Source organism: Nosocomiicoccus ampullae, from assembly GCF_001696685.1.
Taxonomy (GTDB): domain Bacteria; phylum Bacillota; class Bacilli; order Staphylococcales; family Salinicoccaceae; genus Nosocomiicoccus; species Nosocomiicoccus ampullae_A.
On the sequence record NZ_MBFG01000003.1, the window covers coordinates 57,672 to 109,831 of the forward strand.

The following is a 52,160-nucleotide window of genomic DNA, read 5'->3' on the forward strand; positions in this document are numbered from 1 at the left end:
AGGTGACCAGTACACTGGTTTTTTACCACGGTAAATTAAGCCACGCTCCACCATATCTTTTAAGACACGTACTTGTGATGCTTCAAATTCTGGTTTATATGTTAAATACGGGTTATCCCACTCTCCGTCGATACCCATACGCATAAATCCTGTCATTTGACCTTGTACTTGTTCGTTTGCGAATGCTTCACATTTTTTACGGAATTCACTCACTGACATTTTGTTGCGGTCGACACCTTTATTTGTCAGTGCTTGCTCGATTGGTAAACCGTGCGTATCCCATCCAGGTACATATGGTGTGTAATATCCTTGCATTTGTTTGTTACGGTTAATGATATCTTTTACGATTTTATTTAACGCGTGTCCCATATGAATCGCACCGTTAGCATATGGTGGTCCGTCGTGTAATACGAACGGTTCATTCCCTTTATTTAATTCCAATTTTTTATTATATAAATCCATTTCGTGCCAGCGTTTTTGCATTTCTGGCTCTTTTTGTGTTAATCCGCCGCGCATTTTAAAATCCGTATGCGGCATAAGTAGCGTGTCTTTGTAATCCATTCTTATATTTCCTCCTAATAAATTAAAAACTCTTTACAAGTCAAAAAGGGACGATTTCACCGTGTTACCACCCTAATTGACTCATAAAGAGCCCACTCATTTATATATTTATATAATTATCATATTAGTGATATCAATATATTTATTTTCTAGAGCTTTCACCGTCCTCTAGTCGCTTTAAAAAAGTCAATATATTGCGTGTCTAATACATTAATAACATTATGCAAAAATTTCAGACTATTGTCAAACCATATTGAAACTAGTCTTCATACACTAAAACTTCGATTCTCGACTTCCCTTTTCTCGTTTCATGAATAAACTCACTCACGATAAATCTTCCAAAACCTCTCACACTGATTACGTCTTCAAGTTCGACTTGGAAACTCGGATCTGTCACGAGTGCATGGTTGACTTTAACTTTCTCTCGCGTGATACGATTTTTACTTTTTGCACGTCCTTCTTTTAACACTTCTGATACGATCACATCTAAACGAAACGATGAGACGATTATCGAATGTTTCGTCGTATTCGAGACTGCGCTTAAAAATTCATCGTTAGGAATTTTAACGAGTTCGATCGGTGCGTTTTTTATCGTCGTAAGTTCTGATTTAAATAAATCAAAGAAGTTTTTATCGATCGCAAATTGTATATGATCTGAAAGAATAATGTCACCGAGTTTACTACGGTCGACGCCGACATTCATCATCGCACCTAAAATATTACGATGTGTGAGCGTCACAAATTTTTCTGGATAATGTAACTCTACCGTCTCAATTTCAAAATCATCTCGAGAGACTTCTAACATTTCTGGAACGAGTAAGACACGTTTGCGTTCGTGGTTATCTTCACTACCCCCACCGTAATATTCAATTTTTATATCAGGGAAACGTCCGCTAATACTTTCGATAATTTTACGTTCTCTTGGATCAGTAAAATCGAGTAATACAGGATAATAATCTCTCGACGCGATTTCAAATTTACTATAGTAAAAAGTAATCTTTTCTTTTTCTTCTTGTCTAAAATGTTGAAATAGGGATTCCATAATATAACTCCTAATGGCGAAATAAAAAAGAGATATTGTAACAATATCTCTTACATTAACATATTATATAACGATACAAATATTTGACGCATACCAAAGTTAAATAACTGGAATATAATAATTAAAAAGATCGGTGAAATATCGATCATACCACCGATTGGTGGAATTATATTTCTCAGCGGTGAAAGTAACGGTTCATATATTTTACCGAGTAACTCACCAAATGATGACTCTCTTAAACCTGGAATCCAACTAGATAGTATGTAAATGATGAATCCCCAAGTAAAAATTGGCCATAATATCGAATATATTTTAACTACTGTTGTCAGTATATTTATCGCTGTTGATTGGTCCACAGTAAAAACTCCTTACATTAAGTCAGAGTCATTTTTCTCCGAAATAACACCTTCGACACCAACAGAGTTTGGTGTACATAAGAAAATGTCAGCTCCAACTTTTTGAATATCGCCTTCTAAAGCATACACTGTTCCACTTAAAAAGTCGATAATTCTCTTTTTGGATACTTTATCGAGTTTTGATAAGTTCACAAGTGCTGTTTGATTACTTTTTAATTGATCCGCGATATCTTGAGTTTCACCAAATACATATGGTTCAAACAGACATACTTTTGTATTAATTTTACTCATGTCAACGTTTCCCCCTTGTTTTACTACTGGCTCACTCACTTCACGGTGCTCTCTTGCCTCAATTTTCGGTTTACGGCTTCTCTTTGTTTTTTCAGAAAAATCGACTGCTGTGACTTTACTTTTCTTTTCTACTTTTGGCTGTTCTTTAACTTCAGCTTCTTGCTTTGGTTCTGTTTCAATTTCATCCATATCTTCAGATTCGATTACGAATAAATCTTTTAAAAATTGAAGAGCCATTTGAATCACCTATTTTCCCATAATTTTACTACCGAGTCTAATAAATGTCGCACCCTCTTCAAGTGCAATTTTATAGTCGTTACTCATTCCCATACTTAACTCAGTAATATCTTTAAATTCCTTTTGTAAATCATCTCTAAGTTCTCTTAACTGTTTAAACACATTTCTAATTTCTTCAACGTTGTCTGTTTCAGGTGCCATCGTCATGAGCCCGATCACTTTAACGTGATCATATTTTGATACTTTCGTAACAAAATCTTTGACGTCTTCAGGTTTTAAACCATGTTTCGTCTCTTCTCCTGACACATTTACCTGTATAAAACATTTTACATCATGCGAGCTATATTGTTCAATACGTTTCGCGATAGATTCTCGCTCTAATGAGTGTAAGTAATATAGATTATCTATGACATCTTTAACTTTTCTCGATTGAAGTGTTCCGATAAAGTGCATATTCGCATCCTGAGGAAGTGCGGCTCTTTTTTCGTTAAATCCTTCAATTCTATTCTCTCCAAAATCTCTCACGCCTGCGTCGTATGCTTCTAGCGCATCTTCAACAGTATGATATTTAGTCACAGCGATAATCGTCGCTTGATTATTGACTTCTTCTTTTACTTTTAAATAATTATCTTTATTCAATTATAATCTCCTTCCAATAAACCCTAAAGCACGTCCCGTCGGTTGATCATCTAATCGATATGAAAAGAATTCCTCACTTTCCGTACCGATTGGTGTGACGTGAATGTTCGATTCTTTTATACCGTAATCGAGTGCTTGGTGTTTATTTGCAGTTTTTAAATCGAGTAAAAATTTATCGTTACCTAATGGAGTCACTGCTTCTTTAGCCACTAAAAATGAATCGTTGACGACCGCATCATCGACTTCATAATAATCACCGTTAATCGCAACTCCAATGACGACGCGTAGATCATCGATATCTCCGTCGTATTGATCTAAAAGGTTTTTTAATACGTTCCCACGCGTTCCCTTCCATCCTGCATGCGCTAAGCCTAAAAAGCTATTCGCTACGCTGTACACATAAATCGGTGTACAGTCTGCGTAATTCATACCGAGTACGATATTTCTTTCATATGTATATAGAGCGTCTATACCATATATGTTATTTGTTAACGCATCTACATTTGTCCCGGCATCCGCTTTTTTTACTTCATACACTTTGTTTTCATGCGTTTGAATTGGGATCACGAAATCTGAACGTTCAAATCCGATTTCTTCACTTAAAAGTTGTTGATGGTGGTGTACATTGTCCGGATTATCTCCGATATATAGCGCCATATTAAATGCATTTCTTGGATAGTCGCTTTGACCGTTTGTACGTTTCGTATACCCAAACACTAAATCGTCTGAACTGTATCCTACATAATGATTATAATTTTTAAACACGCGTATCTATCTCCTAATAGACAAAAACGGAGATATTGATGTCAATATCTCCGTGAGTGAATGTCTTATCTTCTACGACTACGACGACCTCTAATAAATGATGGTACGTCTGGCTCGTTATCTAATGAAGATTTTCTATCAGAGCTATCAAATGATTGTTCAGAATTTGAACGATCATCTAAGTTGATGAATGAATCTTCTCTTTCTTTTTCTTCGAATGAAGGTGCTTGTCTACGTTCTTGTTGAACTGGACGTTCAGGACCTCTTGATACTGACTTTTCGTTAAAGCCTGTTGCGATAACTGTAATTACTAGCTCATCTTCAAGCTCAGGGTTGATTACTGTACCGAAGATCATGTTTACATCTTCGTCTGCAGCGTCTTGAACGATGTCCGCAGCTTCTTGAGCTTCGAATAGTGATAAGTTTTCGCCACCAGTGATGTTCATTAACACACCTTGTGCACCGACGATTGAAGTTTCAAGTAATGGACTTGAGATTGCTTTTTTAGCCGCTTCAACCGCACGGTTTTCACCACTTGCGACACCGATACCCATTAATGCAGAACCTTTGTCTGTCATAATCGTCTTAACGTCCGCAAAGTCTAAGTTTACTTCACCGCTTACGCTGATGAGGTCTGAAATACCTTGAACCCCTTGACGTAATACGTTATCCGCTTCTTTAAATGCTTCCATCATCGGTGTTGATTTGTCAACGATATCGAGTAATCTGTCATTTGGGATAACGATTAATGTATCTACAGCAGCTTTCATTTGTTCTACACCTGCAGCTGCTTGTGTTTGACGTTTTCTACCTTCAAAAGAGAATGGGCGTGTTACAACACCAACTGTTAAAGCTCCCATTTCTTTTGCGATTTTCGCAACGACTGGTGCTGCTCCAGTACCAGTTCCGCCACCCATACCAGCAGTGACGAATACCATGTCCGCACCTTGGATTGCGTCTTCAATTTGTTCACGTGATTCTTCTGAAGCTTTTTTACCAATTTCAGGGTTCGCTCCAGCACCTAAACCACGTGTTAATTTTTCTCCGATTTGGATTTTAGATTCTGCTTTTGATAAGTTTAAAGCTTGTCCGTCTGTGTTAACTGCAATAAATTCAACGTTTTGCATACCTTCATCGATCATTCGGTTTACTGCGTTGTTTCCTCCGCCACCGACACCGATTACTTTAATAGATGCTTGATGGTTAAAACCAGTTTCAAATTCTAACATCTCACCATATCCTCCCAAATTTTAATTACTCAAATAAATTCTTAAATACTTTTTTCATAAATCCACCAAAGTCAGATTTCTCTTTTTCTTTTGGCGGGGCATTTTTAACATCTGACGTCTCAACGATTTCACGTTCGTAATCGTCATGTTCGTCTTCTTCGTATCGGTCGTCGTCTGACTCATATTCAACGTCTTCTTCGACTTCAACACTTTGATTTTTCTCTTTTCTTTCTCTAAATAGAGAAGGGAAAATCGACTGTTTTTCTTCTTCTACAATTGGTTCGTTGTCATCTCTGTCATAATCATCTTCATGATTATCAATTGTAACATAATCGAGGAGTTCATCAAAACGAATACCGCTTTCAACTGTAGCGATTGCACTCGTGAATTCAGGTTTTCTCGCACCCATTTGTGTTGGGATATGAACGCGTACTTTTTCAGAAACAATATCGAGTAGTAAATCTCTAATTCCTCTCATGTTTGCAGTACCACCTGTAATGACGAATCCACCGCTAATATCGTCGATATTCGCTTCACCGAGTTCTCTAAAGATTTCCATAAACATATCTTCAAGAGTCACTTCGATGACGTCAGATAAGTCTTTCGCACTCACTTCTACGTCTTTATCACCGTTGTTTTGTGGGAAGACGACGCGTTCACCTTCTGGTGCTCTTTCGTAAAATGCGTGACCATATTGCTCTTTTGCACGGTTTGCATAATGGAAGTCTGTATTAAACTCTCTCGCAATGACTTCAGTAATCGTGTTACCACCTGCAGGGATAACACCTGCATATTTTAACGATCCATCTTTATAGTATGCGTACTGTGTTAAGTCAGCTCCGATATCCATAACGACTGCGCCGAGTTCAATTTCAGCCTCTGTTAAAATATGTGAGTAGTTATATGCGTCTGAAGTGACGTCTACGATATCTAGACCTGCTTCTGCCGCACAGTTACCCATGTTTAAGAATAACGTACGATCTACAGCGATGATACCAGCTTTCACAGTGAGACTTTCTCTAGCGATAATCCCTTTTGGATCTTCGACTTCATGTAAATCGTCAACGACAAATGACACAGGGAATACTGTGACAATTTCTTGATCTGTTGAAATTTCTTTAAAGCGAATATTTTCAAGTAATTCTTCGATGAGTTCTCCATCGATTTCTGTATCTTTACCAGAGAATCTTAACGTTTCTGTTGTAAATATGACATCAGAATTCGTTATTGGAACTTTTAAAAATACTTCGTCAATATCTATATTTGCTATTAGTTCTGCTTTTTTCACTGTATCTATAATTCCACTTTTAGCGAGATCAAAATCTCGAATCATACCCTTTGATACGCCATCAGTGAAGGTTTGGCCAGTACCAATAATATTTACACCATCGTGAAATTTCTCTCCAATCACGATTTTAACACTCGAGGACCCTACATCTAGGGCAACATAATATTGTTCCTTCACCTGAATGCCTCCCAATCTTTTCAGAATAATCTATCCTATAGTTTACCTTAAATAAAGCGAATTGTGAACTAAATCAGTTAAATAAATGAAACTTTTCACTAATCTGTTGATGTTTCGATTTTTTCAAGTGATTTCTTAATCACATCTAGGCTTTCGTTTATATCTTCGATATAAGGTACATGTCTTGGAATACTTGACATGTCGCGCTTCACACGCCTTGCTTCTTCAGTATTATACGGAATAAACGCATTACTCACTTCTAAATCGATAATCCCCTCATTATCTCCAATAGATTCGCGCATTCCATTAAAGTAATTGATCTTTTCACCAAATGTCGTATAGTCTGCGATAATTTCCTGACCGTTATTCATAAGTACTTGAATTCTCGTATATGATTCATCATACGGTCGATAATATATCTCAGATATCATTCGTAACATCTCTGGATTGACATCGTTTAAACTATCGACAAGTGCGTCGAACTCTTTACCTTCAAAGAAATGGATAATCGGTGCATCTACAGGTTCCATATGAAATCCTCTTAATACGCGTTTATTTTCGAGTACTGGATAATAGTTTCGGTTGCTTTCAATAAAACCAACGACGTTATGTTCTTTAACATTTATAATGACTTTATTTGGCCATTCACGTTCGATGTCAATTGACTGTATAATCGGTAACACTTTTACTTTATCTTCAGATTTATTTGACTGAAGCAAGTACATTTTTTGTCCTGTGTCTATACCGCTTCTATCTAGTATTTCTTTGTCGGTGATGTTTTCATTACCGACAATTTCAATTTCTTTAATATCAGATAGACTGGATATTAAATATGTAGCTATCGTAATTAAAACGAGCGCAATTCCAATAAAAAATATAAGTTTTTTATAATTTAAATTTGGCAGTGATAACTGTGGCTTTTTAACCGATTTAAATCGCTCTTTTAGCGTCTCTTTTTCATCTTCTTCAGACTCATATTCTATTGAAGGTGCATCTTTTTCTTCATCGCGATAGTCTTCAATTAAAGATGGATCTAACGTGTCATCGTCACTCTTTGCCACTTCGTCTTGCTGTAGTTTTATAACACCTTCCTGAACGAGCGCTTCTATGACTTCAAGTTCCGTTTTAAATGAGGGGACATCGTCAGTGTGTGTATGCTTCTTATCTTTTTTAGTCGTACAATTCTTTTTTAACTTCTTTTTTAAATCATCTACGTTAAAATCTTCACTCATCGTGTCCCCTCCTTTTTATAATTGATGAACTGCTTCTTTAAAATGTCTGCCACGCGTTTCAAAATCAGGATACTGATCCCAACTCGCACACGCTGGTGAAAATAGCACTTTGTCTCCAGCATTACCATGTGTTTTGACAATGTCGACAGCTGTGAATGGATTATCTGTTTCAATCACTTCGATATTGTTTTCATTTAAAAATTGTTTTAGCTTTTCTTTCGTTTCACCAAATACGATACCAAGTTTTACATGCTTTAAATGTGGAAGAAGTTCTTTGAAATCTTGTCCACGGTCTAATCCACCAGCGATCCAAATCGTCGGCGTATTAAAGCTATCTAATGCAAATGTCGTCGCGAGCGCGTTCGTCGCTTTTGAATCGTTATAAAATCTCATGCCGAGTTTTTCATCGACGAATTCCATACGGTGCTCGATACCTTTAAACGTCGTTAAAACATATTTCATATGCTCGATCGGTACATTTTTTAAATGTGCAACGAGTAAACTTGCAAGGATATTCTCTAAGTTATGTGGACCTTTTAACAGAATCTCTTCGATATTTATTATTTTTTTACCAAAAACATATATCCAATTATCTTTTACATATGCATCTGCTTCCTCATCGATACTGAAGAAGTAAACGTTACTCTTCACATCTTTATGTTCGACAAAATGTCTTTGAGATTGATTAAATATAGCAATGTCCGTGTCTGTCATATTTTTCATAAGAGATAGTTTCGCTGATTGATACTCATTTAAATCTTTATGATAATCGAGATGCGCTTCATATATGTTTGTAAATACTGCGATATTCGGTCTAAACGTATCGATGCCCATTAACTGAAAACTAGACAATTCCATTACGAGTTCGTCTGACTGTTCTTCAAGCGCCGCTTGGCTTGCTGGATATCCGATGTTCCCGCATAAAATTGAAGTACGGTTTCCGTCAGTGAGAAGTCTACCAACGAGTTCTGTTACCGTCGTTTTTCCGTTCGTTCCGGTAATACCAATAATCTCATTATTTGTGATTAAATACGCAAGTTCTACTTCAGTAATAATTTTAATATTGCGTTTTAAAGCTTCCTGTAAAAAAGGAATCGTATACGGAATACCTGGATTTTTAACGATCAACTCTGTGTCGTTTAATAGATGCTCTGGATGATGACCATCGACGACTTTCACATTCATTTGTTTTAAATGATTTATAACACTCTCTTCAACGAGTACTTCACTCGTAGTAAGTGTGATATCTGCGCCGAGTTTAAACAGTGCTTCTATCGCACTACGACCACTTCGTCCGTATCCTAAAACGAGCACTTTCTTATGTTTAAATGATTCGATTTCTTTCATAACTTAGCCTCCGATTAAAATACCAATTAGACCAAAAACTAAACCGACGAATGAAAATACGAATACAATTTTACGTTCATTCCATCCAGACAATTCAAAGTGGTGGTGAATCGGTGTCATTTTAAATACACGTTTACCTGTTGTTTTAAATGATACGACTTGTATAATGACGGATGCTGTTTCGATGACGAATACGATACCGATTAAAAGAAGTAATAAACTGTTGTTTAACATAATCGATACGATACCGACAATCCCACCGAGTGCTAAAGATCCAGTATCTCCCATAAATACCTTCGCTGGATATTTGTTAAATAGTAAAAATCCGAGTTGTGCTCCAATTAGTATCGATAAAAATAAAATAATTTCTTTTTCTGAATGTAACCACGCAATGGCTAAAAATGCACCGTTCGCAATAATCGTCGTACTTGTTGATAACCCGTCTAAACCGTCCGTTAAGTTTACAGCGTTACTAAAACCAACGAGCCAGAATACGATCCAAACGATGAAAAACACACCGAGTGGAATTGTAATATCTGTCATTGGTATCGAAACACCAAGCTCAATAGAAGGTACGAATTTCATCATAATGAAAAAGACGATAATTGACACGACTACTTGTGCCAGCGCTTTTTGCTTAGATGTTAATCCTCTATTATCTTTTTTTACAACGATGATGTAATCGTCAATAAAACCAATTAACCCAAATCCTAGCGTTACGATGACGAGGATGAGTAATTTCGAAACGTCTTCAACGAAGAACATACATATTATCGATAACACGACCGTTACAGAAATAAATGAAATACCACCCATTGTCGGTGTGCCTGTTTTCGCTAAATGACTTTCCGGACCTTCCTCACGAATTGCTTGGCCAAATTTTAATTGTTTTAATTTTGGTATCATCATTTTCATTAATGTTGCAGACAATATAAATGAAATGATTAATAATATAATACTCATCGTTACCTCCTAATTGTTTGGGTCTTTCATTTGTAACGTAAAGTTGACTTTTTGTTTATCTCCAAGTGGTTCACCTGGTTTAATCGTTTGTGCTGTGACGTAACCTTCACCTTTAAAGTTCGATTTGAGTCCTAAATAGTCCATGATGAGTAATGCGTCACGCTTAGAAAACCCACGTAAGTCCGGCATCGTACGTTCACCATCTGTGACGATGACGAGCACTTCAGACGGCAACATTTCTTCATTTTTTGGATAATAGTCTTCAACTTTCGTTCCTTCACCGACATACACTTGTTTTAATAAATCATTTTGTAATACGTCGACGTCTTCAATGTTTTGACCTGTAATGTCTTCCATTTTAATCGTTTTAATTTCTTGACTGTTTTGAACGTCTTTAACGTCTAAATATTTCAGTGAGCGTTCCATTAACGGATTAAATCCTCTCGACACACCGAAGTCCCATGTCTCACTTTTATTTTTTGATGCGCGTTTAATACCGTAATAGACGATAATTCGTGGATCTTCAACTGGTGCATATCCGATAAATGACGTTATAAATTCATACTCTCCTGTTAAATATCCGCCCGTTTTTTCGTCATACATTTGTGCTGTACCAGTTTTACCTGTGACTTGATAATCATCGAGCGCGTACATACTGTTTATATCTAACGAACCTGCGACGAGTGTGCTCATTTCTTCCATCGTTTTCTCGGCTGTTTCTTTACTAATGACTTGTCCGAGATTACGTTCTTGACCTCGATATATTTCTTCGTTCGTTTCTGGATCGACAACTGACTGAACGACGTATGGTTTTTTCATCATCCCGTCGTTTAGTAACGCAGTAAATCCTTGAATCATTTGAATTGGAGTTACACTAATCGTTTGTCCAAACGAACTCGTCTTTTGTTGGAGTTCATTGTCCCACACGATTTGACCACTTGCTTCTGTATTAAATTCTGATTTCGTAGGTGTCCCAAATCCAAATGACTGATAATATTCGAGCATCTTTTTAGGTCCGACTGAATCGAGTAAATCCATCATTAGAGTGTTCGAAGAATATTGTAACCCTTCGTTATAAGTAATTGTACCCCAACCCGACTTTTCCCAGTCGTAAATCGTCGCATCCATCACTTGTCTATTCCCAGTCGTGTAGTACTGATTTGGATCATACTTACCTTCTTCAATTGCTGCCGCTAACGTAAATACTTTAAACGTACTTCCTGGCTCGAATTGATATTCGTAAAGCATATTTAACCAGCTTGTTCCGAAACCTTCTCGAGTATCTGGGTTAAATGAAGGACGTTGACCTGCACCTAAAATTTCGCCTGTTTTTGCATCTGCAACAAAAGCAAATAACTCTTCAGGTTCGAAGTGTTCTTGCATATCATCTAATGAGTCTTCTAAGTAAAGTTGTATGTTAGAATCAATCGTTAATTCAACGTCTAACCCATCGACCGCTTCTTCACTTTCCATCGTTCCAGGAACGATATAGTTCCAACTATCGACGTTATAATCTTTAAAGCCGTCTTTTCCAGTTAATTCTTTATTGTATTCTTTTTCAATACCTACAGCACCATTCATATCTCCGTCTTCATTTAACTCAGCCATTCCAATTAAATGTGAAGCAAACACTCCGTTAGGATACGAGCGTTTGACAACAGGAGTAAAAACAATTCCTTTTAATTCTTTCTCTTCTACTAATCTTTTTGCTTTATAATCGATATTTCTTCCTTTACTACCGAATTCAACTTGATATCTATTATTTTTAATACCATCATCGATTACCTTTAAAATTTCTTTTTCTTCCATATTCATAATTTCAGATAAGACTTTTGCTACTTCGTTTTTATCTTCGATATGATTATCAAAATCTTGTCCGACGATGACCGCGATATTATAAGCTTCCGTATCTCTTGCTAAAACATTCCCATCGCGGTCAGTAATTTTACCACGTTCAGCACGGTTAACGGTGTGACGTTCATATTTACTGCGCGCTTGATCTTTTAAATTGACGTCATCCACATTTTTAAACAACATAATCGTAATGATATTAAAAACGAGTAAAGCAAAAAACACTCCTAAACTAATATAAATCAGGAGTGTAATAATCGGTATTGAAAAAGTAAATTGATTTTTACGTCGCTGTTTTAACGACTTAAAGATATTAGACTTAAAATTACTTTTCATACTTCCTAACAACCTTTACATTATCATTGTTTGGTTTTAGCCCAAGTTCATTTGCTTTTTGATAAATGCGTTCGTATGAAGATAAATGTGTAACTTCTGTTGTTAGTTCGTCTATCTCTTTTTCTGTAGCGTTAATTTCGTAGTTGATTTGAGATATTTCTCTCTCATATTCATGCGCTTCTAATTTTGTGTTGAGTACAAATACTACTGCTGCCGATAAAACAATCATTAAAGCGACATATAACAGAAGCTCATTTAACTTCAGACTTACAAGGTAGCGTTTTTTCTTTGGCGCTACGTTATGTACATGATTTTGTTGTGTGTGTTCTTTTTGAACTGTTTGTCTTACGCGTGCTGCTTCCATGGTTTCACTTCCCTATCACTTTAACTTTTCTGCGATTCTAAGTCTAGCGCTACGTGCACGACTATTATTTTCAAGTTCTTCGTCACTCGCTAGTATCGGCTTTTTATTGACTCTTTTTAAAATTGGCTCGTATCCTTCAGGGATAATCGGCATGTTTTTAGGTAGTTCGGGTCCGCGTTCATACTCTAAATAAATTTGTTTACAAATTCTATCTTCGAGTGAGTGGAACGTAATGACCGAGACTCTACCACCTTTTTCTAACAATTCGATCGCATCTTGTAAGCTATTTTCAAATACTTCAAGTTCGTTATTTACCGCGATTCGTAATGCTTGAAAGACTCGGCGTGCTGGATGACCTTTCATGCGTTTAAACTTCTCAGGAATTTTCGATTTAATTAAGTCGCTTAACTCTGTCGTCGTTTCAATTGGTTTTTCCGCACGTCGTTTTTCGATTTCACGTGCGATTTGTTTTGAGAATTTTTCTTCACCGTATCTAAAGAAAATGCGTACGAGGTCGTCATAGCTATATGTATTTACAATTTCATAAGCATCTAGACTTTGTGTTTGATCCATTCTCATGTCGAGTCGTGCTGTTTTCGAATGTGAAAAACCACGTTCGACTAAATCTAATTGTGGACTCGATACGCCTAAGTCATATAAAATGCCATCGATTTTTTCGATGCCAAGTTTATTTAATTCTTCTTTTAAATATTTAAAATTCCGATGAACGAGCGTTAATCGGTCGTCATTAAATTTTTCTTTAGCGTGATTAATTGCAAGAATATCTTGGTCAAATGAAATCACTCGACCTGTCGTTAATTGATCAAGTAAATAAGATGTATGTCCGCCACCACCGAGTGTAGCGTCTACATAGATGCCGTCTGGTTTAATGTTTAAACCGTCAATTGTCTCTTTTAATAATACTGTGTCATGTTTAAACATTTTTTCACCCTCTTATAAATCAAAATCAATTAAGTCTTCTGCAATCATTTCAAAGTTATCTGCTGAATCACTGTAGAAATCGTTCCAGCTGTCTGTATCCCAAATCTCCACACGATCCGAAACACCGATGACTGTACACGATTTACTTAAATCTGCGTAGTCTCTTAAATGTTGTGGGATATTTACACGTCCTTGCTTATCGACGTCAACAATCGCTGCGCCAGAAAAGAATAGTCGTGTAAAACGTCTTGCATCACGTTTTGTGAGTGGTAGTTGTTTTGTCTTTTGTTCAATCGCTTTAAAATCGTCGACTGTATAACAAAATAAGCATTTATCTAATCCACGAGTAATGACAAATTGCGCTTGTAATTCATCTCGAAATTTACTCGGGACGATCATGCGTCCTTTAGCGTCTAAATTATGTTGATACTCGCCAATAAACACTCGAACTACCTCCTCCCACCTACTATATTAATAATTTACCATATTCTACCACTTTCCACCACTTTCTTCTTAAAAAATTGTAAAAAAAGAACGGCTCAACTTTTTGAGCCGTTTTTAAGGGTTAATCCATAATAATGATTAACTGATCCGTATAAGTTAATGGTGTAAAATCAATGAACGCATTTGAAAATACTGCTGGGTGGAACGTTCGTTCTTGCAGTACATTTTTCGGAAGTAATAACATTAGAAGTTCATCTAATTGATTGAGTTTATTTCTCACTTGTCGTTTGACATCGTATTGATATTTTCGTTCTAAATAATCGACTTCTTTTAACATACGAGATTCGTTAATATCGATGAGTGTCTTTTCATGTTTAGTTTCAGTTACGTCTCCAAGAGACTCATAGTGTTGTTCGATCACGTCTTTTAGATTTTGAATACGCTGTAACAACTGTTCATTAGTCGATTTATCTATTAGTTTATCTTTTTCTTTTTCAATATGTTCAAGTAAATTCGGTGTTAACGATAAATCGTATTCGTTTAATCGTTTTTCTAATTGTGGTGGAACGTGGAGGAAAGACATACGTTTTAAGACGATCGGCATTTCTCTATCCATTACTTTAAATACTTCGTGAAGTTCTCCCCAATATTTTACTTCTGCGCCTCCACCTAAAAAGACAATTGTATTAAATAGTAACTCCTGCATTAGCGGTCGTGTGACGACGTTGTTACTAAATGTTTCTGGTGATTCATTTAAATAGTTTAACAACTCTTCTTTCGTATATGTTTTGTCTTCAGTTTTAAAGACGTCACCGTCACGGTGAAGTAGCTCTCTGTTCGATTCAGAATGAATAAATAAATGAACATTCGTGTCCGTTTGAATCGTCGGGCTGATATCGAAGTGTTGATTAAATGACTGTTGACCAGATCTAAACGCTGCGTCAATTTCCTCTGATTTTTCGATTATTCGTTGAAAAATCTCTTTTTCTAACTGTCTAACGTCTTTGCTGTGCGCATTAAATATGAGTAAGCCATGCTCACTGAACACTTTATTTGTTAGTGCTGTAAAGAGCTCTGACCAGAATGTGTGCGCATTAATTTCTCGTTCGATTGTATTTTTAATTTCGATATTTTGCTTTCTGTCCTCTGTATAATTAAATACTTCATCGAGAACGTCTAACATTTCTTTTTTATCGTATTCATAAAAGCCGATACTCATTTGTATATCGAGATTTGGTTTATATGACACTTTTTTAATACGTTTATGCAAACTATCGTAAACGTGAGTATGGTTAATTTCATCGTAATCGTGATCTTCAGACGCGACCCAAAATACAGGTACCGCGTCGTAATTCACTTTTTCCTTAATATCTTTTACGACGACTAAAATCGAAATCACTTTATGCAAAATATATGCTGGACTGCCAAACAGACCTGCTTGTTGTCCGCCGATGACGACTTTATGGCCATTTTTTAATTTTTTAATATTATTTCTTTGACTTTCTGTAAGATCACCAACAATTTCGAGCATATCTTTTTCGATTATAGACGCGAGTCTTTCTGTATGTTCATGTGGTGCTCTTTTAATTAATCGATGAAGCGATTCATCATCAAACTTATTATGATGAAAGAACTTATAATCCTCTTCGCTTATACAGTGAATGTCATCATTAAATTCATCATTAAACAGATACCTCATAATGTGTCTCCTTACAATCGTCATAGTTAAATAAAATTATATGGAATTTATCCGTATGACACAAATAAATAGTTTATAAATAAAAAACATGGACATTTCTATGTCCATGTTAGTTGTTTACAACTTCTGCACCGTTATATGACCCACAGTTCGGGCAAACGCGGTGTCTTAATTTCATTTCTCCACACTCAGGGCACTCAACCATTCCTGGTGCACTTAACTTAATGTGTGTACGACGTTTATTTTTACGAGTTTTCGAAGTTCTTCTTTTAGGTACTGCCATTGCTAATCCTCCGTTTCGTCTGTTTTAAACAGCGTTTCTAATTTTTTTAATCTTGGGTCTACAGGCTTATCTTTTTCGTACGCTTCGATACTGCCGTAGACATTCCAATTATCAGTGTTTGATGAGTCCGGTAATTCATTACTTTCAGAATACACTTCAGGAATGCTAACATTTATTAACTCACGAATGACTGGTTCTAAGTCGAGCTCATGTAGCACCGGATGTAATGACGGATCCTCTAGCTTTTCATCCGCTTCAAGCGTCTCATCATACGTTTCAAACGAATTTACGCTTAAATCGTAAAAAACATCCTCTCCAGAACGACTATCAACCATTTTAACACGTGCCTGAATTGTTATGTCGACATAAAATTCATGACCACTATTTTTGATTGAGCCTTCTGTGAAAATATCACTTACATCTAGAACGTCTTGACGATTCGAAACATCTTCAAGTGATAAGTGTTCTTCAAAAGTAAATGCGGTATTTTGAAACTTTCTGAGTTCCGATAATGACCACTTCATATTTACCCACCTCTTATAAGCACAACAAACATTCTACCGATTTTCAGTGAAAGTGTCAAGTTATTTTCTTAACATATCACCGAATAAAATTAAGATTTATTATCTATTTTGATATAATGATATCGAATAATAAACGGAGTGTTGCGATATGAAAGTTTTGTCTTTAATTACAGAGTATAACCCGTTTCATAACGGTCATATTTACCACATCGAGTCTTCCAAACAATTAATTCAACCGGACGTGACGATTGCGATCATGTCTGGTAACTTTACTCAGCGCGGAGAACTCGCTGTGACGAATAAATTTAACCGTGCACAAGAAGCAATTAAACACGTTGATTTAGTCATTGAACTACCGACACTATATGCGATCAGTTATGCGGATGACTTTGCATATGGGGGGCTTCTTGCTGCAAAGATGCTACAAACTACCGATATCGTCTTCGGAAGTGAACTCGATGATATAGAGAAACTCCATAGTGCATACTTAAAAGCAAAGCGTATTACGAAAGAAGACCTCGTACCGATGTTACAAAAAGGATATTCGTATCCACGTGCAATGTACGACTTAACAAATGAAGATGCATTTCAATCTCCAAACAACACGCTCGGCATGAGTTATTTAAAAGCACGCGACGATTTAAACTTTGACGTCTCTATGCACACGGTTAAACGCACGGGTAACAACTATAACGATAAAACACTCTCTCATACTCAGTTTTCAAGTGCGACGAGTATACGCGAGTCACTATTAAATGGAGATATAGAAGACGCGATTCAATTTATGCCAGAAACTCTCGCAAAAGTGATTATGGAAGATAAGGTTGTTACAAATGAGCACATGTTTAATACGTTAAAAGTAATTATCGAGCGCAGTTCTTTAAAAGATTTAAAAAACATATACATGATGACTGAAGGGCTCGAACATCGACTTAAAAAGAATATTCGTCTATCAAATAATTACGAATCGTTTATCGACTCTATTAAAACGAAACGATATACGAGAACAAGACTTCAACGTTTACTCTTATACGTTCTTTTAAACGTTACAGAAGAAGATTTTCGTAACTATGAGGTGGATAAATTAAGAGTCCTTGCAATGAATCATACTGGTCAACAATACTTATCGACAATTCAAGATGGTAGATTTATAACAAATTTAACAAAAAAAGATGCGCCAGACTTTTACGAAACGATAAAAGCGACGCATATATATAACACGTTAACAAATGGATGTGTGAATGATTTTAATCAACCTGTTATGATTCTAAAGTCTTAAACTTTACAACAAGAGCTTCTTCGACAGCTGGTGGCACGACATCACTAATTTTACCGTGGTGTTTTGCCACATCTTTTGCGATTGAACTCGAAATAAACGAATATTTGTTATTCGTCATAATAAATAACGTCTCGATCTCTTCAGCGAGCTTTCTATTCATCGACGCCATCTGCATTTCATATTCAAAATCTGAAACTGCGCGTAATCCACGGACGATTGCATCTGCATCGACTTTTTTACAAAAATCGATTAACAACCCTTCATGCTTATCAACTTTCGTATTGTCAATATGAGAAATTGTTTCTTCGATGAGGTGTACACGTTCGTCTGGCGTAAATAGTCCTTTTTTTGTTTGGTTATGTGATACACACACATAGACGACGTCAAAGATTCTTGACGCACGTTCAATAATGTCGATGTGTCCATATGTAATTGGGTCAAATGATCCAGAGCATACTGCAATTTTTTTCTTAGTCATAATTTTCCTCCGTTGTTAACACTTTATATTGAATCGTTCCAACTTCGTTATGCTTTAATTCAACAAAACCATTTAAGTCTATCGTTTCATTCGCACCCGCTTCAACGATAATGATTCCGTCTTTTTTTATTATGTCGTACGTTTTAATGAGATGAAGTGCTTCATCGATCAATTTTTTATTGTAAGGTGGATCTAAAAATATTAAATCCATTTGTCTATCGCGTTTGCTGAGTGCTTTTAACGCGCGTCTAAAATCATTTCGGTAAATTTCAACAGGTTCGTCTAACCCTTTCGTATTGTTATGAATGATACGAATGGCGTCTTTTGCACCGTCGACAAATATACAGCGTTCTCCGCCTCGAGATAATGCCTCGATTCCAAGCGCACCAGATCCTGCAAATAAATCGAGCACGTCCCCACTGACTCTTTCGCCGATTGCGCTAAACATACTTTCTCTTACTTTTTCACTCGTCGGACGCGTGTCATTATGTTCGAGCGTCTCGATACGTCTTTTTTTATATTTACCAGTAATTACTCTCACGTATACACCTCGTTTTCTATTTATACTATAATTAAAGAAACAATAATGAGAGGTTGAAATTTCATGCAAAAATTTATCGTCTTAGGACATGGCTACAGCGAGATTTTCGAGTTAAAAGCGTTACTCGAATACAATCACAAACGAGTAAATAAAGCGATCTTCTTTCACCATGAAGATGCGCCGTCATCGTTTAGTTTAATCATGAACCCTGTCGAAAAAGACTTCCAAGCACTCTATACAATCCTCCGAGGGCTAAGAAACGGTCCGGAAGGTAAAATGTACGAAATGATTCGCGAATTATGCGAAATGTACGATGTTCAAATCGTCGAGATGACAGCACGTGACCCGGAAGATTTCCATGAGGAAGAATTATTCTTCCAATATATGATTGGTGTGTTACGACTCAACCATCTCATTCCACCGTTAAAATAATTAAACTGTTCCTTTTGGATATGATAGTTTAATGTTTTTATATTCACTGACGAGTACTTCTGTCACGTATTTTAAGTTAGATAAGCGTTTTAACGTGTCTTCGAGCTCGTTCTCATCGATATATATAAGCATATATTGCTTATTTGTATTGACGTAAACGACATGACCATGACGCTTTAACTGTCTAATAAATTTATTATGTTTAAAATAAATATATATTCCAATGCGGTCCTTTAGCATATATATCACCCTTCTTCGTTAAACACATGATAACACATTTAACTTTTAGTATACTAGACACATTAGGAGGACAATTATGAAATTACGTACAAAACTTCTTCTTCTTACTGCTGGCCTATCAAGTGCATACATTTATAGTAAAATCCAAGCAGAGCGAAGAGTAAACGAAATGAAACCTGTCTTTAAAAGACCTGCACCATACATATTCGCTCATCGTGGGGGTAAAGGAAATTATCCAGAGCATACGAGACTTGCGTTTAATAATGCAGTAAATCAAAACGTCGACGGTTTTGAAATCGACGTACGACTCACAAAAGACAATGAAATCGTCGTACTCCACGATTTATATGTAGATAGAGTTACTGAATATAGTGGAAAAGTTTCAGACTATACGCTCGACGAATTACGAAAATTAGATTTTGGATACAACTTTAAAGATGTGAGAGGAAACTACGCATATCGTGGGCATCCTGATGCCGGTATCGTTACTTTACGTGAATTATTTAAAGAATATCCACACCAAATTATTAATATCGACATGAAAGATTCGATCGATACAGAAGCAGGTCAAAAAATTGCACCTCTACTATTCGAGCTTATACTAGATGAGAAAGCAACAGACCGCGTCATTGTGACAAGTTTTGAAGATGAACAAATTCGTCGCTTCACGAGTTTTAGTGGAGATTTAATTGCGTTAGGTGCTGGCACTGAGGAAGTGACAAAAGCATACACGCTTTACCATAGTGGGCTTGGTCACCTATACCAACCGTCAAGAGACACATTCCAAATCCCGATTAATTTATCGTCTGTTAAGCTCGATAACGCTGGATTCATTCGTTACTTAGATGATTTAAACGTTAAAGTCGGATTTTGGGTCATCAACGATACAAATGAGATGACACGCTTACTAAACTTAGGTGCACATACGATCGTTACAGATTATCCAGACAAAGCAAATCTACTCATTAATTATTAATAACAAAAAACGGATTCGTAAAATACGAATCCGTTTTTTAACTTGCACAACTACATCCGCCACCCGTCATACAGTTTGACTCTCCACTTGCAAAAAATGGATTCGTACTAACGACATTGGCATGATCACTGACAGACTTACCGATAATATATAAAATCTCGTCGAGTAAACTTTGTAGTACATACTCTGCCCGTCTAAATTCTATGACGTTTTCATCCATATCTACTTTCTTTTTAAATAAACGAATCTCTTTACGTTTTTCTTTATAGTCTGGATGATATCTCCCAAAACGTTCAACTTCTTCAAAGTCTTCTTTTAATCTATTGAATTGTTTGATGAGCATTTGTGTATCATTATCTTGTTCTAATTTATGTTTGTAATATATATATGATTTAAATTCCTCAGAAGATTTTACCATATCGTTAATGTGATCGAGATGATCTAAAATTTCGATTGTTTGATTTGTAGAAAACATACGCATCCTCCTACTGAGAATATGATACCATACTATTGTAGTACATAAAATTGTATTTGTGTTTCTCGCTCTTTTCGATTAAAATAAAGATATTGGAATAGGGAGGTCTACTCGGATGGTATTTGAAAATTCTGGTCTTGAAAAATTAGTAATTGAACAAAACTTATTACAAGAGGTCATGAACGAACATGGCTGTGTTTTAGGTGGAAGTTGGGATTACGAACGTATGACGTTCGACTTCCAGTACAAAGTTCCTGAAGGTGTGTTTTACCTACGTTTCCCTGCATATGCAGTAAGTGGTGACGTCGGTGCGAACGACGCTGTACTTCAACTTATGGATCCTTACATTGGTAAGTGGTATTTCCCAACAGGTATTGAATACGGAAAAGATGAACATTTCCCAGAAAGAATTGTTGAACATGCAATTCAAAAAATTAGAGCATTACACAGCGACTTAGCTGTTCACGCTTAATAAAAAAACCCGTTACTTTAAAAGTAACGGGATTTTTTTAATGGAATATCGCATCGAGTAATCCAGAAGTTTCTCCACCTGGATATAACACATATAATAAAATATACACAGTTACTCCAGTAATTGCTGTTAAGAACCAAATCACTGCTGCAAAGATTCCAACTTTTCTATGCTTCGATAAAATTCTCTTCTTACCTGTAAATACTTGGAATCCTCCAAGTACACCACCTGTCGTAGATAAGATAATATGCGAAATTAAAAATACAACATAGTATGTTACGAGATGTTCAGGTCCACCAAACTGCGTACTTCCTAAAAATACTGTCTTCGATAAGTAAATGATAAAGAAAATTAACGCAAACCATGCACTTAATGTCATAAACTTATCGTGACCAGCAAGGTCTCTTTTCTTAAACATTTTGTAAAGTCCAATTGCCATCATTATCGCACTTAATACGATAAATGACGTACTAATCGTTGGTAGTATAAAATGCAAATTCATAATTCAACCCTCTATTATCTATATAATTCTTCTAACTTTTTACGCTCATTTGCTCTTTCTAATGATTCACGCGTAATTTCATCTGGATCTCTAGACTCTTGTTTCCACCAGTTTGCAAATAAGTACGCAATGATAAATCCAAAGAACACTTCTTGAAGAATCTTCATAATGATTCCACCTGTACGTTGGTCAGACAGTGGCGTCATATGACTGAAGTATTCCGGTCCACTAATCATATTTTGATCTTTTAGCGTATCAAGAACACCTACTGGAACACAAAGCTCCATCGATTTTAACCATGCTGCACTTTCAGTATACGTCTTAAACATAGGTGTCTCCGAGAAGATGATTAAACCACATGCTGGTAATAATAATCCACCAATACCAAATACATATAATATCTTAAATAAGTAGTTCATATGCTTTTCTTGAGGATCCACTTTATTTAATACTGGCCAAAATGCGATTGTTGCAAGTAAAAATAAAATCGCTAATGACATAAAGTGTAATGACTGATTTAACTTTAACGTATCCATAACTGTAGGGATATGGTAAAGCGAAAACGCACCACAGAAAAGTATGAGCGCTAGTAACGGTTTCTGACCAATCTTATGGAAAAATCGTAATACAGGTAGTTTTACCATGTATGCCCATAAGTAATCTGGTATTGCAAAGTATAGTAACGGCGGAATGAGTAACAACCCAAGTGCCATTTGCACCATATGAAACGTAAATAAAATATGACTTAATATATCAATTGGTGATCCGAACGTTATATAAAATAATAAAATAACTGTAATTGACATCCAAAACTCTAATTTAGTTAGTTTTCGACCACCTGGTATATCTTTGTACCATTTCATCGTAATTAAGAAGTACACTACTGACGCTACAATAATAAACGCAATTAAAAATGGACTCCAATTTCCGATGAAACCAAAAATTCGTATCGACATTAAACGATCCAAATTTATCACCCTTTTAATATAAGCTACATACCATTATAGACTATTTTTAATGAAACGAACATATTTTAATATGTCTATTTTCTAACAAAAAAATGGACTAGCAATGCTAGTCCATTGAAGTTTATTGAATTCCACCTGTTCCAATCCATACAATGAACACAAATGTGATAATAAACGCAATTGCAAAGTACATACCAACTAAGATAAATAGCTTCGCAAAATCATGTCCTTTGTCCTTCATGTGCATGAAGTAGAAGAATTGTAGAATAACTTGTACAAACGCTAAAGTAACAATGATTGCTCCAACAAAGTATTTGTTAAAGTCTAATGCTACTAATCCAAATGCTATAAATGTCATGAAAATCATAAGAGCAAAAGAGGTTAGTTGAAGTCTCATTTCTTTTGCACGTGCTTTGTAAAGTGCGTCTAACTCTTTTCTTGTTAATGATTCAGTTTCTACGTTCGCCATTTATAACACCCCTAACAGATAAACGATTGTGAAGATGAACACCCACACAACGTCAATGAAGTGCCAGTATAATGAAGCTGTATTAACTTTCGCAGCTGTGTATACTGATAATCCGCGTCCAGAGTTACGGATGATGAGTAATGTAATCCAAATTAAACCGATAATAACGTGGAATCCGTGTGTACCGATTAAGATATAGAATGCACTACCGAACGCACTTGATCTAAACGTGTGACCGAGTTGTACATATGCAATGAACTCGTAGATTTCAAGTGCTAAGAACCCAGCACCTAAAAGAACTGTAATTCCTAACCATAATTGCATTTTCGCGAAGTTGTTATTTCTCATATGGTGTACTGCGAAAACACTTGTTAATGAAGATGTTAATAAGAACATCGTCATTACGAATGCTAACTCTAAGTGGAATAGGTCAGCTGCTAATAAGTGATCGCTACTTGGCACTGAGTCTTTAAGTGCGAGGTAAGTCGCGAAGAGACATGAGAATAATACTGTCTCTCCCGCTAAGAATGTCCAGAAACCAACAAACTTGTTTTTACCTTCTAACGTAGCTGTTTCAGGGTGCTTCGGCCAATTAGCATTATCAACATTATATTTAACTTCTGCCATTAGTTTGCACCTCTTTTTCTTTCTTCATATTCGCGCATTTCTCTTTCAATACGTTCTTTCTTGACGTAGTGACCGTGGTCATCAATCCAAGATCTTGCCATCATTGAAAGGAATGTGATTGTTAAACCACCGACGAGTAAAATCATTGACCAAGGTCTCATGCTTGGTAAATCTTTAACTGCTGCAATCGCCCATTCTTGACCTGACGCGTGGAATAATGCACCAAATCCTGCAATGAATAACCCTAAAGTTAAGATAAACGGAATAATTGAGTTATTTGGCATATGAATATCCTCAACTGGTCCAGCTGATGGAATTTCACCGTTGTTTTCTTCTTTTTCTAACTGTAAAACATCTAAACCACGTACTAGTGGAGTTTGGAAGAAGTTGTATTCTGGAGTTGGCGTTGCAACTGCCCACTCAAGTGTACGACCGTCCCAAACGTCAACGTTTACGACTCTATCATTTTTAACAACTGTCATAATGATGTTAATAACAAGTACGATTACCCCAACTGCCATGAGTAATGCACCGATTGTTGAGATTAAGTTTGCTAAGTTAAAGCCTTGACCGTCTAAGTATGTGAATACACGACGAGGCATTCCCCATAAACCTAACCAGTGTTGAACTAAGAATGTCATATGGAAACCGATAGCAAAGATTGCCATTTCGATTTTACCTAATGTGTCGTTTAGCTTAGTTCCAAACATTAATGGCCACCAGTAGTGAAGACCTGCTAATATCGCGAATACTACCCCACCTACGATTACGTAGTGGAAGTGCGCAACGATAAAGTATGAGTCATGGTACTGATAGTCTGCTGGAGCTACCGCTTGCATGATACCTGTTACCCCACCCATTACGAATGAAGGGATAAACGCTAATGCATAAAGCATTGGAGTTGTAAATGTAATACTACCGCCCCAAATTGTAGCAATCCAGTTAAATATTTTAATACCCGTTGGTACCGCAATTGCCATTGTCGCTAATGCGAAGATAGCGTTCGCTGTTGGACCTAAACCTACTGTAAACATGTGGTGCGCCCAAACCATGAATCCGAAGAATCCGATTAATACTGTCGCGAATACCATCGCTGAGTAACCGAATAATCTCTTTCTAGAGAATACTGCGAAAATCTCTGAGAAAATACCGAATGCCGGTAAGATTAAAATATATACTTCTGGGTGTCCGAAGATCCAGAATAAGTGTTCCCAAATAATTGTGTTACCACCAGCTTCAACTATGAAGAAGTTCGAACCGAACATACGGTCAAACGTTAATAGGAAAAGTCCTACTGTTAATGGTGGGAAACCAAATACGATAAGAATTGATGCAACAAGTGCTGTCCATGTGAATAATGGCATTCTCATATAAGTCATACCTGGTGCTCTCATCGTAATAATCGTTGTTACAAAGTTAATACCTGTAATTAACGTACCAGCCCCTGCAATCTGTAAACCGATTGCGTAGAAGTCAATACCGTGTCCAGGTGATGCAATTGATAGTGACGCATAGCTTGTCCAACCTGCGTCAGGTGCATCTCCGAATAACCAAGAAACGTTAACGAAAATACCACCTAAAATAAACATCCATACACCTAAAGCGTTCATGAATGGGAACGCTAGGTCACGTGCACCAATTTGTAATGGAACTACTGCGTTCATAAATGCGAATAAAATTGGCATCGCAGCTAAGAATATCATCGTAGTACCGTGCATCGTAATCATTTCGTTAAATAATCCAGCTGATAAGAAATCGTTATTTGGTACCGCGAGCTGAATACGAATAAGCATCGCTTCAATACCACCCATGACGAAGAAGAATCCACCGCCAATTAAGTAAAGGATTGCAATTTTCTTATGGTCTACTGTCGTTAAATATTCCCATATTAAACGCCCAAAGCCAACTTTTTGCCCATTAACTGTTGCCATGCTTATTTGTCGCCCCCTTCATCATTGTCCTCATTTTTCTCTGCTTCAATCTCTTTTTTCATTTTTTCGACATCGCCAGAGTTTTTATCTAGTTTTAGCTCCATTAAGTATGCAGCTACTTTGTCAATTTCTTCATCGTTTAATTGATATGCTCCAGTCATTTTGTTGTCTGGTTTAATCTTTTCTGGATCTTTGATCCAGCTTACTAAGTTTTCTTTGTTGTGCTCTAAAATACCAGCGATAAGTTCTCTATCACCAAAGTTAGTTAAGTTTGGTCCAGCAGCACCAGGGTTAGTTGGTGTAACTGCGTGACATCCTATACAAGAGTTGTTGAAGATTTCTTGACCTTCTTTTGCATCGTCAGCTGATGCAACTTTTGCCTCTTCTTCGTAAACTTTCATATCAGCTAACCATTGATCGAATTCTGCTCTTGGTAATGCAACTACTTTAAAGTCCATTAGTGCGTGTGAAGGTCCACATAATTCCGCACATTTACCATAGAATAAACGATCTGCATTTTCTGCTTTGTCATCATCAAACACTAAGTAGAAGCTGTTGATTCCGTCAACGTTTGTATCGAGTTTACCACCCGCTGCAGGTACCCAGAATGAGTGTTTTACGTCAGCACCTTTTAAGTTGAAGAATACTTTTTCATCCGTTGGAACGACTAAGTCTTGACTCGTAACAACATTTTCATGAACGTATTCAAACTCCCACCAATATTGGTAAGCAGTTACGTTAACGATTACTGAATCTTTGTTCGCTACACCATCTTCAGTTACCATATCCTCAACGTCTGCTAGAGTAAATGTTACCCAAACTGTTGGGATTGCTAAGATGATAAGTAAAATAATTGGGATAGTCGTCCAAATTACTTCAAGTGTATGGTTACCCGCAACTTGCTTTGGTACGAAATCTTCTCCCACTTTACTTCTACGACTTTTTACAACTGCAATTGTAAATGCGATTGCTACTGTTCCAACGACAAGTAACATGATTGAAATTGAAAGAATAATTAAGAAAAATTGTTGTCTCCCAACTTCACCAGCAGGTTGTAAAGCACTTAAGTTTTCTTTACCACAGCCTGCTAAGAAAATAGCAAGAACAGACATTAACATATAAAATTTTGTTTTAGTCCAACTGTTCTTCATCTAATAGACCCCTCTTTCAAAAATAAGTTTAGATTAATAGACCGGCGACTATAATCATAACGTAAAAAATAAGAATGTAATTTAAAGAAAATACAAACACTGTTTTTGCATAGCGCTTGTAATCGGTGATTGGCTTAAACATGTTTAAGGAAAGTATTAACCAACTTAAGTTCAGCAGTGTGATTAATACGACAAACCAAATCCCTAAATCAGTCATGAAAAACGGGGTAATGACGAGTAGTGATATCCACATCACAATCGACCTAACCGTACGTTTTTCTCCCTTCACACTCGGTAACATTGGAATGTTAGCGGTGCTGTACTCATCTTTACGATTTATTGCTAAAGCGTAAAAGTGCGGTGGTTGCCATATAAACATTACAAAGAACATCGCAAACGCGAGTGTATGTAAGTTTGGGTCTATAACCGCCCATCCAATTAAGGGAGGTGCTGCTCCTGGTAATGCTCCAACTACTGTATTGACAACATAATGTCTTTTAGAGTAGATGGAATATAGGACTACATAGCCAAAACCAGCTAAGAGGCCAAGTGTACCTGCAGTCATATTAATTGAATATAAGAGAATTTCTCCTATAACAACCATTGAAAAACCAATCCATAGGATGTCTTTCCCACTATACGTGCCGTCGATACTTGGTCGTTGTTGCTTAGACTTCATAACTGAATCAATATCCCGGTCATAATAGTTATTCAGTGCAGCAACGCCACCAATTAAAAGACCAACACCTAATAGCATGATTAACAACAATGGAAGCGAGCTGAAAAAAGAATGACCATAATACATAACAGCTAGAAAACCAGCAGCAAATGCTGGGATCAAGTTCGCTTTTATGATACCTTCTTTAATTAACACTCGAAATGCTTGTTGTTTTTCAATAAACGTCATCGTATGCCTTTCACTAGACACATGACTCTGCATTTAACCTTCGCCCCCTTTCACCAACATTTCTAGTTACTATAATGATATAGGAAAACAGACCGAGAATCTATAGTGTTGATACCTTTTTTTCACAGATTGTTCAAAAATTGTTCAAATAATTTACAATTTAAACATTTATCTATGGAAAGTACCACTATAGTCGCTATTGTTTACATATAGATTCTACCACAGTTTACAATTTTGTTAAGTCTTTCTTATAACTTTAATTATTGCATGATTCTATGTGATGGTTTATATTTATTAATTGAACAGATATTTGTACGGATTTTTTTAATGAGGTGTTTTGGTTGTATAAAAAATTGAAAATAGTGGCGGTGATTACGACCCTCATCATGGTTTTTGTTCAAATCGGTGGAGCACTCGTGACAAAAACTGGATCTGCTGAAGGGTGTGGAGATTCTTGGCCACTATGTCATGGTCAACTTATCCCTAAAGACTGGCCATTAGATACGATAATTGAGATTGCACATAGAGGTGTATCTGGAATCGCAATTATCTTTTTAATCATCTTTGGAGTTATGGCTTGGAAACAACTCTCACATATTAGAGAAACGAAGTTTCTCGTCTGTGTATCTCTTAGTTTTATTCTCATCCAAAGTTTAATTGGTGCCGCGGCAGTTGTTGGTTTATGGCACGGTGAGTTTGTTCTCGCTGCACACTTTGGAATTTCGTTAATATGTTTTGCAGCTGTGTTCGTGTTAACACTACTCGTCTTCCACGTTGACTTAAAGTATGATACGAAAGGTCTTATCATACATAAAGGATTGAGACGTCATACGATCGGGATTATTATTTATATTTATTTCGTAATATATAGCGGCGCATTAGTTAGACATGCCGATGCATCACTCGCATGTACAAAATGGCCACACTGTATGCCAAACCAAATTTTACCAACGAACTTTTATCAAGCCGTTCAAATGGGACACCGCTTTTTAGTACTCATACTATTTATTTGGATGGTTATCGCTTTAATTCACGTATTAAAACATTACAGCAACTACCGAGTCATTAAGAACGGTTGGATTATCATGATGACTTTACTCGTATTACAAATCATCACAGGTGCTTTAACGATATTTACGTACGCAAATATTTTCATCGCACTATTCCATGCATTATTTATCACTTTAATATTCGGTATACTATGCTATTACATCTTACTCATTAGTCGACCGGACTATGAACCATAAAACGTGAGGGTTTCCCCTCACGTTTTTTTATATTAAAAAAAGACGTTATAACAACGTCTTTAATCACGATTGATTGCTTTACGATATCTAATTTCTTTAATAGCCACAGATAATACTGCTAATGCAATCGATATACTTAAGAAACTTGATCCACCGTAACTGAGTAACGGTAACGGAACACCCGTTAATGGAACAGTCTTCGTTGCGCCTCCAATGTTAAAGAAACATTGGATTGTAATATATATACCAATCCCAAACGTAATGAGTCTTAAATATAAATCTCCAGTATGATATGAATAATAAAATGCTTTAATGACAATTGTTGCATATAATCCTAGTACGATAAGTACCCCGATGAGCCCAAGTTCTTCAGCGATAACTGAAAATATAAAGTCTGTCTGTGCTTCAGGTAAAAATCCGAGTTTCAATATGCCGTTTCCAATACCTTGCCCAATTAGTCCTCCATTGGCTATCGCAATCAAACTATTCGTAAGCTGATATCCATCGCCATACGGGTCGTTAAACGGATGGAAAAACGTATCGATTCTCGCGAGCTGATATGAACTTAAAAATTGTCCGTCAAACATGATAAAAGCTCCGACGACAAGGATGATAATACCTACAATTCCTGCAAATATCATAAACGTAAATTTCCGTTCAAAGTTTAAATAGAAAAACATCGAGATAATAATCGATAAAATGATTAACGACGTTCCGAAGTCATTTCTACCAATCCATAACGTCATTACGAGTACGAGTACAAATGGCATCAAGTGCTTCGTATCTGTAGGGATAAGCTCTGTTTTTATACGTAGTCGCCTGTCATAAACATATGCTAAATACATAATGACAACAATTTTAACGAACTCAGATGTCTGTAAATTTATAAATCCGAGACGAATCCAGTTTTTCTCACCGTTTACTTCAATACCAAAGATTTGAGTCGCAAGAAGTAAAAGAATACTTCCCGCAATTAACGCAATTGGAATAATCGGCTTTCTAAATAATCGTGAACTCGTAAAAAATGTAATAATTACAAATATCGTCATCCCAAATATGACAAAACGTAACTGCGAATCAAAGAAAAACTTTGGATTAAAGTTCGTCATCTCACTGCGTGATGATTTAACCATACTCCCACTATAAATCATGACAAGGCCAATAATTGCAAGTGCTATGTATGCAAATATAATGACATAATCAATGTGCTGATTTGTCTTACTAATCGGGTAGTTTAAGCGTTTTGCTTTCTTCATTGGATCACCCACTACTTATTTGCCTTTTTTAGTTGTTCTCTATGCTCATAATACGCTTCATGTACGTCTGATACTTGCTTTTCTAAATCTGCTAATATCGAACGTCCATGCTCTCTATCTATTAACCCTAGTCTCACTGCAAAATGAATTTCTTTAGATAACCCGAACATTTGAGTATCTAACACTTCTTCATATACCGGGCATTGAGGCATTGTCAAATTATCCATTTGAACACGAATCAGTTGTACGATTCTATCTGCATCTTGCTCGAGTGTTTCTAATGCAAGCCTTTTTAAAGTTTCTTCACTAGACAAGGCCCTTCCCCCTTTTCATTACAACTAAATACTACTCTACAGTATTACATTTTTCAAGTGAGTGGCTATGTTCAATTATGTATAATTTGGTATAATTTAAGCTTAGGAGGGGTTACATGCTGCTACAAATTAAAGGAAACGTAAACTTCGTCATTACATTAGACTCGAGTGCATGGATTTTCGACGATCGTAAAATACATATAGAAGATTTAGTACATGATGAAGAACACATTGAATTTGAGGATAGTGAAGAGTGGAACCGTCAAATTATAGAAGGAGACACACTTCCACCGACATTAAAATCAGAAAAGAGATATAAAAATAAAAAAGAAGAACTGCTAAACGGAACGTTTATTATGGCACTCGACCCATTTTTAGAATACGCTGAACCAAACAGTGTAAACTATGAAATTACACATAAAAACGGGACAACAACACTCGCATATAAAGACCGTTACGATCATTACGCACAGTTTTCTAATAATGGTAAGAGATTATACGACGACGGTATGATCGACCTACTCGTCATTAAAGACGGAGAAATCATCGAACGATACGAATACGTTACAGCATTTACGTTCGTATAAAATAAAGACCTGTCACATTTTAATATATGTGACAGGTCGTTTTATTATTTATGCGTTTCTTTACTATCGAACGATATCGTACCTTTTTTCTTTTCATTATATAGTCTATATCGGTACATTCCCATTACAAATACGATGACGATTAAACACTCTGCAACCGGGTAAAACGCTGCAAAAAATGTCAGTGGTAATGAGAATAATAGCATAATGATATAAATCACGATGTTTTGCCAAAGCTTTAACTTTTTCGCAAAACCAAGTACGTATGCGAGAACTGATAGTACGTATACAGTAATAAACAATAACCACATCGCAGTATCTGGATTTTGATCTGCGCCATATAGCTTACCAAACATCGACAATCGGTTATATAAACTACTCTCGTCTGTTTGTGCCGCTGTCATTAAGACGAACGAAAAAAACATTGCCTTCTACTCCTCTTGCTTTTTAGCATTCTTTAGCGCACGGTCGCGTTCACTTTTGTTTAAAATCTTTTTACGTAAACGAATCGACTCTGGCGTCACTTCTACTAACTCATCGACGTTAATATATTCTAACGCTTCTTCTAGCGTCATAATTCTTGGACGTTTCATCGTTTCTGTTTGGTCCTTTGTTGCTGAACGCATATTTGTGTGTGCTTTTGTTTTCGTAATGTTTACACCTAAATCATTTTCACGTGAGTTCTCACCGACGATCATTCCCTCATACACTTCTGTACCAGGTTCAGTGAAGTTTGTTCCACGGTCTTCTAAGTTCATAATTGCAAATGCGCTCGCTGGACCTTTGTTAATAGAAACGAGTACACCGTTACGACGTCCACCAATTTTACCTTGGATTACTGGACGATAATCTTCAAACGTATGGTTTAAAATACCATAACCGTGAGTCATCGTCATAAACTCTGTCGTATATCCTATTAAACCACGAGATGGTACTAAAAACACGAGTTTCGTTTGACCATCTTCAGTCGCCATATCTAACATTTCACCTTTACGTTGGCCGAGCGACTCAATGACACTTCCTGCATGTTCACTTGGTACGTTAATTTGTACGCGCTCAAACGGTTCATGTTTTTTACCATCAATTTCACGAATAATAACTTCTGGTTTAGATACTTGAAGCTCGTATCCTTCACGTCTCATATTTTCAATTAAGATGGATAAGTGTAACTCTCCACGTCCAGAAACGATAAACTGATCTGGCGTTGCTCCTTGGTCGACTCTTAACGATACGTCCGTTTCTAGTTGAATATCTAAGCGGTCTTTAATTTGACGTGCTGTTACAAATTTACCTTCACGCCCAGCAAATGGTGAGTTATTTACTGAAAACGTCATTTGTAACGTAGGTTCATCAATAGTTGGTGCAGGGAGTGCTTCTACTGTTTCACGGTCTGTGACTGTTTCACCGACGTTAATATCTTCTAAACCACTTAATGCGATAATGTCTCCAGCTTTCGCATGTTCAATTTCAATACGTTTCAGACCTAAAAATCCAAACATTTTAGTGACTCTAAATTGTTTTACTGTACCATCTAATTTAACGAGTGATACATTTTCTCCAACTGAAATTGACCCTCTAAATACACGACCGATACCGATACGTCCAACGTAATCGTTATAATCTAATAATGATACTTGGAATTGTAACGGTTCATCGCTATTATCTACAGGTGCAGGAACAGACTCTAAAATCGTATCGTATAGCACTTTCATATTGTCGTCTTGAGTTTCTGGATCTAAGCTTGCAGTTCCGTTCATCGCTGAAGCGTATACGACTGGGAATTCAAGTTGGTCATCATCTGCTCCTAAATCGATAAATAGTTCAAGTACTTCGTCGACAACCGCTTCAGGTCGTGCTTGTGGTTTATCGATTTTATTGACGACAACAAGCGGCGTCACACCGACGTCTAAAGCTTTTTTAAGTACAAAACGCGTCTGTGGCATCGTACCTTCAAATGCATCAACGACGAGTATTACTCCGTCGACCATTTTTAAAATACGTTCTACTTCTCCACCGAAGTCAGCGTGTCCTGGTGTATCTAAAATATTAATTCTTACATCTTCATAATCGATCGCAGTGTTTTTAGATAAAATTGTAATACCGCGTTCTTTTTCAATATCACCACTGTCCATCGCACGGTCTTCAACGTGTTCGTTGTCTCTAAATAAACCAGATTGTTTTAATAATTGGTCGACTAACGTCGTTTTACCGTGGTCTACGTGGGCGATAATCGCTATATTTCTTAAATCTTTTCTTACTGTCATTCAAAAGTTCCCTTCGTATTTAGGTTATTTAACTGTACAATTATATCATATCGTACTTATTCTATGATATAATTGAGAAAATTTATATGTGGAGTCGATATACATGGAGAAAAAATCGAAAGGGATTTTTTTCATACTTGCGGTACTCGCAATCGTTTTACTCGTTTTATTATCAGTCACACTCGCTGAAGAGATGTGGGGATTCGCAATACTGCTCGCAATTGGATTTGTTGCAATTTTTGGTATTGGTTTTACATTAAAGAAAAAATATCGCGAAAACGATTGGCTATAATAAATATTCCCCCTCATATGATGTGCTACCCAAAAGTTGGACTTTTGGAATTATGCAGATTGTAAGGTATGTTTCCTGAATTCTTCAGGAGACATGCCTTTTAATTTTAGCTTAATTCTATCTTTATTATAGTATCTAATATATTCATGTACTGCGATCTCTAATGCTTCATATGTCTTGAATACTTCTCCATTTACTTCAATATCTTCTCTTGATGGGTTTGTATCTTATCAATAGTAAATTATGAAAAAAACGGTTTAAATCAATGTTCTTACTTTAAGTACATGTGTTTAACGTAAATGATAATTAGTTAAATATAAAAAGGTTATCCCAATCAATAGGATAACCTCTTTATACTTTACTTTATGGTTTGGATTCGCCACTTCAAAGAAGAAATGAAATCAGAGCATTGAATGTTCCATTTTCAAACAATATATAAATACCTAGCCCAATGAATACAATTGGTACAATCCAACGTTCATATTTCTCAATTGTTTCCGATATAAAATCGAAGGAAGCTAGACGGTAACTGACATAGCACAAAACTCCAACCATAATAAGAAAGACAATAGTGACAATAAAGATTTCAGACATATTTAAGGTCGTGAAGTACGGTATATAAATGGAAAAGTCATCCGCACTGGAAGCCAATACGATGAAAGTCATCGTCAAAAATAACTGATTAAATTTTCCAGAGGAGAATAAGGATAAAATGCTACTTTCATCTTCATCCTCTTCTCCTTTAATCCATATTTTCACGCCTAGGTAAAGTGGTAAAAGCCCAAGTAGTCCGATAACCCATTGCTGAGGAATTAAATTTACAATCCCCTGTGCAACTAAAAGACTTGCTCCTATCACAATTGCAGTCCCTATATATTGTCCTATCCAAATATGTTTTACCTGACCTTTTTTTACTTGCGAAAACAAAAGAATTAATATGACGAGATAATCAATTCCTGTTGCTACATATACCGCAGTAGCCGTCAGTATCGTCGCGACAATTTTATCATCTCCAATATTTTAGGGATAGGACTTTTCTTCAAAATGAAAAGTCCTTCCGTAAATTGCACACATATAGTACCTATTTATCCTTCACTCTCATCAGTCGCAAACTATTTAATGCTACCAAAATAGTGGCTCCCATATCGGAAAGAATCGCAATCCAAAGGGTTAGCCAGCCTGGAATAACCAATAGTAAGGCAATTATCTTAATTCCGATGGCAAACGTGATGTTCGCTTTGATGATATTTAGCGTTTTCCTGCTAAGTCTTACTGCAAATGGAAGCTTACTTAAATCATCTCCCATTAATGCAATATCAGCTGTCTCGATGGCAGTATCTGTTCCAGAACCGCCCATTGCAATGCCAACAGTGGATGCAGCAAGTGCAGGAGCATCATTGACGCCATCGCCAATCATAGCTACATTACCATGCTCGGCTTTCATTTTTTTAATATAGTCCAACTTATCCTGTGGCATCAATTCGGACTGAATATCAGAAACGCCTACATGAGCACCGATTGCTTCTGCGGTACCTTGATTATCACCTGTCAGCATAATTGTTTGCTTGATTCCTAACTGATGAAGTTTTTGAATCACATTTTTACTTGTTTCGCGGACCTCATCTGCTACAGCAATCACGCCGAGGATTGTTTGGTCCGTTCCAATAATCATGGCCGTTTTCCCTTGGTTTTGTAAAACTTTCACTTTATTTTCAAACTCAAGGCTAAAATCGGAAACATTTAATTCTTTAAAAAGCCTTGGACTGCCAATATAATAGGTTGTTCCATCTATATTCCCTTGAATGCCCCGACCTGTAATAGAAGTGAAGTCTTCCACTCTAACATCGGAATAAGTAATATTATCTTGCTCTGCTTTCTTCATTGTTGCTGAAGCAAGTGGATGTTGTGATCGATATTCTAAAGCTGTAATAATGGAAAACAGCTCTTTTTCTTCCACTTGATCATTTAACACTTTAAAATCTGTTACCACTGGTACACCTTTTGTCAGTGTTCCTGTTTTATCAAATGCGATTGCCTTAATGGCTCCTAATTCCTCTAGATAGACACCGCCTTTAATCAACACACCTTTTTTAGCTGCATTTCCAATTGCCGAGACAATCGAGATTGGAGTAGAAATAACTAATGCACACGGACATCCAACTACAAGTATCGCTAATCCTTGATAAACCCAAGTATCCCAACTTCCACCAAAGAATAAAGGTGGAACGACTGCAACGAGCGCCGCAATAACCATAATGATCGGAGTATAATATTTCGCAAATTTATCTACGAATGCTTGCGCTGGAGCGCGCTCCCCTTGTGCTTCCTCAACCAGATGAATAATCTTGGAGATGGTTGTATCCTCTACGTATTTGGTGATTTTTACTTCAAGTAGTCCCTCTTCGTTAAGCGTACCTGCAAATACTTCATCATCTACCGTTTTGGCAACAGGGACAGATTCTCCTGTTATAGCAGCCTGGTTGACAGCCGACACCCCATTTATAATGATCCCATCCATGGCAATTTTCTCCCCTGGTTTGACGATCATAATATCACCCACGGCGATATCGTCCACATGGATCATTATTTCCTGACCATTCCGCCTAACAAGTGCTTCTTTTGGAGCAATATCCATCAATGAACGAATGGACTGTCTTGCTCTATCCATAGAAAAACGTTCAAGTGCTTCACTGATTGCAAAGAGAATGACAACAATGGATGCCTCTGCCCATTCACCAATGATGGCAGCTCCAATAACTGCAACGGTCATAAGGGTTTTCATGTCGAAATCAAAGCGTATCAAATTTTGAAAACCAACTTTAAATAGTGAATATCCGCCAATTACAATCGAACTTACAAATAACATGGAAGTTACAAGGTTATCTTCTCCATTTACAAAGTGAGAAAGGTAACCAAAAGCAATCATTAATGTGGCAAACAGCAATGTGCTGTGCTTTTTATAAAACGGTATTTTCTCTTCTTTAAGAGCCTTAGTGTCTTCTTTGACCGCTTGTATCGATGGATTCGCCAGTTTTTCAGGAATTACCTTAAGATTCTCGAAAGCACCTGCTTTTTCAAGCTCTTCAACCGATGCATTTCCATATACATCAATTTTGGAAGCTCCGAAATTGACTTTAGCATCATGCACCCCTGGTAGTTCTTTTACATTTTTTTCAAACTTCCCAGCACAGTTTGCGCAAGAAAATCCCTCCACACGGTAAACATTTTTATCTTCTGTTACCACTGGTTCGACCCGTCTTCTAGTCTTCTCTGGTGCCACTTTAAGATTCTCGAAAGCACCAGCCTTTTCCAAATCTTCAACAGTTGCACTGCCAAAGACATCAATTTTGGAAGCTCCGAAATTGACTTTAGCATCATGCACCCCTGGTAGTTCTTTTACATTTTTTTCAAACTTCCCAGCACAATTCGCACACGAGAAACCCTCCACACGGTAAACCTGTTTATCTTCTGTTAATGTTTTTGTTGAACTATCCAATACTAGCAACCTCCCTTTGATGCAAGAAAGCTTTTTCTACAAGCTGTTTAACATGCTCATCATCTAGTGAATAATAGACTAATTTTCCTTCTTTACGGTATGTTGCTATACCTAAATTTTTCAACAATCTTAAATGATAGGATGCCGTAGCCGTTGAAGATTCAATGATATTCGCTACATCACAAACACATAACTCTCCCTCTAAAGATAAAACATAAGCAATTTTAACCCTTGTATCATCTGACAGAGTCTTAAAAACTTTCGCTACATCCATAGGATTCTGTTTAGCAAGCTCTTTTTTAGCCCTGTTTACCTTATCTTCGTGAATACAGGTAACTTCACACATATCTTTTGTCATAATTATCCTCCTTATTCAAATGACTATTTGTTTGATGATTATAATATATCATACCATAAACAAATAGTCAAAAGATTGTTTGAATGATATATAATTAATATTAAAAAGGATTGATTTCTAATGTTAGAAACCAATCCCTTCGGAGATTTTAACCAAATTTTAAAGTATCTTAAACATAACTGCCCTGTTAGTTTAAGTACATTTCTTCACAATTCAATTATAGATTAACTTTTAACTATTCATTATTGTACAATTCTCCATATAATTTCTGAATTTGGTTTTTTAATTTTTTATTTTCCTCCTCTAATTCCTTAACTCTTGTTTTTAAAGTCTTAACAAGAACCCCTTCAGATCGAGAGCTTTTCTCAGATTTTGATAAAATAATGTCTAACTTGTGCATTTGAATTCCTTCTTTCAAATTTTTCTACTACACTCACCGTAGTGAAAAAGTAAGTATTTTGTTTTATGACAAGTTTTTAACATATCTGGAACGGGATGCATGGACTAGTTATCCTTATGAGTATACGAATTAGGATCAACTGCATGTTTATCCTTGCATCTATCAGTGAGAGATGCGGTAGTGTCACGATCAATAACAAATACCACTGGCGAAATAGAGTGTGAGAACACGAACGCTTTGCCTTTTTTATTGTCGGAATATGATTATACAAAATGTTGTTTTACTGACATTGGTGTCAGATGAAGGCAAATAATAAAAAGGGCTCTTCTAGGAGTACTTACATTCATATATTTATTATAGTAAGAAATATAAAAGCGAATTTCTGGAAAATATTTCTATGCTTAAGGTAAAACTACTCAATCTAAAATTTATAATTCCAATTGGTATTTAAAGTTTCTCTTATTTATCGTCAAATAGTCTTTAGACTTAAAAATAATGTAACTAGCTATACCAGTGAAATCCCTTCTAAAATTCCTACTTTCAGAACTAAATGACGTAGTCTTATCTTGAATGATTTCTAATATTTCTTCATAGGTGGTTTCTAWTTAATATATACAATATAACTTATATATATTAATTAGATTATAATTAGTTTCCTTTAGAAAAGCTAATAAAATATAAATAAATTATAAAAAAACACTCTCATAGCATTTTGAGAGTGTTAAAAAAGTTTAAACTTTGAATTTTCTTCTTTATTGTAATGTAGTTTCACTACGAATGGATACGACAAACTTGGAGAGCCAATAAATGTGTATTGTTGTTCGAGTTTAATGTTTCTTTTTCCTACAGGGTCATAAATTACGACGGAATTATTGTCCTTTTCAATCGTAATATATTGTCCTCTTGGTTTTTTCACAATGTTCGTAACTTTGTAGTTAGAGAACTTCAAAGGCGTATTTGGACGATATTCTCCTTTTTTAAACTTCGGAATATCCGCTTCATAATAGTCATCTTGTAAATTATACGCATGTACAACGTCTTGTATTTGTTGACTCATCACATTATCTGGAATTTCTTTTGGGTTATAATATAACCGATCTTGTTGATATAACCCGATAATGATTGTTGTAATGACTAAACTAACTACTGTAAATCCTGCCCACATCGCAGTACGTTCGTGGAGTGACTTTTTTACAGTTACCGTAAAAAAGTACAGCGTGATTAAAGCAAATATTATAGCTAATATTAAGTACGTGTTCATAACATCACCTAAAAAGAGTATTAGTTAAATTTTAGTTGAAGTATTTAGAAACCGCAACGTTAATTAATGATTGGTTCAATAATAATTTCAACATTACCTCGTATTGCTTTAGACACCATACAATTTCGATCTGCGATTTCAATTAAACGATCGATGCGTTTATGAAGTTTATCAGTTTCATTCACTGAAATAGTAGGGCGATGCGTAATTTTTTCCATTTTAAATTGTTCATCATCACTTAAAGAAGCGGTACCGATAGATGTTAGTTCAATCGTAACGTCAGTAAATCTCGCACGCTCTAACGCTGCAGACAGACTAATAATATAGCAACTTGAAGCGGCCGCAACTAACAACTCATCTGGATTTGAAGCATTACCAGGTCCACCAAGTGAACTTGGTATTGAGATATTTCCATTTAAATGATCCGCTTTAAACTCTCCTGTAGAATTTCTGCCATTATTCCAAAGTGTTTGAACTGTAAAATCATGTGTAATCATAGAATCACCTTTAAATTTATTTTATTATATTAGTGAAAGGAAGTTTTTATATGAAAGTAACGTTTAGAATATTATACTCAATTTTATTAATGGGTGCAGGAGTATTACACTTTATTAATTTAGAAGGATTTAGAAGGATTTAGAAGAATCGTCCCATCAGTATTACCTTGTAAGACGTTTATCGTAAAATTTACTGGTGTATTAGAAATACTATTTTCGGTTTTATTATGGGTGAAAAGTAAAAATAACATATACGGAAAGCTTATCGCATTATTTATGATTGCAGTATTTCCAGCAAATGTTTATATGGCTTTAAAGAAAATTCCATTTAAACCAGGCACTGAAGCAAATCCATACGTATTATACGGACGCCTTCCACTTCAAATCCCACTAATCATCGGAGCATTAAAATTAGGTAGAAGATAAGAATAAGACCACTAAGATAGTATTGACTATCTTGGTGGCTTTTGTACTATATCTTCTTTACAAATTCTGATTTTAACTTCATCTGACCAAAGCCCGGAATCTTACATTCAATATCATGTCCGTCTTCAGGTTCTATTAGTCTAATACTTTTAACATTTGTTCCTTTTTTAATTGAATCAGAAGAACCTTTAACTTTTAGATCCTTAATAACTGTGATCGAATCACCATCGTTTAAAATTGTACCGTGCGCATCACGAACGAGCTGTGATTCCTCAAGCTCAAGTTGAGAATCCTTCGTCCATTCATGACCACACATTGGACAAATATACAATTGACCATCCTCATATGTATACTCCTGATTACAACTTGGACAAGCAGGTAATGTTGTACTCATTAAAAAGCCTCCTAAATAATTTTTACTGTAAGTATAGTATTTATTACTGCTTATTATACTTAACATTTATAAATTTTGCATATTTATGAGGAGGAGTATGAATTGATGTGAATATTCGTTTTATATAATGGTCTTCGTATGTGTTTATTGGAATTACTTCAAGTTCAAGAATTGTAATATTAACAACTCTTATAAGTTTTGGAGGGGCATAATTATTCTTATTTTGGAATGAAGTCTTTAATTTTCTCATATAAGTTCATAAAGACACTCCTTTTAAGAGCTTACGTTCGGTAATTTATGACAAATATATATTTACATCATAACTACCAATATGATCGAAAGTTTCATCATCAATTATAATAAGTGTCATTTCTAAATTTTCTTCTAATTTAGGTAGTTCGTCACCTTCATCTAAAAACATTTCTTCTAATTTTAAATTATCTTTTATTTTTTTATTTGCTGCAATTTCAGGGCTAAATACTACGATATCATCGATCATATAGCCGTCTGCAGAAACATCACGTGATTGAACAATTATCTTATTATCAGTTTTATTTTCGATTTCGAAATTAACTTTAATACTATCACCAAATATTTCGTCAGTTGTACGTTCAACATTTAATAAGTCGATTTTAACTATATCGTCATCAACAATATTTTGGTTCAATTCTTCAGTTTCAGTTGTTGCTTCATCTTCAGTTTCTTCAGTTACTTCTTCTTTTTTCTTATCTGCTTCAACTTGTTCATTTTCTGCGTCTTTTCTTAGTTCAGATTCAACTTCTTCAGTATTAGTTTCTCCACATGCTGAAAGCAGAAGTACAAATGCTGAGCTAGTTAATGCTAACAATAATTTTTTATTCATTTTTATTTCTCCTTTTGTTTTATGTAATCAATAAAATTAAGTATCTCGTTCATTTCCTCATCAGTAACATCATCGTCTATATGTGTAGCAATGACATCGGATTTGTCAATTTTTAATGCTTTTTCAGGCAGGGTTTTTCTTCCAGCTAGTTCATCTAGTGAAACATCGAAGAAATCAGCAAGAGCAATAGCATGATAAATTGACGGATATGACTTGCCTTCGCGCCATGATTGTAATGTTGATTTACTAAATTTAGGTTCATATTTAGCATTTAAATCAATTGCTAAATCACGATAAGTATATTCATGTGAAATGATTAATTTGTCGAACACATCTTTAAAGTCCATTCTTCACACCTTCCTCATCTTTAATATACATTACATGTCCTAAAAAGCAAACATATAACACCAGCTTTTGTCCTAAATTCTGAATAATGTTTTAGATTCAATTATTTGTCGTGATCTAATGGAGAAGGGGCTAAAACCTAGACGAAAAGGAAATGAAAATAAATGGCGTTAATTCACCGAATAAAACGGTTGATATAAAAACAAGGATATAAATCAATAAGTAATTGCTTTTACATTTAATTAAATACAATCAATTTTGTGCCTATATTTTTGTACTAATTTTGCCCCAATGTTAAATATAAATACGGGTAAATACGAGTATTATGTTAATATTTAACATAAAATAAAAACCCTAAAAACATTGAATTAACCCAGAGTGCTAGTACTTACTAGCGCTCTTTTTGTTAATACGAAACACAGGAGAGCAAGGTTCCTTCTAGATATAGGAAATATACCAATTAATATGTCTAAGGTGCTTTAGTCGTATGTCGCCTGTGTTATCTTACGACAGACTCTTTACAAAAAGGCACCTACGTTTATATGTGTTTTTTTGGTATGATATATCAAAACAAATAGAGGGAGAAAATCATGAGTCTTTTAGATGGTATACAAGAAGCATTATTAAACAAAGGTGGAGAAACAACAAGCAGGTATTTAAACGAGCATATTACAGGAAAAACAGCTGAATTTGCTTTAGAGATAGGAGTAGATAGTGTTGTTAATTCAATTCCGGGTATAGGTTCAGTTATTACTACCTACAAAAATAAAAAACATATAAAAAACATGGAGATCCTAATAAGGGAACTTGATAATAAAATCGAAAAGATTTATCATCTGCCAAAAAAAACGGATTCAGATAAAAAAACAATAGACGATATCTTGGAAAAAGCTATTGATACCGCTGTAAATAGTGAACAAGAAACTAAAATAAAATTTATAGTTCAAGGTTTTGAATCAATAATTGAAAGTGAAGATATTTCATATGATGTAGCCAGTTTATATTTGGGCACTCTTGAACGCGTAAGTTTATTAGATATAGCGGTCTTAAAGCACTATTGTACACCATTCGATTTGAGAGATATTAATGGTATATTGGACAGTTTTAATATTGATGCTGAGATTTTTAACTCAAGTAGAGCATATTTAAGAACACTCGGACTAATTGAGACGAAATCGGACATAAATGTAACTGCTGATATTGATATGATATATAAAAGTTTAGATGATACTATAAAGAACGTTGTAAACATTAAAAATTATCTTTTAGGTAAAAATAAAAAATTATATCCTCCAAAAATAACCAATTTAAGAAAACTTGAATCTAAAGAAAGGTACCAAAGTAGCAAGTTTGGCAGAAACTTTTATTCCTACTTCATTGAGGAGTGATAATTTCAAAACAAGATACATTTATTAACGGTTATCTTTTTTTAAAAATGAAGTTATATGATTAACGTGAATTTTGGTGGTATATGAGATAAAACTAACAGTTAAACAACAAAAGTTTGCTGCTGAATATGTAATCATTGGAAAGGTCTATTAATTAGCAATTAAAGCTGGATATAGTCATAACTATGCTAGAGCACAGTATAGTAAGTTGTTGGAAAATGTAGGTGTGAATTCATACATTGATAAATAACTTGCTAAATTACAAAGTGAAAAATTTGCTGAACAAAAAGAAGTAATGAAATTCTTTACATCCATTTTACGTGGTGAAATTACTGTACCAATGGCAGAGTTTTATGGAACTGCTATCACAAATTAATTAAATTATAACAAGAGCACAAGCTAGAAGGAGCGTTACTGAGATAATTGGCAAAAGTTAGGGAATGTGGACAGATAAATAAGATGTAAATGTAACAGGTTTGGTGAGTTTTCATGTCGTGGTAGTTAGGAATCTTATCATTGTACAGTTAATTATTCGCTAAACAGTAAATGTATATATCCATAAGATTGATAATACACTTGCTACATCCGTATTTGAGCAAATCAAATGGGCAATAAATGAACAACAAGTTTCACATTTATTCAGTTATGAGACAAATACAATGATAGAATAATCTTAGTGAGAGAGATGTTTTCGTGATAGAACATTATACACAAAATGGATATCGCTTTATTAACAGACTTCTTAGAAAGGGGTACAAACTCAATTAGACTGAGGGATACCTCAATACACTATTGATAAGAGCTTGAAAATAATTGAAGACATCAAAGAAGCTATTTCTGACTATAAGACTGAAGACGACTTAAAAGTTTTCCGTGGTGTTAGAGGTTCACACCTTTTCTCTAACACATTAAAATCTGGAGACATTACATTTATTGATGAAGGATTCATGAGTCCATCACTAGATAAATTTGTCATAGAGCGCTTTATAGATGATGAAGGTGTTCTATTTGAAATAGACATCCCTAAAGGTATAAATGTTGGAAGTTACATGGAGGACATTGTTTTCTTCGATAGTGAATATGAATTCTTAATACAGCCGAGCACCAAATTTAAAGTGAAAGATGTTATAACCAAAGGAAGAAAACAGCGAATAAAATTAGAGGTGGTTATTAGTGACTAACGTAGAAAAATATATTATTAAACCTTTTGATGAAGCTACTGATGATGAAAAGAGATTAATCGGCCCGCATATATTTGGAGATAATGCTTATGTGTTTTTTCAAGACGAAGGTATCATGAATGCATATCTAGATGAATTAGGTATACCACACGATGAAGAGTTGAGAGCAGTTCAACAATATATCTTCTCATATATTCAGGATAAAGAAGATAGACCAACATTAGAAAAAGCTTTAAGCATGATAAAAGAAATCAGAGAAACTAATGGTAAAGGTCCTTATCTCATTAAAAAGAGTGAATAGCTTATGACTAACGTAGAAAAATATATTATCGAACCCTTCAACAAAGCTACTGATGATGAAAAGCGGTTAGTGGGCCCTTGTATTTTTGGAGATAATCCCGCAGTTTTTTTAGAGATGAAGATATAATGTTTGATTATCTAGATAAATTAGGTATACCACACCATGAAGAAATAAGAAGAGTATTAAAGTATATTATTTCGGATATCCAATACGAGGACGAAAAGCCGACGTTAGAAGAAGCGTTAAGTAAGATTAAAGAAATTAGAGAACTACATGCACAAGGGTACTACGACCTTAAATAAATTAGCACTTAATCATTTTTGATTAGGTGCTATTTTTATGCCCAAAACATGCTTATGGCTTTAAACTGCGCAAGGAATACAGTCAAACAAGACTTTAAAAAGGAGAAAATAACTATGAAATTACCTTTAGATTTACAATTCTTTGCAGCGGTAGAAGATAAACAATCTGATGTAGAGAATGAAAAAACAGAGACTACTGAACAAAATGAAGAGTCTAAACACAATGATAACAAAAAACTTTACACTCAAGATGAATTAGAACAAGCGATAAAATCTCGTATGGATCGTGAGACTAAAAAACGAGAAAAGGAAATTGCAGAAGCTGAAAAACTCGCGAAGATGAATGAAGCGGAAAAGCAAAAGTACGAGTTTGAAAAGTTGCAAGAAGAGAATGAACGATTAAAAGCCGAGCAAAACAGATGGACACTCGGTAAAGATGCAACTGTAATGTTGTCAGAACATCAAATTCAAGCGACAGACGACATTTTAAACTTTGTGGTAGGAAAAGACGCTGAGGAAACATCAGAGCGTGTCAAGGCGTTTGCTAAGCTTGTAGAGGATACTTCAAATTCATTAGTTCAAGATAAATTGAAAGGTAATGCACCAGTTAGACAAAAGTCGTCACAACCTTTAACACGTGACGACATTATGAAAGTTAAAGATCCATCAGAACGAATTAGACTTATTCAAGAGAATTCACATTACAATTCTAGGAGGTACTTAAATTGGATTTAGAAATTATTAAAGATAATAAAAGCTATCTACTGTCTGATTATGATATCCATGTACAAGATATCCGAGTATCTTCTATACCCCTGATAACAAACAGACAAGAAATAGATGGTTTCCCTGGAAGTTTAGATTACGGATCATACTACGGTGACAGACCTATCACCGTAGATTTTTATATTAAGGCAAGAGATGACCATGACTACCCACATTTACGAGATTTATTATTCGAGTTACTTGTAGACACAAAGCCATACTATATCCGAGAGGTAAGAACTACTGGTGAGTATGAAGATGATAGTTACTGTAAGCAGAAGAAAGTTGAATCTTATGTTAATGGAAAACAATATCATGTTGCAGTAAATAACACGATTGATTTAGACCAAGTCATGAAAGTAGGATTTGGAACAATAGAGTATCTGACATCTGGTCTACCATTCGCTGAATCAATCTACACCACAAAAGAACTTAATGACACTGGTTATTCCGCTCTAGTCGAAAAATACGGTTTAGTAGACGGTATCAACTCGGATAACACGAAATATAAGTTTACTGAACGCAACTTCACGATTTGGAACGCAGGCAACGTGACTGTCGAGCCTGAAACGATGTATTTGAAGATTACTACGACTGGTACTAACGGTGTGCTAGAAATGCGGAATAAGACGACTGGCGACACGTTTAAAGTCAATGCGACATTCGGTGGCGACTTAGTGATTGACGGAAAGAATACTCAATTAAACGGTGTGAACGTGCTCAGAGATACGAACAAACGTTATATTAGCTTAGCGAGTGGTGCTAACGAGTTTGAAGTCATCGGACAGTTTACCGATATAACAATAGATTTTAGATTTTATTATAAGTAAGGAAGTGATTGAGTGAAACTTAATAGAACGGGCTCAATTTGGGATAGAAAAGAAAGAATCAATATCAATGATAACTGGGATATGATTGAAGGTAGCGTTGGTAGTGTTGATACTTTAGTTAGTAAATCAGAAACCATATTAGAAGAAGCTAAAAAGATTAACAATGAAAATAAAGATGTTCAAAAACAAATAGATAATTTAATTTTATCTGACGGAGAATCTGATGCAGAAGTTATTCAAGCACGTACTGATTTAAATGGGTATACTCATGATGTTTTAAAACAAAGATTGGATTATGATACATCAAGGCTAGATAAAACGGAATTAGATAACTTTAATACAAATACATTTTTAGAAATGCCAGAGAACTACTTGGAAATACCATCTGCAATCGGTAGTAGTCTTACAACACATCCGTCTGTGATAGACTTTCTCGAAGAATTCGGTATAGCAACGTGGAATGGATATCGCTATTGGATGGCACACACGCCTTATCCCGGTACACAGAATGAAAATCCATCAATCGCGGCGAGTAACGATAACGTTAATTGGGTATTACCGAAAGGCGCGCCGAACCCTGTTATAGGTGCGCCTGTGTCGCCTGCTTACAACAGTGATACAGAATTAATCTATCTTCCCGCAGTAAATAAGTTGCGCATCTACTATCGGGAGGCTAACAATCCTGATGGCAGTGTCGTTATTTATTATATCGAAAGTACAGACGGATCGAACTGGACAGCACCAGTTGTGTCTTTAAAAACAACAGAACGGCAGGTGCTAAGTCCTTCCATCGTACCCGCGCCGAATAATAGATGGTTCATGTATTGTGTGGAATCCGAAACGACAATCCATCGTAGAGAATCCAGCGATGGAATAACGTGGAGTAATCCAGATGCAATCACACAACCTTGGGATAATTGGTCTGCATGGCATATTGGAGTGACTCGTGATACAAGTGGTACGTATCATATGTTAGGCAGTACGTGGGCTGATTCAGCTAGTGGCGAAGGAACGCAATTTAGACCAATCGTTTACGCTTCAAGTGCAAATGGGTGGCATTGGATTGCAAACGAAAAACCGCAATTAATCCCGACAGGTTGGGCAGGAGGCTATTTATACAGACCTCACTTTATTGTGGACGAGTCAAAGGGATTGAAAGATGGTATGCCTTACGTGAAGGTTTGGTTTAGCGCTGCACAAGATGCGGTTGCGGCAGGTTGGCACATAGGTTATTCCGAAGGTTATCTGATGCCGGGCGATACATTAAACGCATCAGCGACTAGCGCTAACATAAAACGAAAAAGAGTAGGAGAATATTTTAAGCTTTTCGCGAGTAACATTATTGCACCTTTTGCTAGAATCGGAAGATTAAAAACGAAAAGAATCGAATTGGAAAGTGACTACTCTCAGCCTATTATCGAAATGCGCGACGGCAGACCTGGTAAAAACGGTAATAACTACGTACGCATTGAGTATGTTGGGGGCAAAGATTCTGAAGTTAGAATGTTTTTAAGTTTTTTTAATGATGACGAACTGTCTACAAAAGAATGACTTTAGCACCATTTTTGAACTCTTTAGATTTAAATAATGTTTCACTCAATAACGTTAATGGTTTAATTGTTAATCGGGGTGTTTTTAAGGATAGTGTAAAGATTAGAAACAGTAACGGGCAAGAAACAAGAATCGTTAGGGATAATGCTAATAACACTGTATTACAATTAGGTAATCATAATCCAAAATTCAGGAATTTAGATGGACATTTCGACATGGACGGAGGAGGTATTTTCAACACTCAATTTATTTCGATTTCTGGAAAAACGAGTATTTCAAACGCTTTGAATGGTACACTTTTTGAGGATAGCGACGGAAAACTCAAATATAAAAATCAGGATGGCATAACAACTGTACTTACTTAATCTCGTATTAGGTAAATTAAAATAAAAAAAGTAAGGAATCGTATCTGTTTTAAGTTATAATATGTTTCAAAATTGAATTGACTCCGAATTCTTTTACTGTAATATTAGACTATATAAAGTCGGAGGATTGATTATGAAATATATTTTTACCTTAACAATTATACTTTTGTTTTTTACAAGTTCAACATCACTAACAAAAGAATGGATTGGTAGTAATACAGCAGTATACATCTTTTTGTTACTACCACTTATTTACTTGGTTTTTTTCAAAAAAATTAAGTTTGAATATAACTCTAAATTAACATTATTGATAATCCTTTTTACTTTTGTTAGCATGTTTTCAGCATTAATTAATTCTGATTTAAACATATTTTTCAGTTCAATAGGATACTCAGTTTTGTTTTTAGTAGCTACAGTGATAATACCTACTTACTACAAAAATAAAACTGGAAAAATAGTTGTATTTACAATATTGATTTCACAAATTCCTATAATCCTTTTTCCTATCCTTGCTAACGGAATAGACGCAATACCGTATAAAGGAGCGTTCTTTAATAGTAATTCTTTTGGTGGCGTTGTAACTGTTTTGTTTGTGGTTACTTTTGCTATGTTATTACAGAAATTAGAATCATTTATCTACTCCAAAAAAAAAGTATCAAAACTAATTTTGTTATTTCTATTCATCGCTTCTAGCTTGTCATTTTTTCTAGTAATTATAAGTGGTAGTAGGACAAGTTTTCTGACGATCATAATAGTCGTCTCGATTGGTATACTCTTTTTGTTACTTTATGCGGTCAAATATAAATTAGTTGGAACGTTATTAGTTAGATCTTTGTTCATTTTACCTATAGGCGGTTTTATCCTCTGGGTTACAATTAAAATACTTCCAATTAACATGTACCTTGAAGAAGTGATTTTTAGTAAATTTTCACGAAAATCAAACAATATTTTAGATGGCAGAGATTTAGTTTGGGGGAAAGCTTTTAATGAATCTGGGTTATTCGGAAATGGAAGTAAATACTTTTCTGGAGAAGTTGGGTTAGGAGCTCATAACACCTTTATTTCTATATTGGGACAGTACGGATGGATTGCGGTTATAATCTTTGTAGTTTTAATACTTTTAAGCTTGTATTATTGCTTAAAATACACATTGTCTAACAATAACTATAAATATTTACCTTTACTCATGATTGTTGCTTTCATCTCATTATCTATGGGCGAAGTAATGCTTTATAAATTGAGCATGATAGCAACATTTATATTGATAGGTGTTGTAGCTAACAATAAAAAGATAAAAATAATTAATAATAAGAGCATCATAAGTTAAAAGGATGGTAAGTAGTGTTAAATAAATTAATTCCGCTTGGATTAAAAAAACAAATAAAGCTTTCAAGAAATAAAAAAAGATTCCCAACGAGTATTATCGGTTCAAGTCGTATTTCTGAAAATGTAACATTAGGATACAAAACGAAAATAAATCCAGACGCAATAATATCTGAAAATGTTAAGATGCGTGACTATTTATATGTTAACGCTAATTCAATTTTAGGTAAAAATGTAACTGTAGGGAAGTTTTGTTCAATCGCTTACAATTGTCAAATTGGGATGAGTGAACATTCCATTACTCATATTTCCACTTCTCCTTATATTTATGGAGAACATAACATTCTTGGTATTCCTCCTACTTGGGATGAATTTTAAAAAGGAGTTATCATTGGTAATGATGTTTGGATAGGGAGTAATGTAGTTGTTTTACAAGGCGTTACTATTGGTGATGGAGCTGTAATAGCTACAGGAGCTGTGGTAACTAAAAATGTACCCCCATATTCAATTGTTGGTGGGGTTCCTGCAAAAGAAATTAAAAAGAGGTTTAATGAAGAGCAAATAAAGTACTTACAAGAACTCAAGTGGTGGGACATGCCAGAAGAAGAATTGAAGAGGATTAAGGAATTAATTGTCAATAAAGACAAGTGGTTTGAACAACTTGATTAGCAGTAGGAACAAGTTGTGTATCAACTTAATAAGAGGTTAACCACCAAAGTCACACTTTCCCCCCTATTATTTGGTATGATTGATGTATCAAATATAGGAGTGATTTATGGTGCATTACGTGATCGAACAGACAGAGTATAACGAAGGAACAAAAGAATTTAAGAAGCCGACTGCAGTTGGTGCGGAATATTTTGATAACAAACCTGAAAAAGGTGAATATATCGTTACTAAAGATGGCAGAACATTTGTTGTTAGAGCTGTACTCCACAGATCTCAACTCAAGAACGAAAACTACACCGGAGATGAACCAACGACAGTGTTGATAGTAGAGGAAAGTGAAATTTTTCTAACATAATATTAAATGTGTAAGACACCTCATTGTGAGCTGCACCCCTAAAGTTGGACACTAAAATCCAACTTTAGGGGTGTTTTTGTATGAAGAATAAAAAGCATAGCTTTGAATTTAAGGTAAAAGTAGTTAATGAATACCTAAATGGAGAAGGAGGATACAGATTTTTAGGTAAAAAATATAATATAAACAAGTCCCTTGTTGAAAAATGGGTGGGACAATATAAGACATATGGACATCAAGGACTCGCTAAATCTCTAGGCAATACTCAATATACTAGTGAATTTAAACTGACTGTTTTAAAATATAGAGAAGAAAATCAATTGTCCTATAGAGAAACAGCGGAATACTTTGGTATCAAGCATTATCCAACAATCGCTACCTGGAATCACAAGTTACAAGCAGGTGGTCCGGCTGCTCTAGAGGGTAAGCAAGGGAGACCAAGAAAACATATGTCTAAGAATGAAAATAAGCAAAAACAAGTATCAAAGAGTGAGCCACTTAATGAAACAGAACGCGAAGAGCTAGAACGTCTAAGAGAAGAACTAAGAATGAAAGAATTGGAAAATATCATTCTAAAAAAGTTGAACGCCTTACCGACAGATCCAACAGACAAAAAACGAAAGTAGCGCTTGAGGTAAGGCAAGAGACGACTTATACGCTGAAAGAAATCCTAACGGTGTTGAAGCTACCGAAGTCTGTATATTATTACTGGATAAAACATATGGATGATCAGGAACAAAAAGATCGATGGCTAGTAGAAAAAATTAAAGAGATCGCCTTAAAACATAAAGGTAGATATGGATATAGAAGAATCAAAGCGATACTCGAGCACAGAGAACACGTTGTGGTGAATCATAAGCGTTTATTACGCATTATGAAGGCCCATAATTTACTGTGTCACAAATTCAAGAACAAATCGAGAACGCGTTACAGTTCATACAAAGGGACAGTTGGGGAAATTGCTCCAAATAGCGTGAACCGTAAATTTAGTCCGAAGACATTCAATCAACTATGGGTCACAGATGTCACAGAGTTTGCGTTACCTATCAAAGGAAAGAAACTATATCTATCAACGATTATGGATTGTTATAACTCTGAAGTGATTGCCTATCAATT

66 protein-coding genes and 4 pseudogenes (1 of these 70 only partly in view) are annotated in these 52,160 nt (G+C 35.5%); 26 read left to right on the forward strand and 44 right to left on the reverse strand.

The features are described from left to right. From ileS to BBS29_RS02985, 18 genes and pseudogenes are all read right to left on the reverse strand, one after another. On the reverse strand, positions 1-561 hold the 5' end (the start) of the coding sequence (gene ileS / locus BBS29_RS02900; RefSeq protein WP_068128870.1) for an isoleucine--tRNA ligase. Its footprint begins 2,178 nt before the window's first position; only the first 561 of its 2,739 coding nucleotides appear in the window; its start codon is at positions 559-561; its stop codon lies off the left edge, out of view. A gap of 259 nt (positions 562-820) precedes the next feature. Beyond that, entirely contained in the window at positions 821-1,603 is a 783-nt protein-coding gene (locus BBS29_RS02905; RefSeq protein ID WP_068128872.1) for a YlmH family RNA-binding protein, read from the reverse strand. Between the two features lie 50 nt (positions 1,604-1,653). Then, on the reverse strand, positions 1,654-1,959 hold the full coding sequence (locus BBS29_RS02910; RefSeq protein ID WP_083286890.1) for a YggT family protein: 306 nt from the start codon (positions 1,957-1,959) through the stop codon (positions 1,654-1,656). A 12-nt stretch (positions 1,960-1,971) separates the two neighbouring features. Then, positions 1,972-2,487 (reverse strand): cell division protein SepF, encoded by a 516-nt coding sequence (locus tag BBS29_RS02915; protein WP_068128875.1) that lies wholly within the window; start codon positions 2,485-2,487, stop codon positions 1,972-1,974. Between the two features lie 9 nt (positions 2,488-2,496). Then, entirely contained in the window at positions 2,497-3,126 is a 630-nt protein-coding gene (locus tag BBS29_RS02920; protein ID WP_068128877.1) for a YggS family pyridoxal phosphate-dependent enzyme, read from the reverse strand. Next, positions 3,127-3,891: a polyphenol oxidase family protein gene (locus BBS29_RS02925; RefSeq protein ID WP_084778796.1), complete on the reverse strand. Its 765-nt coding sequence runs from the start codon at positions 3,889-3,891 to the stop codon at positions 3,127-3,129. A gap of 274 nt (positions 3,892-4,165) precedes the next feature. Continuing rightward, a pseudogene (ftsZ, locus tag BBS29_RS02930) lies at positions 4,166-5,120 on the reverse strand (cell division protein FtsZ); the annotation flags it as partial. 25 nt (positions 5,121-5,145) lie between these two features. Further along, positions 5,146-6,585 (reverse strand): cell division protein FtsA, encoded by a 1,440-nt coding sequence (gene ftsA, locus BBS29_RS02935; RefSeq protein WP_068128883.1) that lies wholly within the window; start codon positions 6,583-6,585, stop codon positions 5,146-5,148. Positions 6,586-6,683: 98 nt separating this feature from the next. Then, a complete protein-coding gene (locus BBS29_RS02940; RefSeq protein WP_068128885.1) occupies positions 6,684-7,817 on the reverse strand; it encodes a cell division protein FtsQ/DivIB in 1,134 nt (377 codons plus the stop codon). A gap of 15 nt (positions 7,818-7,832) precedes the next feature. Next, entirely contained in the window at positions 7,833-9,164 is a 1,332-nt protein-coding gene (murD, locus tag BBS29_RS02945; RefSeq protein WP_068128886.1) for a UDP-N-acetylmuramoyl-L-alanine--D-glutamate ligase, read from the reverse strand. A gap of 3 nt (positions 9,165-9,167) precedes the next feature. Beyond that, a complete protein-coding gene (mraY, locus tag BBS29_RS02950; protein WP_068128889.1) occupies positions 9,168-10,127 on the reverse strand; it encodes a phospho-N-acetylmuramoyl-pentapeptide-transferase in 960 nt (319 codons plus the stop codon). 9 nt (positions 10,128-10,136) lie between these two features. After that, positions 10,137-12,314 (reverse strand): penicillin-binding transpeptidase domain-containing protein, encoded by a 2,178-nt coding sequence (locus BBS29_RS02955; RefSeq protein WP_179853825.1) that lies wholly within the window; start codon positions 12,312-12,314, stop codon positions 10,137-10,139. After that, positions 12,304-12,678 (reverse strand): cell division protein FtsL, encoded by a 375-nt coding sequence (ftsL, locus tag BBS29_RS02960; RefSeq protein ID WP_068128891.1) that lies wholly within the window; start codon positions 12,676-12,678, stop codon positions 12,304-12,306. The genes BBS29_RS02955 and ftsL overlap by 11 nt, the downstream gene beginning before the upstream one ends. Before the next feature lie 15 nt (positions 12,679-12,693). Next, positions 12,694-13,620: a 16S rRNA (cytosine(1402)-N(4))-methyltransferase RsmH gene (gene rsmH / locus BBS29_RS02965; RefSeq protein WP_068128892.1), complete on the reverse strand. Its 927-nt coding sequence runs from the start codon at positions 13,618-13,620 to the stop codon at positions 12,694-12,696. 12 nt (positions 13,621-13,632) lie between these two features. After that, positions 13,633-14,064 (reverse strand): division/cell wall cluster transcriptional repressor MraZ, encoded by a 432-nt coding sequence (mraZ, locus tag BBS29_RS02970; protein WP_068128894.1) that lies wholly within the window; start codon positions 14,062-14,064, stop codon positions 13,633-13,635. A gap of 121 nt (positions 14,065-14,185) precedes the next feature. Continuing rightward, positions 14,186-15,763, reverse strand: coding sequence for a bacillithiol biosynthesis cysteine-adding enzyme BshC (gene bshC / locus BBS29_RS02975; protein ID WP_068128896.1), 1,578 nt, complete (start codon positions 15,761-15,763; stop codon positions 14,186-14,188). Between the two features lie 109 nt (positions 15,764-15,872). Beyond that, complete coding sequence (gene rpmF, locus BBS29_RS02980; protein WP_040929246.1) at positions 15,873-16,046, reverse strand: 50S ribosomal protein L32; 174 nt, start codon at positions 16,044-16,046, stop codon at positions 15,873-15,875. A gap of 2 nt (positions 16,047-16,048) precedes the next feature. After that, positions 16,049-16,570: a YceD family protein gene (locus tag BBS29_RS02985; protein WP_040929247.1), complete on the reverse strand. Its 522-nt coding sequence runs from the start codon at positions 16,568-16,570 to the stop codon at positions 16,049-16,051. A 148-nt stretch (positions 16,571-16,718) separates the two neighbouring features. On the opposite strand from BBS29_RS02985, the gene BBS29_RS02990 reads away from it, so the two are divergent. Then, complete coding sequence (locus BBS29_RS02990; protein WP_068128899.1) at positions 16,719-17,849, forward strand: nucleotidyltransferase; 1,131 nt, start codon at positions 16,719-16,721, stop codon at positions 17,847-17,849. Here the strand turns inward: BBS29_RS02990 and coaD are convergent. Together coaD and rsmD are read right to left on the reverse strand one after the other, a co-directional pair. Continuing rightward, positions 17,830-18,327, reverse strand: coding sequence for a pantetheine-phosphate adenylyltransferase (gene coaD, locus BBS29_RS02995; RefSeq protein ID WP_068128901.1), 498 nt, complete (start codon positions 18,325-18,327; stop codon positions 17,830-17,832). The two genes, BBS29_RS02990 and coaD, sit on opposite strands and share 20 nt — an antisense overlap. Next, a complete protein-coding gene (rsmD, locus tag BBS29_RS03000) occupies positions 18,320-18,937 on the reverse strand; it encodes a 16S rRNA (guanine(966)-N(2))-methyltransferase RsmD (protein WP_257009077.1) in 618 nt (205 codons plus the stop codon). Before rsmD ends, coaD begins: the two co-directional genes overlap by 8 nt. Between rsmD and BBS29_RS03005 the strand changes: the two genes are divergently transcribed. Then, a complete protein-coding gene (locus BBS29_RS03005; RefSeq protein WP_068128905.1) occupies positions 18,932-19,300 on the forward strand; it encodes a DUF7147 family protein in 369 nt (122 codons plus the stop codon). The genes rsmD and BBS29_RS03005 overlap by 6 nt on opposite strands. On the opposite strand, the gene BBS29_RS03010 is transcribed toward BBS29_RS03005, so the two are convergent. Then, on the reverse strand, positions 19,301-19,540 hold the full coding sequence (locus BBS29_RS03010) for a DUF2129 domain-containing protein (protein WP_068128907.1): 240 nt from the start codon (positions 19,538-19,540) through the stop codon (positions 19,301-19,303). It lies immediately after the preceding gene. Between the two features lie 76 nt (positions 19,541-19,616). Here BBS29_RS03010 and BBS29_RS03015 point away from each other — a divergent pair, with 76 nt between their 5' ends. After that, positions 19,617-20,516, forward strand: coding sequence for a glycerophosphodiester phosphodiesterase (locus BBS29_RS03015; RefSeq protein WP_068128910.1), 900 nt, complete (start codon positions 19,617-19,619; stop codon positions 20,514-20,516). 37 nt (positions 20,517-20,553) lie between these two features. On the opposite strand, the gene BBS29_RS03020 is transcribed toward BBS29_RS03015, so the two are convergent. Further along, positions 20,554-20,991 carry a YlbF family regulator gene (locus BBS29_RS03020; protein ID WP_068128913.1) on the reverse strand — a complete coding sequence of 146 codons (438 nt, stop codon included), beginning with the start codon at positions 20,989-20,991 and terminating at the stop codon, positions 20,554-20,556. A 115-nt stretch (positions 20,992-21,106) separates the two neighbouring features. On the opposite strand from BBS29_RS03020, the gene BBS29_RS03025 reads away from it, so the two are divergent. Next, positions 21,107-21,463, forward strand: coding sequence for a YugN family protein (locus BBS29_RS03025; RefSeq protein ID WP_068128914.1), 357 nt, complete (start codon positions 21,107-21,109; stop codon positions 21,461-21,463). Positions 21,464-21,500: 37 nt separating this feature from the next. Here BBS29_RS03025 and BBS29_RS03030 read toward each other — a convergent pair whose 3' ends face one another. The 7 genes from BBS29_RS03030 to cyoE all read right to left on the reverse strand — a co-directional run bounded on the left by BBS29_RS03030 (position 21,501) and on the right by cyoE (position 28,051). Continuing rightward, positions 21,501-21,965, reverse strand: a complete 465-nt coding sequence (locus tag BBS29_RS03030; protein WP_068128916.1) for a DUF420 domain-containing protein — start codon at positions 21,963-21,965, stop codon at positions 21,501-21,503. Positions 21,966-21,979: 14 nt separating this feature from the next. Further along, entirely contained in the window at positions 21,980-22,933 is a 954-nt protein-coding gene (gene ctaG, locus BBS29_RS03035; RefSeq protein ID WP_084778800.1) for a cytochrome c oxidase assembly factor CtaG, read from the reverse strand. A gap of 121 nt (positions 22,934-23,054) precedes the next feature. After that, positions 23,055-23,402 carry a cytochrome C oxidase subunit IV family protein gene (locus tag BBS29_RS03040; RefSeq protein WP_068128918.1) on the reverse strand — a complete coding sequence of 116 codons (348 nt, stop codon included), beginning with the start codon at positions 23,400-23,402 and terminating at the stop codon, positions 23,055-23,057. Beyond that, on the reverse strand, positions 23,403-24,029 hold the full coding sequence (locus BBS29_RS03045) for a cytochrome c oxidase subunit 3 (RefSeq protein ID WP_068128920.1): 627 nt from the start codon (positions 24,027-24,029) through the stop codon (positions 23,403-23,405). Continuing rightward, the gene (locus BBS29_RS03050) at positions 24,029-25,960 is read right to left on the reverse strand and encodes a cytochrome c oxidase subunit I (RefSeq protein WP_068128922.1); all 1,932 of its coding nucleotides are present in this window, start codon (positions 25,958-25,960) and stop codon (positions 24,029-24,031) included. Before BBS29_RS03050 ends, BBS29_RS03045 begins: the two co-directional genes overlap by 1 nt. Positions 25,961-25,962: 2 nt before the next feature. Then, positions 25,963-27,111 carry a cytochrome c oxidase subunit II gene (gene coxB, locus BBS29_RS03055; protein ID WP_084778802.1) on the reverse strand — a complete coding sequence of 383 codons (1,149 nt, stop codon included), beginning with the start codon at positions 27,109-27,111 and terminating at the stop codon, positions 25,963-25,965. 28 nt (positions 27,112-27,139) lie between these two features. Then, complete coding sequence (gene cyoE / locus BBS29_RS03060) at positions 27,140-28,051, reverse strand: heme o synthase (RefSeq protein ID WP_068128924.1); 912 nt, start codon at positions 28,049-28,051, stop codon at positions 27,140-27,142. Between the two features lie 335 nt (positions 28,052-28,386). Between cyoE and BBS29_RS03065 the strand changes: the two genes are divergently transcribed. Further along, positions 28,387-29,265 carry a COX15/CtaA family protein gene (locus BBS29_RS03065; RefSeq protein ID WP_238316046.1) on the forward strand — a complete coding sequence of 293 codons (879 nt, stop codon included), beginning with the start codon at positions 28,387-28,389 and terminating at the stop codon, positions 29,263-29,265. 59 nt (positions 29,266-29,324) lie between these two features. Here the strand turns inward: BBS29_RS03065 and BBS29_RS03070 are convergent, their stop codons facing one another. After that, positions 29,325-30,521 (reverse strand): FtsW/RodA/SpoVE family cell cycle protein, encoded by a 1,197-nt coding sequence (locus tag BBS29_RS03070; RefSeq protein ID WP_068128925.1) that lies wholly within the window; start codon positions 30,519-30,521, stop codon positions 29,325-29,327. Between the two features lie 11 nt (positions 30,522-30,532). Beyond that, complete coding sequence (locus tag BBS29_RS03075; protein WP_040929268.1) at positions 30,533-30,835, reverse strand: YlaN family protein; 303 nt, start codon at positions 30,833-30,835, stop codon at positions 30,533-30,535. A gap of 116 nt (positions 30,836-30,951) precedes the next feature. On the opposite strand from BBS29_RS03075, the gene BBS29_RS03080 reads away from it, so the two are divergent. Beyond that, positions 30,952-31,422 carry a hypothetical protein gene (locus BBS29_RS03080; protein ID WP_083286884.1) on the forward strand — a complete coding sequence of 157 codons (471 nt, stop codon included), beginning with the start codon at positions 30,952-30,954 and terminating at the stop codon, positions 31,420-31,422. A 44-nt stretch (positions 31,423-31,466) separates the two neighbouring features. Here the strand turns inward: BBS29_RS03080 and BBS29_RS03085 are convergent, their stop codons facing one another. Both BBS29_RS03085 and typA read right to left on the reverse strand, forming a co-directional pair. Beyond that, positions 31,467-31,826 carry a YlaH-like family protein gene (locus tag BBS29_RS03085; protein WP_068128990.1) on the reverse strand — a complete coding sequence of 120 codons (360 nt, stop codon included), beginning with the start codon at positions 31,824-31,826 and terminating at the stop codon, positions 31,467-31,469. A 27-nt stretch (positions 31,827-31,853) separates the two neighbouring features. Further along, the gene (gene typA / locus BBS29_RS03090) at positions 31,854-33,686 is read right to left on the reverse strand and encodes a translational GTPase TypA (RefSeq protein ID WP_068128927.1); all 1,833 of its coding nucleotides are present in this window, start codon (positions 33,684-33,686) and stop codon (positions 31,854-31,856) included. 103 nt (positions 33,687-33,789) lie between these two features. On the opposite strand from typA, the gene BBS29_RS03095 reads away from it, so the two are divergent. Further along, complete coding sequence (locus tag BBS29_RS03095) at positions 33,790-33,978, forward strand: DUF5325 family protein (protein WP_068128930.1); 189 nt, start codon at positions 33,790-33,792, stop codon at positions 33,976-33,978. Between the two features lie 50 nt (positions 33,979-34,028). On the opposite strand, the gene BBS29_RS08485 is transcribed toward BBS29_RS03095, so the two are convergent. The 7 genes and pseudogenes from BBS29_RS08485 to BBS29_RS03125 form a co-directional block, all read right to left on the reverse strand. After that, positions 34,029-34,181, reverse strand: a complete 153-nt coding sequence (locus tag BBS29_RS08485; RefSeq protein ID WP_084778812.1) for an IS3 family transposase — start codon at positions 34,179-34,181, stop codon at positions 34,029-34,031. Positions 34,182-34,362: 181 nt separating this feature from the next. Continuing rightward, positions 34,363-34,980, reverse strand: a complete 618-nt coding sequence (locus BBS29_RS03100; protein WP_068128932.1) for a CadD family cadmium resistance transporter — start codon at positions 34,978-34,980, stop codon at positions 34,363-34,365. A gap of 79 nt (positions 34,981-35,059) precedes the next feature. Further along, entirely contained in the window at positions 35,060-37,474 is a 2,415-nt protein-coding gene (locus tag BBS29_RS03105) for a cadmium-translocating P-type ATPase CadA (protein ID WP_068128934.1), read from the reverse strand. Continuing rightward, complete coding sequence (locus BBS29_RS03110) at positions 37,467-37,832, reverse strand: ArsR/SmtB family transcription factor (protein ID WP_068128936.1); 366 nt, start codon at positions 37,830-37,832, stop codon at positions 37,467-37,469. The genes BBS29_RS03105 and BBS29_RS03110 overlap by 8 nt, the downstream gene beginning before the upstream one ends. A 235-nt stretch (positions 37,833-38,067) precedes the next feature. Further along, positions 38,068-38,214 (reverse strand): annotated as a pseudogene (locus BBS29_RS03115) (DUF6262 family protein); the annotation flags it as partial. A 739-nt stretch (positions 38,215-38,953) separates the two neighbouring features. Continuing rightward, positions 38,954-39,493 carry a hypothetical protein gene (locus BBS29_RS03120; RefSeq protein WP_068128938.1) on the reverse strand — a complete coding sequence of 180 codons (540 nt, stop codon included), beginning with the start codon at positions 39,491-39,493 and terminating at the stop codon, positions 38,954-38,956. A 59-nt stretch (positions 39,494-39,552) separates the two neighbouring features. Then, positions 39,553-39,990 (reverse strand): SACOL1771 family peroxiredoxin, encoded by a 438-nt coding sequence (locus BBS29_RS03125; protein ID WP_068128940.1) that lies wholly within the window; start codon positions 39,988-39,990, stop codon positions 39,553-39,555. A gap of 276 nt (positions 39,991-40,266) precedes the next feature. On the opposite strand from BBS29_RS03125, the gene BBS29_RS08490 reads away from it, so the two are divergent. Beyond that, on the forward strand, positions 40,267-40,416 hold the full coding sequence (locus BBS29_RS08490; RefSeq protein ID WP_257009078.1) for a hypothetical protein: 150 nt from the start codon (positions 40,267-40,269) through the stop codon (positions 40,414-40,416). Between the two features lie 46 nt (positions 40,417-40,462). Here the strand turns inward: BBS29_RS08490 and BBS29_RS03135 are convergent, their stop codons facing one another. Genes BBS29_RS03135 through BBS29_RS03150 form a run of 4 tightly spaced genes read right to left on the reverse strand, consistent with a single transcriptional unit; the run spans position 40,463 to position 42,019 of the window. Next, the gene (locus BBS29_RS03135; protein ID WP_068128943.1) at positions 40,463-40,810 is read right to left on the reverse strand and encodes a zinc ribbon domain-containing protein YjdM; all 348 of its coding nucleotides are present in this window, start codon (positions 40,808-40,810) and stop codon (positions 40,463-40,465) included. 43 nt (positions 40,811-40,853) lie between these two features. Next, positions 40,854-41,060, reverse strand: a complete 207-nt coding sequence (locus BBS29_RS08420; protein ID WP_068128945.1) for a hypothetical protein — start codon at positions 41,058-41,060, stop codon at positions 40,854-40,856. Positions 41,061-41,105: 45 nt separating this feature from the next. Then, a complete protein-coding gene (locus BBS29_RS03145; RefSeq protein WP_143861252.1) occupies positions 41,106-41,657 on the reverse strand; it encodes a hypothetical protein in 552 nt (183 codons plus the stop codon). Positions 41,658-41,674: 17 nt separating this feature from the next. Next, entirely contained in the window at positions 41,675-42,019 is a 345-nt protein-coding gene (locus tag BBS29_RS03150) for a helix-turn-helix domain-containing protein (RefSeq protein WP_068128948.1), read from the reverse strand. A 588-nt stretch (positions 42,020-42,607) separates the two neighbouring features. Between BBS29_RS03150 and BBS29_RS03155 the strand changes: the two genes are divergently transcribed. From BBS29_RS03155 to BBS29_RS03210, 18 genes and pseudogenes are all read left to right on the forward strand, one after another. Then, positions 42,608-43,405 carry a hypothetical protein gene (locus BBS29_RS03155; protein ID WP_068128950.1) on the forward strand — a complete coding sequence of 266 codons (798 nt, stop codon included), beginning with the start codon at positions 42,608-42,610 and terminating at the stop codon, positions 43,403-43,405. 160 nt (positions 43,406-43,565) lie between these two features. After that, complete coding sequence (locus BBS29_RS08600; protein WP_373554032.1) at positions 43,566-43,655, forward strand: hypothetical protein; 90 nt, start codon at positions 43,566-43,568, stop codon at positions 43,653-43,655. A 256-nt stretch (positions 43,656-43,911) separates the two neighbouring features. Further along, positions 43,912-44,067: pseudogene (locus tag BBS29_RS08495) on the forward strand (phage terminase large subunit); the annotation flags it as partial. A gap of 141 nt (positions 44,068-44,208) precedes the next feature. Next, positions 44,209-44,586 (forward strand): ADP-ribosyltransferase, encoded by a 378-nt coding sequence (locus BBS29_RS03160; RefSeq protein ID WP_068128952.1) that lies wholly within the window; start codon positions 44,209-44,211, stop codon positions 44,584-44,586. Next, entirely contained in the window at positions 44,579-44,887 is a 309-nt protein-coding gene (locus BBS29_RS03165; RefSeq protein ID WP_068128954.1) for a hypothetical protein, read from the forward strand. Before BBS29_RS03160 ends, BBS29_RS03165 begins: the two co-directional genes overlap by 8 nt. A 3-nt stretch (positions 44,888-44,890) precedes the next feature. Then, positions 44,891-45,013 carry a hypothetical protein gene (locus BBS29_RS08500; RefSeq protein WP_257009079.1) on the forward strand — a complete coding sequence of 41 codons (123 nt, stop codon included), beginning with the start codon at positions 44,891-44,893 and terminating at the stop codon, positions 45,011-45,013. Continuing rightward, a complete protein-coding gene (locus BBS29_RS08340; protein WP_179853826.1) occupies positions 45,013-45,189 on the forward strand; it encodes a hypothetical protein in 177 nt (58 codons plus the stop codon). Before BBS29_RS08500 ends, BBS29_RS08340 begins: the two co-directional genes overlap by 1 nt. Before the next feature lie 114 nt (positions 45,190-45,303). After that, positions 45,304-45,924 carry a DUF4355 domain-containing protein gene (locus BBS29_RS03170; protein ID WP_068128955.1) on the forward strand — a complete coding sequence of 207 codons (621 nt, stop codon included), beginning with the start codon at positions 45,304-45,306 and terminating at the stop codon, positions 45,922-45,924. Next, complete coding sequence (locus tag BBS29_RS03175) at positions 45,915-46,784, forward strand: phage tail domain-containing protein (RefSeq protein WP_068128958.1); 870 nt, start codon at positions 45,915-45,917, stop codon at positions 46,782-46,784. Before BBS29_RS03170 ends, BBS29_RS03175 begins: the two co-directional genes overlap by 10 nt. Before the next feature lie 12 nt (positions 46,785-46,796). Then, positions 46,797-48,335, forward strand: a complete 1,539-nt coding sequence (locus BBS29_RS03180) for a sialidase family protein (protein ID WP_068128960.1) — start codon at positions 46,797-46,799, stop codon at positions 48,333-48,335. Next, a complete protein-coding gene (locus tag BBS29_RS03185) occupies positions 48,332-48,700 on the forward strand; it encodes a hypothetical protein (RefSeq protein WP_068128961.1) in 369 nt (122 codons plus the stop codon). Before BBS29_RS03180 ends, BBS29_RS03185 begins: the two co-directional genes overlap by 4 nt. 133 nt (positions 48,701-48,833) lie before the next feature. Continuing rightward, on the forward strand, positions 48,834-50,027 hold the full coding sequence (locus BBS29_RS03190) for an O-antigen ligase family protein (RefSeq protein ID WP_068128963.1): 1,194 nt from the start codon (positions 48,834-48,836) through the stop codon (positions 50,025-50,027). Positions 50,028-50,041: 14 nt separating this feature from the next. Further along, positions 50,042-50,401 carry an acyltransferase gene (locus BBS29_RS08160; protein WP_084778805.1) on the forward strand — a complete coding sequence of 120 codons (360 nt, stop codon included), beginning with the start codon at positions 50,042-50,044 and terminating at the stop codon, positions 50,399-50,401. Positions 50,402-50,413: 12 nt separating this feature from the next. Then, a pseudogene (locus tag BBS29_RS08505) lies at positions 50,414-50,500 on the forward strand (DapH/DapD/GlmU-related protein); the annotation flags it as partial. Further along, the gene (locus BBS29_RS08165) at positions 50,501-50,692 is read left to right on the forward strand and encodes a hypothetical protein (RefSeq protein ID WP_257009080.1); all 192 of its coding nucleotides are present in this window, start codon (positions 50,501-50,503) and stop codon (positions 50,690-50,692) included. A gap of 106 nt (positions 50,693-50,798) precedes the next feature. Next, the gene (locus BBS29_RS03200) at positions 50,799-51,047 is read left to right on the forward strand and encodes a hypothetical protein (RefSeq protein WP_068128964.1); all 249 of its coding nucleotides are present in this window, start codon (positions 50,799-50,801) and stop codon (positions 51,045-51,047) included. Between the two features lie 80 nt (positions 51,048-51,127). After that, positions 51,128-51,670: a helix-turn-helix domain-containing protein gene (locus BBS29_RS03205; RefSeq protein ID WP_068128966.1), complete on the forward strand. Its 543-nt coding sequence runs from the start codon at positions 51,128-51,130 to the stop codon at positions 51,668-51,670. Between the two features lie 95 nt (positions 51,671-51,765). Continuing rightward, on the forward strand, positions 51,766-52,160 hold a 395-nt coding region (locus BBS29_RS03210; RefSeq protein ID WP_143861253.1), incomplete at its 3' end, for an IS3 family transposase.

Excerpts from the sequence above, each read along its gene's own strand:
- BBS29_RS02905 (WP_068128872.1), bottom strand. The coding sequence starts at position 1,603 with ATGGAATCCCTATTTCAACATTTTAGACAAGAAGAAAAAGAAAAGATT.
- BBS29_RS02915 (WP_068128875.1), bottom strand. The coding sequence starts at position 2,487 with ATGGCTCTTCAATTTTTAAAAGATTTATTCGTAATCGAATCTGAAGAT.
- BBS29_RS02940 (WP_068128885.1), bottom strand. The coding sequence starts at position 7,817 with ATGAGTGAAGATTTTAACGTAGATGATTTAAAAAAGAAGTTAAAAAAG.
- murD (WP_068128886.1), bottom strand. The coding sequence starts at position 9,164 with ATGAAAGAAATCGAATCATTTAAACATAAGAAAGTGCTCGTTTTAGGA.
- mraY (WP_068128889.1), bottom strand. The coding sequence starts at position 10,127 with ATGAGTATTATATTATTAATCATTTCATTTATATTGTCTGCAACATTA.
- BBS29_RS02955 (WP_179853825.1), bottom strand. The coding sequence starts at position 12,314 with ATGAAAAGTAATTTTAAGTCTAATATCTTTAAGTCGTTAAAACAGCGA.
- ftsL (WP_068128891.1), bottom strand. The coding sequence starts at position 12,678 with ATGGAAGCAGCACGCGTAAGACAAACAGTTCAAAAAGAACACACACAA.
- rsmH (WP_068128892.1), bottom strand. The coding sequence starts at position 13,620 with ATGTTTAAACATGACACAGTATTATTAAAAGAGACAATTGACGGTTTA.
- bshC (WP_068128896.1), bottom strand. The coding sequence starts at position 15,763 with ATGAGGTATCTGTTTAATGATGAATTTAATGATGACATTCACTGTATA.
- rpmF (WP_040929246.1), bottom strand. The coding sequence starts at position 16,046 with ATGGCAGTACCTAAAAGAAGAACTTCGAAAACTCGTAAAAATAAACGT.
- BBS29_RS02985 (WP_040929247.1), bottom strand. The coding sequence starts at position 16,570 with ATGAAGTGGTCATTATCGGAACTCAGAAAGTTTCAAAATACCGCATTT.
- BBS29_RS02990 (WP_068128899.1), top strand. The coding sequence starts at position 16,719 with ATGAAAGTTTTGTCTTTAATTACAGAGTATAACCCGTTTCATAACGGT.
- coaD (WP_068128901.1), bottom strand. The coding sequence starts at position 18,327 with ATGACTAAGAAAAAAATTGCAGTATGCTCTGGATCATTTGACCCAATT.
- BBS29_RS03005 (WP_068128905.1), top strand. The coding sequence starts at position 18,932 with ATGCAAAAATTTATCGTCTTAGGACATGGCTACAGCGAGATTTTCGAG.
- BBS29_RS03010 (WP_068128907.1), bottom strand. The coding sequence starts at position 19,540 with ATGCTAAAGGACCGCATTGGAATATATATTTATTTTAAACATAATAAA.
- BBS29_RS03015 (WP_068128910.1), top strand. The coding sequence starts at position 19,617 with ATGAAATTACGTACAAAACTTCTTCTTCTTACTGCTGGCCTATCAAGT.
- BBS29_RS03020 (WP_068128913.1), bottom strand. The coding sequence starts at position 20,991 with ATGTTTTCTACAAATCAAACAATCGAAATTTTAGATCATCTCGATCAC.
- BBS29_RS03025 (WP_068128914.1), top strand. The coding sequence starts at position 21,107 with ATGGTATTTGAAAATTCTGGTCTTGAAAAATTAGTAATTGAACAAAAC.
- BBS29_RS03030 (WP_068128916.1), bottom strand. The coding sequence starts at position 21,965 with ATGAATTTGCATTTTATACTACCAACGATTAGTACGTCATTTATCGTA.
- BBS29_RS03040 (WP_068128918.1), bottom strand. The coding sequence starts at position 23,402 with ATGGCGAACGTAGAAACTGAATCATTAACAAGAAAAGAGTTAGACGCA.
- BBS29_RS03045 (WP_068128920.1), bottom strand. The coding sequence starts at position 24,029 with ATGGCAGAAGTTAAATATAATGTTGATAATGCTAATTGGCCGAAGCAC.
- BBS29_RS03050 (WP_068128922.1), bottom strand. The coding sequence starts at position 25,960 with ATGGCAACAGTTAATGGGCAAAAAGTTGGCTTTGGGCGTTTAATATGG.
- coxB (WP_084778802.1), bottom strand. The coding sequence starts at position 27,111 with ATGAAGAACAGTTGGACTAAAACAAAATTTTATATGTTAATGTCTGTT.
- cyoE (WP_068128924.1), bottom strand. The coding sequence starts at position 28,051 with ATGCAGAGTCATGTGTCTAGTGAAAGGCATACGATGACGTTTATTGAA.
- BBS29_RS03070 (WP_068128925.1), bottom strand. The coding sequence starts at position 30,521 with ATGAAGAAAGCAAAACGCTTAAACTACCCGATTAGTAAGACAAATCAG.
- BBS29_RS03080 (WP_083286884.1), top strand. The coding sequence starts at position 30,952 with ATGCTGCTACAAATTAAAGGAAACGTAAACTTCGTCATTACATTAGAC.
- BBS29_RS03085 (WP_068128990.1), bottom strand. The coding sequence starts at position 31,826 with ATGACAGCGGCACAAACAGACGAGAGTAGTTTATATAACCGATTGTCG.
- typA (WP_068128927.1), bottom strand. The coding sequence starts at position 33,686 with ATGACAGTAAGAAAAGATTTAAGAAATATAGCGATTATCGCCCACGTA.
- BBS29_RS03095 (WP_068128930.1), top strand. The coding sequence starts at position 33,790 with ATGGAGAAAAAATCGAAAGGGATTTTTTTCATACTTGCGGTACTCGCA.
- BBS29_RS03110 (WP_068128936.1), bottom strand. The coding sequence starts at position 37,832 with ATGACAAAAGATATGTGTGAAGTTACCTGTATTCACGAAGATAAGGTA.
- BBS29_RS03120 (WP_068128938.1), bottom strand. The coding sequence starts at position 39,493 with ATGAACACGTACTTAATATTAGCTATAATATTTGCTTTAATCACGCTG.
- BBS29_RS03125 (WP_068128940.1), bottom strand. The coding sequence starts at position 39,990 with ATGATTACACATGATTTTACAGTTCAAACACTTTGGAATAATGGCAGA.
- BBS29_RS08490 (WP_257009078.1), top strand. The coding sequence starts at position 40,267 with ATGATTGCAGTATTTCCAGCAAATGTTTATATGGCTTTAAAGAAAATT.
- BBS29_RS03135 (WP_068128943.1), bottom strand. The coding sequence starts at position 40,810 with ATGAGTACAACATTACCTGCTTGTCCAAGTTGTAATCAGGAGTATACA.
- BBS29_RS08420 (WP_068128945.1), bottom strand. The coding sequence starts at position 41,060 with ATGAGAAAATTAAAGACTTCATTCCAAAATAAGAATAATTATGCCCCT.
- BBS29_RS03150 (WP_068128948.1), bottom strand. The coding sequence starts at position 42,019 with ATGGACTTTAAAGATGTGTTCGACAAATTAATCATTTCACATGAATAT.
- BBS29_RS03155 (WP_068128950.1), top strand. The coding sequence starts at position 42,608 with ATGAGTCTTTTAGATGGTATACAAGAAGCATTATTAAACAAAGGTGGA.
- BBS29_RS08500 (WP_257009079.1), top strand. The coding sequence starts at position 44,891 with ATGACTAACGTAGAAAAATATATTATCGAACCCTTCAACAAAGCTACT.
- BBS29_RS08340 (WP_179853826.1), top strand. The coding sequence starts at position 45,013 with ATGTTTGATTATCTAGATAAATTAGGTATACCACACCATGAAGAAATA.
- BBS29_RS03170 (WP_068128955.1), top strand. The coding sequence starts at position 45,304 with ATGAAATTACCTTTAGATTTACAATTCTTTGCAGCGGTAGAAGATAAA.
- BBS29_RS03185 (WP_068128961.1), top strand. The coding sequence starts at position 48,332 with ATGACTTTAGCACCATTTTTGAACTCTTTAGATTTAAATAATGTTTCA.
- BBS29_RS03190 (WP_068128963.1), top strand. The coding sequence starts at position 48,834 with ATGAAATATATTTTTACCTTAACAATTATACTTTTGTTTTTTACAAGT.
- BBS29_RS03200 (WP_068128964.1), top strand. The coding sequence starts at position 50,799 with ATGGTGCATTACGTGATCGAACAGACAGAGTATAACGAAGGAACAAAA.
- BBS29_RS03205 (WP_068128966.1), top strand. The coding sequence starts at position 51,128 with ATGAAGAATAAAAAGCATAGCTTTGAATTTAAGGTAAAAGTAGTTAAT.